The sequence below is a fragment of the Nostoc sp. genome, assembly GCF_036916575.1.
Classification (GTDB): domain Bacteria; phylum Cyanobacteriota; class Cyanobacteriia; order Cyanobacteriales; family Nostocaceae; genus Nostoc.
This window is the reverse complement of the sequence record NZ_JBALGC010000079.1, coordinates 1-55530: the sequence shown is the minus strand read 5'-3', so window position 1 is coordinate 55530 and position 55530 is coordinate 1. Positions and strand designations below refer to the sequence as shown.

The 55530-nt window shown below is 41.4% G+C and carries 49 protein-coding genes and 4 pseudogenes; 23 read left to right on the top strand and 30 right to left on the bottom strand.

Features of this window, described 5'->3' with window-relative positions:
• Both V7L29_RS16620 and glgB read left to right on the top strand, forming a co-directional pair.
• The coding region (locus V7L29_RS16620) for a hypothetical protein (protein ID WP_334736178.1) at positions 1 to 180 on the top strand (180 nt) is incomplete at its 5' end.
• A gap of 101 nt (positions 181 to 281) precedes the next feature.
• The gene (glgB, locus tag V7L29_RS16615) at positions 282 to 2573 is read left to right on the top strand and encodes a 1,4-alpha-glucan branching enzyme (RefSeq protein WP_334690721.1); all 2292 of its coding nucleotides are present in this window, start codon (positions 282 to 284) and stop codon (positions 2571 to 2573) included.
• A 376-nt stretch (positions 2574 to 2949) separates the two neighbouring features.
• Here the strand turns inward: glgB and V7L29_RS16610 are convergent, their stop codons facing one another.
• Complete coding sequence (locus tag V7L29_RS16610; RefSeq protein ID WP_334736179.1) at positions 2950 to 3426, bottom strand: hypothetical protein; 477 nt, start codon at positions 3424 to 3426, stop codon at positions 2950 to 2952.
• 366 nt (positions 3427 to 3792) lie between these two features.
• On the opposite strand from V7L29_RS16610, the gene V7L29_RS16605 reads away from it, so the two are divergent.
• The gene (locus tag V7L29_RS16605) at positions 3793 to 4101 is read left to right on the top strand and encodes a HigA family addiction module antitoxin (RefSeq protein WP_334736177.1); all 309 of its coding nucleotides are present in this window, start codon (positions 3793 to 3795) and stop codon (positions 4099 to 4101) included.
• 108 nt (positions 4102 to 4209) lie between these two features.
• On the opposite strand, the pseudogene V7L29_RS16600 reads toward V7L29_RS16605, so the two are convergent.
• The 3 genes and pseudogenes from V7L29_RS16600 to V7L29_RS16590 form a co-directional block, all read right to left on the bottom strand.
• Positions 4210 to 4421, bottom strand: a pseudogene (locus V7L29_RS16600) (type II toxin-antitoxin system HicB family antitoxin).
• Positions 4390 to 7302, bottom strand: coding sequence for a HEAT repeat domain-containing protein (locus V7L29_RS16595; protein ID WP_334736176.1), 2913 nt, complete (start codon positions 7300 to 7302; stop codon positions 4390 to 4392). The pseudogene V7L29_RS16600 and the gene V7L29_RS16595 overlap by 32 nt, the downstream one beginning before the upstream one ends.
• 33 nt (positions 7303 to 7335) lie before the next feature.
• Positions 7336 to 8085, bottom strand: a complete 750-nt coding sequence (locus V7L29_RS16590) for a hypothetical protein (RefSeq protein WP_334736175.1) — start codon at positions 8083 to 8085, stop codon at positions 7336 to 7338.
• Between the two features lie 251 nt (positions 8086 to 8336).
• Between V7L29_RS16590 and V7L29_RS16585 the strand changes: the two genes are divergently transcribed.
• Both V7L29_RS16585 and V7L29_RS16580 read left to right on the top strand, forming a co-directional pair.
• A complete protein-coding gene (locus tag V7L29_RS16585; RefSeq protein ID WP_334736174.1) occupies positions 8337 to 9119 on the top strand; it encodes a Uma2 family endonuclease in 783 nt (260 codons plus the stop codon).
• A gap of 78 nt (positions 9120 to 9197) precedes the next feature.
• A complete protein-coding gene (locus tag V7L29_RS16580; protein WP_334736173.1) occupies positions 9198 to 10052 on the top strand; it encodes an HIT family protein in 855 nt (284 codons plus the stop codon).
• Positions 10053 to 10159: 107 nt separating this feature from the next.
• On the opposite strand, the pseudogene V7L29_RS16575 reads toward V7L29_RS16580, so the two are convergent.
• Positions 10160 to 10900, bottom strand: a pseudogene (locus V7L29_RS16575) (Uma2 family endonuclease).
• Between the two features lie 707 nt (positions 10901 to 11607).
• Here V7L29_RS16575 and serA point away from each other — a divergent pair.
• The 5 genes from serA to V7L29_RS16550 all read left to right on the top strand — a co-directional run bounded on the left by serA (position 11608) and on the right by V7L29_RS16550 (position 17747).
• Positions 11608 to 13188: a phosphoglycerate dehydrogenase gene (gene serA / locus V7L29_RS16570; RefSeq protein WP_334690727.1), complete on the top strand. Its 1581-nt coding sequence runs from the start codon at positions 11608 to 11610 to the stop codon at positions 13186 to 13188.
• A gap of 232 nt (positions 13189 to 13420) precedes the next feature.
• Positions 13421 to 14341, top strand: coding sequence for a 50S ribosomal protein L11 methyltransferase (prmA, locus tag V7L29_RS16565; protein ID WP_334690728.1), 921 nt, complete (start codon positions 13421 to 13423; stop codon positions 14339 to 14341).
• Between the two features lie 996 nt (positions 14342 to 15337).
• On the top strand, positions 15338 to 15478 hold the full coding sequence (locus V7L29_RS16560; protein ID WP_334690729.1) for a hypothetical protein: 141 nt from the start codon (positions 15338 to 15340) through the stop codon (positions 15476 to 15478).
• Between the two features lie 20 nt (positions 15479 to 15498).
• A complete protein-coding gene (locus V7L29_RS16555; protein ID WP_334736172.1) occupies positions 15499 to 16299 on the top strand; it encodes an SDR family NAD(P)-dependent oxidoreductase in 801 nt (266 codons plus the stop codon).
• Between the two features lie 242 nt (positions 16300 to 16541).
• Positions 16542 to 17747 (top strand): zinc-dependent alcohol dehydrogenase, encoded by a 1206-nt coding sequence (locus V7L29_RS16550; protein WP_334736171.1) that lies wholly within the window; start codon positions 16542 to 16544, stop codon positions 17745 to 17747.
• Between the two features lie 848 nt (positions 17748 to 18595).
• Here the strand turns inward: V7L29_RS16550 and V7L29_RS16545 are convergent.
• From V7L29_RS16545 to psaC, 4 genes are all read right to left on the bottom strand, one after another.
• Positions 18596 to 18856: a hypothetical protein gene (locus V7L29_RS16545; RefSeq protein WP_334736170.1), complete on the bottom strand. Its 261-nt coding sequence runs from the start codon at positions 18854 to 18856 to the stop codon at positions 18596 to 18598.
• Between the two features lie 94 nt (positions 18857 to 18950).
• The gene (locus tag V7L29_RS16540; protein ID WP_334736169.1) at positions 18951 to 19526 is read right to left on the bottom strand and encodes a Uma2 family endonuclease; all 576 of its coding nucleotides are present in this window, start codon (positions 19524 to 19526) and stop codon (positions 18951 to 18953) included.
• Between the two features lie 108 nt (positions 19527 to 19634).
• Complete coding sequence (glmS, locus tag V7L29_RS16535) at positions 19635 to 21518, bottom strand: glutamine--fructose-6-phosphate transaminase (isomerizing) (RefSeq protein WP_334736168.1); 1884 nt, start codon at positions 21516 to 21518, stop codon at positions 19635 to 19637.
• Between the two features lie 457 nt (positions 21519 to 21975).
• Entirely contained in the window at positions 21976 to 22221 is a 246-nt protein-coding gene (gene psaC / locus V7L29_RS16530) for a photosystem I iron-sulfur center protein PsaC (protein ID WP_015175986.1), read from the bottom strand.
• A gap of 627 nt (positions 22222 to 22848) precedes the next feature.
• Here psaC and V7L29_RS16525 point away from each other — a divergent pair.
• Entirely contained in the window at positions 22849 to 23856 is a 1008-nt protein-coding gene (locus V7L29_RS16525; protein WP_334736167.1) for a class I SAM-dependent methyltransferase, read from the top strand.
• A gap of 54 nt (positions 23857 to 23910) precedes the next feature.
• Here the strand turns inward: V7L29_RS16525 and V7L29_RS16520 are convergent, their stop codons facing one another.
• From V7L29_RS16520 to V7L29_RS16505, 4 genes and pseudogenes are all read right to left on the bottom strand, one after another.
• Positions 23911 to 24093, bottom strand: coding sequence for a hypothetical protein (locus V7L29_RS16520; protein WP_334736166.1), 183 nt, complete (start codon positions 24091 to 24093; stop codon positions 23911 to 23913).
• Between the two features lie 167 nt (positions 24094 to 24260).
• Positions 24261 to 24431, bottom strand: coding sequence for a hypothetical protein (locus tag V7L29_RS16515; protein WP_334736165.1), 171 nt, complete (start codon positions 24429 to 24431; stop codon positions 24261 to 24263).
• A 1259-nt stretch (positions 24432 to 25690) separates the two neighbouring features.
• Positions 25691 to 25855: pseudogene (locus V7L29_RS16510) on the bottom strand (MerR family transcriptional regulator); the annotation flags it as partial.
• Between the two features lie 21 nt (positions 25856 to 25876).
• Positions 25877 to 26140 (bottom strand): hypothetical protein, encoded by a 264-nt coding sequence (locus V7L29_RS16505; protein WP_334736164.1) that lies wholly within the window; start codon positions 26138 to 26140, stop codon positions 25877 to 25879.
• A gap of 301 nt (positions 26141 to 26441) precedes the next feature.
• On the opposite strand from V7L29_RS16505, the gene modD reads away from it, so the two are divergent.
• Complete coding sequence (modD, locus tag V7L29_RS16500; RefSeq protein ID WP_334736163.1) at positions 26442 to 27293, top strand: ModD protein; 852 nt, start codon at positions 26442 to 26444, stop codon at positions 27291 to 27293.
• 104 nt (positions 27294 to 27397) lie between these two features.
• On the opposite strand, the gene V7L29_RS16495 is transcribed toward modD, so the two are convergent.
• Both V7L29_RS16495 and V7L29_RS16490 read right to left on the bottom strand, forming a co-directional pair.
• On the bottom strand, positions 27398 to 27802 hold the full coding sequence (locus V7L29_RS16495; RefSeq protein WP_334736162.1) for a hypothetical protein: 405 nt from the start codon (positions 27800 to 27802) through the stop codon (positions 27398 to 27400).
• A 3-nt stretch (positions 27803 to 27805) separates the two neighbouring features.
• Entirely contained in the window at positions 27806 to 27997 is a 192-nt protein-coding gene (locus V7L29_RS16490) for a hypothetical protein (RefSeq protein ID WP_334736161.1), read from the bottom strand.
• A 305-nt stretch (positions 27998 to 28302) separates the two neighbouring features.
• On the opposite strand from V7L29_RS16490, the gene V7L29_RS16485 reads away from it, so the two are divergent.
• Positions 28303 to 28512: a TOBE domain-containing protein gene (locus tag V7L29_RS16485; RefSeq protein ID WP_334736160.1), complete on the top strand. Its 210-nt coding sequence runs from the start codon at positions 28303 to 28305 to the stop codon at positions 28510 to 28512.
• Between the two features lie 612 nt (positions 28513 to 29124).
• Here the strand turns inward: V7L29_RS16485 and V7L29_RS16480 are convergent.
• The gene (locus V7L29_RS16480) at positions 29125 to 29898 is read right to left on the bottom strand and encodes a HesA/MoeB/ThiF family protein (protein WP_334736159.1); all 774 of its coding nucleotides are present in this window, start codon (positions 29896 to 29898) and stop codon (positions 29125 to 29127) included.
• Between the two features lie 129 nt (positions 29899 to 30027).
• A pseudogene (locus tag V7L29_RS16475) lies at positions 30028 to 30438 on the bottom strand (GTP-binding protein); the annotation flags it as partial.
• A gap of 318 nt (positions 30439 to 30756) precedes the next feature.
• Between V7L29_RS16475 and V7L29_RS16470 the strand changes: the two are divergent.
• A complete protein-coding gene (locus V7L29_RS16470; RefSeq protein ID WP_334736158.1) occupies positions 30757 to 31797 on the top strand; it encodes a class I fructose-bisphosphate aldolase in 1041 nt (346 codons plus the stop codon).
• Positions 31798 to 31906: 109 nt separating this feature from the next.
• On the opposite strand, the gene V7L29_RS16465 is transcribed toward V7L29_RS16470, so the two are convergent.
• From V7L29_RS16465 to V7L29_RS16430, 8 genes are all read right to left on the bottom strand, one after another.
• Complete coding sequence (locus V7L29_RS16465) at positions 31907 to 32320, bottom strand: hypothetical protein (protein ID WP_334688318.1); 414 nt, start codon at positions 32318 to 32320, stop codon at positions 31907 to 31909.
• A 451-nt stretch (positions 32321 to 32771) separates the two neighbouring features.
• A complete protein-coding gene (locus V7L29_RS16460) occupies positions 32772 to 33437 on the bottom strand; it encodes a helix-turn-helix transcriptional regulator (RefSeq protein ID WP_334736157.1) in 666 nt (221 codons plus the stop codon).
• 59 nt (positions 33438 to 33496) lie between these two features.
• Entirely contained in the window at positions 33497 to 33976 is a 480-nt protein-coding gene (locus V7L29_RS16455) for a hypothetical protein (RefSeq protein ID WP_334736156.1), read from the bottom strand.
• A 337-nt stretch (positions 33977 to 34313) separates the two neighbouring features.
• Positions 34314 to 34811: a hypothetical protein gene (locus V7L29_RS16450; protein WP_334688315.1), complete on the bottom strand. Its 498-nt coding sequence runs from the start codon at positions 34809 to 34811 to the stop codon at positions 34314 to 34316.
• Positions 34812 to 35201: 390 nt separating this feature from the next.
• Positions 35202 to 35819 carry a superoxide dismutase gene (locus V7L29_RS16445; protein ID WP_334688314.1) on the bottom strand — a complete coding sequence of 206 codons (618 nt, stop codon included), beginning with the start codon at positions 35817 to 35819 and terminating at the stop codon, positions 35202 to 35204.
• Between the two features lie 138 nt (positions 35820 to 35957).
• Positions 35958 to 36122 carry a hypothetical protein gene (locus V7L29_RS16440; protein WP_334688313.1) on the bottom strand — a complete coding sequence of 55 codons (165 nt, stop codon included), beginning with the start codon at positions 36120 to 36122 and terminating at the stop codon, positions 35958 to 35960.
• Positions 36123 to 36326: 204 nt separating this feature from the next.
• Positions 36327 to 36839, bottom strand: coding sequence for a hypothetical protein (locus V7L29_RS16435; RefSeq protein WP_334736155.1), 513 nt, complete (start codon positions 36837 to 36839; stop codon positions 36327 to 36329).
• Between the two features lie 303 nt (positions 36840 to 37142).
• Positions 37143 to 38696 carry a YcjF family protein gene (locus V7L29_RS16430; RefSeq protein ID WP_334736154.1) on the bottom strand — a complete coding sequence of 518 codons (1554 nt, stop codon included), beginning with the start codon at positions 38694 to 38696 and terminating at the stop codon, positions 37143 to 37145.
• A 497-nt stretch (positions 38697 to 39193) separates the two neighbouring features.
• On the opposite strand from V7L29_RS16430, the gene V7L29_RS16425 reads away from it, so the two are divergent.
• The 3 genes from V7L29_RS16425 to V7L29_RS16415 all read left to right on the top strand — a co-directional run bounded on the left by V7L29_RS16425 (position 39194) and on the right by V7L29_RS16415 (position 40922).
• On the top strand, positions 39194 to 39736 hold the full coding sequence (locus V7L29_RS16425; protein WP_334688310.1) for a DUF937 domain-containing protein: 543 nt from the start codon (positions 39194 to 39196) through the stop codon (positions 39734 to 39736).
• A gap of 337 nt (positions 39737 to 40073) precedes the next feature.
• Complete coding sequence (locus tag V7L29_RS16420; RefSeq protein WP_334688309.1) at positions 40074 to 40628, top strand: pyridoxamine 5'-phosphate oxidase family protein; 555 nt, start codon at positions 40074 to 40076, stop codon at positions 40626 to 40628.
• 171 nt (positions 40629 to 40799) lie between these two features.
• Positions 40800 to 40922, top strand: a complete 123-nt coding sequence (locus tag V7L29_RS16415; RefSeq protein ID WP_334688308.1) for a hypothetical protein — start codon at positions 40800 to 40802, stop codon at positions 40920 to 40922.
• On the opposite strand, the gene V7L29_RS16410 is transcribed toward V7L29_RS16415, so the two are convergent.
• The 3 genes from V7L29_RS16410 to V7L29_RS16400 form a co-directional block, all read right to left on the bottom strand.
• A complete protein-coding gene (locus tag V7L29_RS16410) occupies positions 40919 to 41095 on the bottom strand; it encodes a hypothetical protein (protein WP_334736153.1) in 177 nt (58 codons plus the stop codon). The genes V7L29_RS16415 and V7L29_RS16410 overlap by 4 nt on opposite strands.
• 140 nt (positions 41096 to 41235) lie before the next feature.
• A complete protein-coding gene (gene arfB, locus V7L29_RS16405; RefSeq protein WP_334736152.1) occupies positions 41236 to 41652 on the bottom strand; it encodes an alternative ribosome rescue aminoacyl-tRNA hydrolase ArfB in 417 nt (138 codons plus the stop codon).
• A gap of 47 nt (positions 41653 to 41699) precedes the next feature.
• Positions 41700 to 41954 carry an RNA-binding S4 domain-containing protein gene (locus tag V7L29_RS16400; protein ID WP_292828745.1) on the bottom strand — a complete coding sequence of 85 codons (255 nt, stop codon included), beginning with the start codon at positions 41952 to 41954 and terminating at the stop codon, positions 41700 to 41702.
• Positions 41955 to 43329: 1375 nt separating this feature from the next.
• On the opposite strand from V7L29_RS16400, the gene dpdE reads away from it, so the two are divergent.
• From dpdE to V7L29_RS16375, 5 genes are all read left to right on the top strand, one after another.
• A complete protein-coding gene (dpdE, locus tag V7L29_RS16395) occupies positions 43330 to 46638 on the top strand; it encodes a protein DpdE (RefSeq protein ID WP_334736151.1) in 3309 nt (1102 codons plus the stop codon).
• A gap of 453 nt (positions 46639 to 47091) precedes the next feature.
• Entirely contained in the window at positions 47092 to 47655 is a 564-nt protein-coding gene (locus V7L29_RS16390; protein WP_334736150.1) for a Panacea domain-containing protein, read from the top strand.
• Entirely contained in the window at positions 47648 to 48040 is a 393-nt protein-coding gene (locus V7L29_RS16385; RefSeq protein WP_334736149.1) for a hypothetical protein, read from the top strand. The genes V7L29_RS16390 and V7L29_RS16385 overlap by 8 nt, the downstream gene beginning before the upstream one ends.
• A 141-nt stretch (positions 48041 to 48181) precedes the next feature.
• Positions 48182 to 49279, top strand: a complete 1098-nt coding sequence (locus tag V7L29_RS16380; RefSeq protein ID WP_334736148.1) for a DUF4350 domain-containing protein — start codon at positions 48182 to 48184, stop codon at positions 49277 to 49279.
• Positions 49280 to 49510: 231 nt separating this feature from the next.
• Positions 49511 to 50461, top strand: a complete 951-nt coding sequence (locus V7L29_RS16375) for an AAA family ATPase (RefSeq protein WP_334736147.1) — start codon at positions 49511 to 49513, stop codon at positions 50459 to 50461.
• Between the two features lie 196 nt (positions 50462 to 50657).
• Here V7L29_RS16375 and V7L29_RS16370 read toward each other — a convergent pair whose 3' ends face one another.
• Positions 50658 to 51971: a hypothetical protein gene (locus V7L29_RS16370; protein ID WP_334736146.1), complete on the bottom strand. Its 1314-nt coding sequence runs from the start codon at positions 51969 to 51971 to the stop codon at positions 50658 to 50660.
• A gap of 13 nt (positions 51972 to 51984) precedes the next feature.
• Positions 51985 to 52455, bottom strand: a complete 471-nt coding sequence (locus V7L29_RS16365) for a hypothetical protein (RefSeq protein ID WP_334736145.1) — start codon at positions 52453 to 52455, stop codon at positions 51985 to 51987.
• A gap of 270 nt (positions 52456 to 52725) precedes the next feature.
• On the opposite strand from V7L29_RS16365, the gene V7L29_RS16360 reads away from it, so the two are divergent.
• A partial coding sequence (locus V7L29_RS16360) for an nSTAND1 domain-containing NTPase (protein WP_334736144.1) occupies positions 52726 to 55530 on the top strand: 2805 nt, incomplete at its 3' end.

Below are 55530 nucleotides of genomic sequence, written 5' to 3'. Positions count from 1 at the left end.
ATTTGCCCCCCTCTCCCAATTTTGGGAGAGGGGTTGGGGGTGAGGGTCAAACCTGGAAAGTTCGCCAAATCTAGCTTTCACGTTAAGTTGACACCAATGGCCGCCAAACCCCTCCAACGCAGTGGCTCCTCCATGCCCAATGCCCCAAAAAGATTGATGACTTATTCTGAGGTACGATAACGGTGGCAATAAAATTGCAAATAAATGTAAAGAATATATAAATATATATAGATGTTAAAAAAGTAGATTTAGTCAATCACGTTATTTCACTAGGTAGCTTCATGTCCATGACCACGATCGCCTCTGAACAGGTTAACCGCATTGTTTGGAATCAGCATAACGATCCGTTTGAAATACTAGGTTCTCATCCTATAGAACAAGATGGCAAAACTGTCTGGGCTGTGCGGGCCTACCTACCAAATGCAAGTGCAGTATGGGTAGTTCTTCCTGAACAACGCAAGGAATACCCCATGCAAACAGTGCATCATCCCCACTTTTTTGAATGCACGATTGAAATCGCAGAACTAGCAAACTACCAGTTACGGATTAAAGAAGGGGAACATGAGCGTGTCATTTATGACCCTTATGCTTTCCGTTCTCCCCGCTTGACAGACTTTGATTTGCATTTGTTTAGTGAAGGTAACCATCACCGGATTTACGAGAAACTGGGAGCGCACCCCACGGAAATAGGCGGCGTTAAGGGCGTTTATTTTGCTGTTTGGGCACCTAACGCCCGTAATGTTTCATTGCTGGGAGATTTCAACTTCTGGGATGGGCGTAAACACCAGATGCGTAAAGGCCCCACCGGAATTTGGGAATTATTTATTCCTGAAATCGGCGTGGGAGAGCATTACAAATACGAAATCAAAAACTTTGAAGGACACATTTACGAAAAATCCGATCCCTACGGTTTCCAGCAAGAAGTCCGCCCGAAGACAGCATCGATTGTCACTGATTTAGATGCTTACGCTTGGAGTGATGAAGATTGGATGGAAAAGCGGCGTCACACTGACCCCCTTAAAGAGCCTGTCTCAGTCTACGAAGTGCATTTAGGCTCTTGGTTACACGCTTCGAGTGCAGAACCAGCTAAACTGCCAAATGGTGAAACTGAACCTGTAGTTGTCGTTTCTGGACTAAAGCCGGGCGCACGCTTCCTTACCTACCGGGAATTTGCTGACCGACTCATTCCTTATGTCAAAGAATTAGGATATACCCATCTAGAATTGCTACCCATTGCGGAGCATCCCTTTGATGGTTCTTGGGGTTATCAAGTAACTGGGTACTATGCCCCTACCTCCCGTTTTGGTAGCGCGGAAGATTTCATGTATTTTATTGACAAATGTCACCAAAATGATATAGGGGTAATTGTGGATTGGGTTCCTGGTCACTTCCCCAAAGATGGACATGGTTTAGCTTTCTTTGATGGTAGCCACCTATACGAACACGCTGACCCCCGCAAAGGCGAACACAAAGGATGGGGTACTTTGGTGTTCAACTACGGTCGCCATGAAGTCAATAATTTCTTAGCAGCAAACGCTCTCTTCTGGTTCGACAAGTACCACATTGACGGGATTCGTGTCGATGCTGTTGCCTCGATGCTCTATAACGACTATTGCCGCGAACCAGGAGAATGGCTGCCCAATCAGTATGGCGGTAGAGAAAACCTAGAAGCAGCAGATTTTCTACGTCAGGTAAATCACACCATCTTCAGCTATTTCCCCGGCATTCTCTCAATTGCTGAAGAATCCACTTCCTGGCCAATGGTATCTTGGCCCACCTACACAGGCGGACTTGGCTTTAACTTGAAGTGGGATATGGGGTGGATGCACGATATGCTGGATTACTTCCACATGGACCCTTGGTTCCGTCAGTTCCACCAAAACAATGTCACCTTTAGTATGTGGTACAACCACAGCGAGAACTTCATGCTGGCGCTGTCTCACGATGAAGTGGTGCATGGCAAGAGCAATATCATCGGTAAAATGCCGGGGGATACATGGCAGAAGTTAGCTAATGTGCGTTGTTTATTTACCTATATGTTTGCTCACCCAGGCAAGAAAACCATGTTTATGAGCATGGAGTTTGGACAGTGGAGTGAGTGGAATGATTGGACAGATTTGGAGTGGCATTTATTGCAGCATGAGGCGCACCAACAGTTAAAAACGTTTTTCCATGATTTGAATTATCTTTACCGTTCTGAACCAGTTTTGTACACTCAGGATTTTGCTGAACCGGGGTTTGAGTGGATTGACTGTAGTGATAACCGCCATAGTGTAGTTGCCTTCATGCGTCGCGACAAGGATTCTGATGATTTTGTGATCGTGGTTTGCAATTTTACACCGCAACCCCATTCTCACTACCGCATCGGTGTACCGCAAAAGGGATTTTATACCGAGTTGTTCAATAGTGATGCGCGTAAGTATGGCGGCAGCAATATGGGCAACTTAGGTGGTAAGTGGACGGATGAGTGGTCTTTGCACAATCGTCCCTATTCGCTGGATTTGTGTTTGCCACCTTTGGGTGTGTTAATTCTCAAGTTGGATAAAAAGAAGACTGCTGAGGTGATGGGATAACAATTTGGGGTGGGCGTCTAGTCTAGCCCGCCCTTAACCAAAGGCAGACAAGATGTCCACCTCACAAGATTGGCTAATTTATTTGTTGGTAATCTTCAAAGACTCATTAATGAGTATCAAAGGTAGATGAATGCAGCTAAAAGACTCATTAATGAGTATTAAAGGTGGATGAACGGAGCTAAAAGACTCATTAATGAGTATTAAAGGTGGATGAATGGGGCTAAAAGACTCATTAATGAGTATCAAAGGTAGATGAATGGAGCTAAAAGACTCATTAATGAGTATCAAAGGTGGATGAATGGAGCTAAAAGACTCATTAATGAGTATCAAAGGTGGATGAATGGGGCTAAAAGACTCATTCACGAGTATTAATTTATCAAGAGCCGGAAGTTTTTGCAGCTCTGCCTGTACTAATAGCTTTAAAGCGATCGCTCAACAGTTCTGCTACAGTTTTTAAGCCTGGAGTCTTTTTCGCTGCTGTCTTAACGTAATCATAAACTGTCAAACTGCCGAGCATCGCTTCGCTACCGACTGCCAATAGGGTATCATCTACTTGTTCGGTGAGTTGCCGGATTGAGATTAAAAGTTCGCTGAGTGTGGTAGCTAGTTGATAATCTTGGATAAATTGCTCAATGTCAAAGCTGGGTGGGAGAATTTCACGGTTAGACTGAGCAGCGTTGACGCTATTGGTAACAAAAGTTAGGCTTTTATCGCCCATTTTGAATAACTTGCGGCGTTCTTGTGCGGTTAAAGCAATGAGAAAGGGTATCTTTTGTTGGATTATTTGTAGCGCTGCTTTAATTTCTTGGATATCTTCTGGCGAAAGAGTGCCTGTAATATTGCGATCGGCCATCGTATAATTACCTGGGGATACTAGAGAGTTAGTAGCAAGATTTGCTAAGTATATGATTCCCAAAGTAAATGCGATTTCTACGACGGGCATAGCTGCGGCACATCTTCTAAGAAGATTATCAAACAAATGATGCTGTTGGTTAAACCAACAAACTATAACTTAGGATTATTTGGGTAGATGTCAAAGGAGCGCTTTTTTGGAGTTTTGCTAATTTTTACGACTGTTCTAGTGTTTTCGGCTTGGGTAACAGTTCACCATGTGTATCTGCTCAAGATGATTCATTCAATATATCTAAAAGTTCTTGAGCAATTTTGAAAGCCTGCTGTCGTCGCGGTTTTGACCAAGGCAATTTGCCTGTAAATAATCATGAATAAGAACCGTCTGCCAAATATCCACCCTGGAGAAATCCTAAAACTAGAATTTTTAGAGCCACTAAATATTACCCCTTATCGATTAAGCAAAGATATAGGTGTAGCTCAGACAAGAATTAGTGAAATTTTATCTGGAAAACTTACTATCACAGCAGATACAGCTTTGCGTTTATCTCGCTATTTTGGTAACAGCGCTCAGTTTTGGTTGAATTTACAAACGCAATACGATAGACGTCAAGCTCTTGAAGAAAATGCAGAAGTTTATAATCAAATACCTACACTTTCGTTTAATGATTTAACCTAATATTTCTACAAACATCATGACTATGCCTAGCTGAGTTGCAGATAATTTCATCGCTGATCCAAAAAATTGAATTCATCTAATTACGAATTACGAATTACGAATTACGAATTATGTTAACGACTTTTCTAGCGTTTTTGGCTCTGGTAGAGGTTGAGCGTCTGCCAAAGATGATTTAATCAGCATTTCTAAAACTTCTTGAGCATTTTTGAAAGCTTTTTCGTAAGTATCTCCGTGAGTCTGAATAACTCTCCCCATTCAGGAAGACTTACAACAAAACACTCATCTTCATCAGACCACTGAATAACGATTGTATATTTCATTCTTCTGAAACATAATCAACTTCTGTTGAGCAAAGTTTCGCACTTGCTCATCTGGGTCATTCTCTGCTCTGTCGCGCAACAGTGGTAAAGTCTGGGGATGCTGAGGAAATTGCTTGATAATTATCTCAAGTGCAACCCGTCGAGGGTTGGGTTGCGACCAAGGATCATGGCTACCCTCAAAGGAGTCATTTACAGCACAGTTGTAGTAAATTTCAAATAACTCAGGTTGATATCTGAAGTGTTTAGCTAATGCATTGATGGCTACATGTCGTACATACTGATGATTATCAGCAGTGGCACGGTCTTTGAGAAACAAGCGGGTGTCCAGGTCTTCTTTGAAATATCTGGCTAATGCTTCGATGGCTGCACCTCGCCCATCCTCATGATTATCAGCAGTGGCACGGTCTTTGAGAAACGAGCGGGTGTCCGGGTCTTCTTTGAAATTGCTGGCTAATGCTTGGATGGCTGCAAGTCGCCCAAACTCATGATTATCAGCAGTGGCACGGTCTTTGAGAAACGAGCGGGTGTCCGGGTCTTCTTTGAAATTGCTGGCTAATGCTCGGATGGCTGCAAGTCGCCCATACTGATGATTATCAGCAGTAGCGCGGTTTTTGAGAAACGAGCGGGTGTCCGGGTGATCTTTGAAATTGCTGGCTAATGCTCGGATGGCTGCACCTCGCCCATCCTGATGATTATCAGCAGTGGCGCGGTCTTTGAGAAACGAGCGGGTGTCCGGGTGATCTTTGAAATTGCTGGCGAATGCTTCGATGGCTGCACCTCGCACATTCCCAGAATTATCAGCAGTGGCGCGGTCTTTGAGAAACGAGCGGGTGTCCGGGTCTTCTTTGAAATTGCTGGCTAATGCTTCGATGGCTGCACGTCGCACATACCATTCATTATCAGCAGTGGCGCGGTCTTTGAGAATCGAGCAGGTATCCGGGTCATCTTTGAAATTGCTAGCTAATGCTTCGATGGCTGCACCTCGCACCTCCCTTTCATTATCAGCAGTGGCGCGGTCTTTGAGAATCGAGCAGGTATCCGGGTCATTTGGGAAATTGCTAGCTAATGCTTCGATGGCTCCATGTCTCACATAGCTATCATTATCACCAGTGGCGCGGTCTTTGAGAATCGAGCGGGTGTCGGAGTCATCTTTGAAATTGCTAGCTAATGCTTTGATGGCTCCATGTCTCACATAGCTATCATTATCACCAGTGGCGCGGTCTTTGAGAAATAAGCGGGTATCCGGGTCATCTTTGAAATTACTGGCTAATGCTTCGATGGTTGCACCTTGCACTCTCCCTAGATTATCATTAGTGGCACAGTCTTTGAGCCAGTATAAGGTTTTGCTGTTATCTTTCCAAATTGCAGCGATTATTGCAAGAGCTTGAGTGCGAATTTCCTCGGATAACTTTTTTTCATGATACATATAGGGATTGTAATAGTACCAGAGGTCATATTTAGTTAAGTTTTTAAGCCTGTCAAGCAATTTATTAGCCACTGACGCAATTACCGAGCGATTTCTCACTTCTGCAAGACAGTTAGCCGCTAAAAACAGGTTGATAAATTTTTCCGCTTCCCCATCTTGCACCATTAAGTAATCAAGAATTTCACCAACAAACTTAACATCAATCATTCCCGCAATTAGCCGCAACACCTCATGCCAAGTTTCATCTTGCCAGTGTTTGCCAAAAACTTCAGTTTTGAGAAACTCAATTGTAATACTGCGTTCCTTCTCAAACTGCCAGACAAACTCCCAAGCACAGAAATATTCTAAAAAAGTCCGATGCACAAAAGCATAGTAATCTGCACCCAAGAAACATAAAATAAAGTTGCGAGTCCGCAGTTGATTAATCATCACCCGCGCAACTTCTCTAGCTTGAGTGATTTCTAGACTTTTGAAATAGTCAGTCAAAATCTTCTCTAAATTACCTACACTAATCAAATTACCAGCCAAACCTTTATCCCCGGTTTGCATACGATAGGCAACCTGACGCAACATCGCTTGCTTATCTTTATAATCAATAATTTTAGGATCTAACCTCTTGTCTTCTTGCAAAGCACGTTCCACATCCCATTGATGCAGCAGTACCCGCGATGCTTGTTCATAAAGTGTCGCTCTATCTCTTGGCAATTCCTGATTCCGATTCAGAATCGCCATCATCGTCAACAACAGAGGATTTCCTGCTAGTTCTGCAATAGATTGTGAAGTCTCAATCCCTATTTTTAGCCGTTCCCGTTTTCTAACTTTATCCGCAGTATCGATAAAAGTTAACTCATGCCAGCGGTAAATAAAATCCTGAATTTGTTCTGGTTCTAAATCTTGCAATATAAAGTGGTGAAACTCAGCATCTCGCAAACGTTGCGGTTTGTAGCCAATCACGCGAGAAGTGACAATAACCTGCACATCACGATATTCATTAGTGAAGCGATGAATATCAGTAATTACATCTTCTCGTTGAGCAGGATCAAATACCTCATCCAAACCATCGAACATCACCAAAGCCTTACCACTCTTTAGCTGTTGGTGCAGTTGATGTTGATTGAGGTGAGAAATCACACCACTACATTTATGAAAAAATTCGAGAAAATTATCACACTCTTTATCCTCCCGCCGCCGCATATAAGTGCGTAACTCAATCAGCACAGGAATCGGTAGAGATAAAGAATTATTCAGAGGACTCCTAGCCCAATTTAATGCCAAGTATTTTAATAAAGTAGATTTCCCAGAACCAGGGTCGCCCAGAATCACGATATATTTATTAGTCTGCTGCTCATTGACAATATCCATTACAGAACGTTTCGGTTGTTCTAAATAAACTCGTTTGTAGCGTTCTAATTCTTCTAACTCAACTTCTGCTTCCAGTTCGTTAGTTTCTCGCAATCTTCGCAGATGTTCTTTCGGCAGTTCGTGAATTCAGGGAATAACTTGGTGAATTTCCCGGACATTTTGTGCTATGAATATATCCCAGACTTTGAGTTTATCTCGATAATCATAGGTACTCGTATCTAAACTGTCTAAATTAAGATTGCTATAGGTTTCCTTAATAGCTTCTTGGTATCTTTCCAAATCAAAATCAGGAATAATGCCGACTATCTCTGTTGTGTTGTTCTGGATTTTGTCTAAATTTCGAGAATCCAGAATCTCCCGCAGTTCAGGGACTCCTATAATAATCTCTTTAACCTTTTGCAGATATTTCCTAGCAATCCGTTTCCAGTTAAAATCATCCGGTAACGGGTATGAGGCATTAAGTTGATACCAAATTGTTTCTAATGCTTTGGTGTCTATAGCTTGAGAGTCATCTTTAAAAGCAGTTCCCAAAATTCCTTTGACTTCTGGATGCTTCAAAAATTTATTTAGCGGCTGCTCATACTTTTTAATTTCATCTTCAGCAAGTTCACTATCATCTAAATCCTGCTGCATGAGTTCCAAAAATTCTGTTACAGCCATGACAACAGCTTTCTCCAGGGGTTCTCGCTTAAAAGGCGCGGTTACAGCATTATTAAGCTTAAAAGGCGCGGTTACAGCATTATTAAAGATATTTTTGAAAAAATCTTTAGCGTAGTCCTTGACTAAATCCTTGACAAATTCTTCGCTGATAATAGTTTTGACCAGAAATCCAACCGTTTTTTGACCTATCCAGAGAGTGAACCATTCAAATATCATACTCACGCCTGTTAAGTGCTTGACTACGAGTATTATATACACCTGTCTAAGGAATATTTCTAGATTTCTGGGTTTTTAGGGAGTGCGAGTCTACTTATCCAAAACTTAAGATTATCTGGATTTATATGCTGCGATCGCACAAAACTATAGTTAACACGAGCATTCTCTTTATCTCTAAGCTTAAGAGCAACGCTAGCTAAACATTTGTTTAAAATAACTAATAACTGTGCATTGATATTAGGAGTAATTCTATGGTTCTACAAGTTAACCCTATCCAAAAAGAACCAATTGTTACTTGGGAAGCACTCCCAGCCGACTTCATTTTACCTGACGATCCAGTGGAAAATATTCAACAACCTGCGATCGCTGCTGCGCTTACCGATGCTTTGGGAAGCACAGGACGCATCCAACCCCAGATGCTGATTGGCTCTAATTTTGGACTTGTAGCCACAGTTAACAAAAAAATAGTCGTTAAAGCACCAGACTGGTTTTACGTTCCTCAAGTGCAACCTGTAGCCGCAAATGTAGTTCGTCGCAGCTATACCCCAAATTTAGAAGGCGCTGCTGTGGCTGTAGTGATGGAATTTCTCTCAGATACAGAAGGTGGAGAACTATCAGTCCGTTCAACTCCACCCTACGGTAAACTCTATTATTACGAAAAGATTCTCCAAGTTCCAACTTACGTAACCTATGACCCTTACGAACCAAGCATAGAACTACGCTGCTTGCAAAATGGACAATATACTTTGCAGCAAGCAGACGCCAATGGACGTTACTGGATTCCTGAGTTAGAGTTATTTCTCGGAATTTGGCAAGGTGAAAGATTATGTCAAACTATGAATTGGCTGCGTTGGTGGGATACAGAAGGAAATTTGCTGTTGTGGAGCAGCGAACAAGCCCAACAAGAACGCCAACGTGCTCAACAAGAACGCCAACGTGCTCAACAGGAAAGCCAACGTGCAGAACAAGAACGCCAACGTGCTGATATATTAGCAGCTAAGTTACGTGAGCTAGGTATTGACCCTGATGCGTAGACCTAGCCCGTCGTAGACATTGCATAACCTAAACAAATGCTGGGAATAATAATTTTGGGACATCAGCACCAAAATTCCATGAAACAGCAAAAAAATCAGTTCAGCCATCTTACTGCGATCGAAAGAAGTTATCTATCATTTCCTGCACAGTTTTTATTAAATCAAAACCTTCTCCAAGGCAAAATACTAGACTTTGGTTGTGGCTTTGGTAATGATGTTAAAATATTGCGCCAAAAAGGTTGTGATATTACAGGCTATGACCCTTATTATTTTCCAGAATATCCTGATACTAAATTCGATACAATAATTTGCTTTTATGTTTTAAATGTTTTATTTCTTGAAGAACAAACTAATGTTCTTATGGAAGTATCACATTTATTAAAGCCAGGGGGTAAAGCTTATTATGCTGTAAGAAGGGATATCAAAAGAGAAGGGTTTCGAGAACATTATGTCCATAAGAAACCTACCTATCAGTGTCTTGTCAAACTTCCCTTTCCTTCAGTTTGTTTAGATGAACATCGGGAATTATATGAGTATGCTCATTATAATCATCAGCGAAATTCATCTAATTATTGTATATTCTGTAATCCCCATAAAACTCTAAAAATCTTAACTGAATCAGCAACTGCTTATGCTATTTTTGATGGCTATCCAATAAGTAAAGGACATGTTTTGGTTATTCCCAAACGTCATGTTAGCAGTTATTTTGAATTACCATTGAAAGAGCAATCTGCTTGCTGGTTTATGGTGAACAAAGTACAAGAAATTCTCAAAGCAGAATTTGAACCTGATGGTTTTAACGTAGGAATGAATATTAACAGAGCCGCCGATCAAAATATTATGCACGCTAGTATTCATATTATCCCTCGTTACAAAGGTGATACTGTTGGTTCTAAAAGTGGAATCAGGAACGTTATTCCTAAAAAGCAATAGTTTTTTTTACTGACAGCTTCCAGTAACAAACCCGGATTTATAGCAAATATATAAATTTGAAAACCTTGATTTTTCAGTCTTGTTGAAAATATTACAAAATATTTCAGTTAACCCAGATTATTTGGATCTATTCCCAGCGCTCTTAATTGTTCTGTTAATTGTTGCACCCGTAGTTCTGCAACTTCAGCGCGTTGTATTTCTTGTTGAGCGCGTTGTGTCTGTTGTTGAGCGCGTTGTACTTCTTGTTTTATTTGTTCTGCGGGCGTGAGATACCGTTGTCCTTGCTCATCATACCAATACATCCATTCCCGCGTTACACCGCTATAATTTCCCCTTTCGCAACCAATTCCTAAGCCAATCTCTGGTAGCCAAACGGGGTTTTCTGCTTGCAATTCATACTTACCATTAACCAACTTATGTACTTCTAGATGCGGTTTGCGGCGGCGACGAGAGGAATAAATCACGTAATAAAGTACACCCAAAGCTGCATATTCATCCAATTTAGTAGTGTATTCCTTGCGATAATTTTGGGAAACTACTTCTAGGACGAAAATCGGTATAACATTTTCATCCCACAGCACCTAACTGGGACGCAGTTCCTCATCATAAAACCGCTCTACCCCTAAGCTCAAAAATCCATCTGGCACAATGGGCGGTTTATCGGGGTGATAATAAATACCCATATCTATGGCAAAGAGCCAGTCCATGCGTTCTGACCAAAGTACCAGCAGAATCGCCTTCAGCAAGCCTGGTATCAATTCTTGCAGTTCATTATCCACAGGCGTTTCATCAGAGTCTGGTAGTTCCTCGGCTGAGGGCAAGTACCTTGGCAAGTTGTACTCTAATATGGCTGGTTTCCCTAAAACTCAACTGATACTTGGCTATATTTGGTTCACCAGAATTATAACGATTTACCCGTTAGTTTTGAGTTAGGAGCAGAAAAAATTCTTGTAGGAGAAAACGGCTAGGAACTAGAGTACTGACACTAACTTGCAACTTTTAACTAGTAGACAATCTTACAATTTACCGCAATCATCACCCAGAAAATTTATCTAGTGCCTAAATTTTAACTGTCACAATCCCGACCATCTTGAAGATGCAATGTTTGACTTTGACTAAGAAATACTACTTGTAGTCATGCGAAACAGTCGAGGTTTGGCGGATATAATAGTTACTTGCTCGTTTGTTAGTTATGCACAGTCAGGGTAAAGCTAAAGTTGCAGCCTAGTCAAGAATACAGGCGCTTACGCCCAAGCCAGTCAGCTGTTTAAACGTGACAAAATTTTGGTAACTCTTAACTATTAATAAATATATAGGTGCTTAGTGCTATTCATGCTTTATATTTAGCGACAGGGTGGTGCAAACAGCCACTCATGTTCAAATACTTAGGAGCCAGTACCTACCGAAAGTAACTCACGCTTCGATACCATCAGCATGTAGTGTAAGTAAAGGTTAAGTTGATATTAAAACGAATAATTTTTACTCAATTGCCACAGATAAAGACTAAACTAAAAAGTCTTGTGCAGCAAAACCTGTAGCTTTAAATGAAGTAATCATGTCTAAGGTTCTTGTCTCAGATTCTATTGACCAAGCTGGAATTGACATTCTTTCGCAAGTTGCTACCGTTGATGTCAAAATAGGTCTAAAACCAGCCCAACTGCTCGAAATTATTGGTGAGTATGACGCGCTGATGATTCGCTCTAGTACGCGCGTCACTCAAGATATCATTGAAGCCGGCACGCAGCTAAAAATCATCGGTCGTGCTGGTGTGGGTGTGGATAATGTGGATGTTCCCGCTGCCACACGCCGGGGAATTGTGGTAGTCAATTCTCCAGAGGGAAATACAATTGCCGCCGCCGAACATGCGCTAGCGATGATTTTGGCCTTGTCTCGCCACATCCCCGATGCTAACGCTTCGGTGAAACGCGGTGCGTGGGATCGCAATAGCTTTGTCGGCGCGGAAGTCTACAAAAAAACTCTCGGCGTTGTCGGCTTGGGCAAAATTGGCTCCCATGTTGCCACTGTAGCTAGGACAATGGGGATGAAACTCCTAGCTTATGACCCTTTTATTTCTACAGACCGAGCCGAACAACTTGGCTGTCAGCTAGTGGAGCTAGATTTACTCTTCCAGCAAGCAGACTATATCACCCTACACATCCCTAAAACCCCAGAAACCACCCACTTAATCAATGCCACAACCCTGGCAAAGATGAAACCCACAACCCGGATTATCAACTGCGCTCGTGGTGGGATCATTGATGAAGTAGCTTTAGCAGCAGCTCTAAAAGCGGGTAAAATAGGCGGTGCAGCCTTGGACGTGTTCGAGTCAGAACCACTGGGTGAATCTGAGTTGCGATCGCTAGGTAAAGAAATCATCCTCACCCCCCATTTGGGAGCCTCTACCGCAGAAGCTCAAGTGAATGTGGCTATTGATGTTGCCGAACAAATTCGGGATGTACTTTTAGGACTACCAGCACGTTCAGCCGTCAACATTCCTGGACTTGGCCCCGATGTGTTGGAAGAACTCAAACCATACATGCAATTAGCAGAAACTCTAGGTAATCTGGTGGGACAGCTAGCTGGCGGACGCGTGGAAGTACTCAATATTCGACTGCAAGGGGAACTCGCGAGCAACAAAAGTCAGCCTTTGGTGGTAGCTGCCCTGAAAGGATTACTTTACCAAGCTTTGCGGGAACGGGTAAATTACGTAAATGCCAGCATAGAAGCTAAAGAACGCGGAATTCGAGTGATTGAAACCCGTGATGCTTCAATTAGAGACTATGCCGGCACGCTTCATCTAGAAGCCACGGGTACTTTAGGTACTCATTCTGTCACAGGCGCTTTGTTGGGTGAGCGGGAAATCCACCTGACTGATGTTGACGGTTTCCCAATTAATGTCCCACCCAGCAAATATATGTTGTTTACCCTGCACCGCGATATGCCGGGGATTATCGGCAAACTTGGTTCCCTACTCGGCAGTTTTAATGTGAATATTGCCAGTATGCAAGTAGGTCGTAAAATCGTCCGTGGTGATGCGGTAATGGCTTTGAGTATAGATGACCCCTTACCTGAGGGCATTTTGGATGAAATTATTAAAGTCCCTGGTATTCGGGACGCGTATACAGTAACACTTTAATTTTGGATTTCGGACTTCGGCTCCTTTCGGCTTACCTCGGCTTACTTCGGCTTCTCTACGAGACGCTACGCGCAGCTTGCTTCCCCGTAGGGGTACGCTCAAGGCAAGTCGCTCAGTCGAACGATTTTAGATTTTGGATTGGTAATGGCTAATTGCTCATTGTTTTTCGCATTGGTCATTAACCGTTACCTAGTCCCCAATCTAAAATCTAAAATCTAAAATCTAAAATTATATGGCAAACACCTGGTGGGAACTACAGATTTTATGTGAGCCAGACCTAGAAGATTCTATATTTTGGCGACTGGAAAATTTTGGCTGCCGTGGTACAGCTAGTGAAAACAAAGGAAATTCATCTTTAGTAAGAGCTTACTTGCCGACAATTCAAACGCAGCTACTAGATTTGGCAGCGCTGTCGCTGTGGCTGCGTCAAGATGCCCTCTGTGTAGGACTTTCATCTCCCTCGCTGCAATGGCAGTTGATTGATGAGGAAGATTGGGCGACTAGCTGGAAACAATATTGGCATCCGCAAGAAATAGGCGATCGCTTCCTAATTAACCCTGCGTGGCTACCATTACCAGAAACAACCGAACGGTTAGTGATTCGTCTTGACCCTGGTGTAGCATTTGGTACAGGCAACCATCCCACCACTCAGCTATGTTTGGAATCCCTGGAAATGCGGCTGAGTGGAGTTCCTCAGTCGTTTGTGGGTAATAGTAACAAACATGAACATCTGGTAATTGCGGATATTGGCTGTGGTTCTGGTATCCTTTCCATTGGGGCGCTGCTATTGGGAGCCGAGAAAGTCTATGCAGTGGATACTGACCTTTTGGCAGTGCAATCAACCATCAGCAATGGTGTCCTGAACGACATTAGCCCAGAACGTTTACTACCAGCACTGGGAAGTGTAGATGTTTTGACAAAACTAGTTTCTCAACCAGTGGACGGCATTGTATGCAATATTTTGGCTAATGTGATTATTGAGTTGGTTCCCCAAATAAGTGCGATCGCTAAACTTGAGACTTGGGCTATCTTCAGTGGTATTTTACTGGAACAATCTAAAGCTGTTGCTGACGCTTTAGAACAAAATGGTTGGGTCGTTGCTACCCTGTGGAAACGCAAAGAATGGTGTTGCTTGAATGTCCGGCGTTCTTAAATCAGTGGATACTAGTACCGCAAGGCGGAAGTCAAAAGTCAAAAGTATTATAGAATAAGCTCTTTAGGGCTTTTCAATGGTCTGCTTATTTCCGCCGTGCTGTACTAGAAGGTTTTCCTTGTAAGAATTTGGAAATATTTGCTCCAAGATTCAGTGGCTATTACATCCCAAGTGCCAAATTCCTATCAACAACTTGAGTTTGCTAGGTGTGCGAGCGCCATAAATTGTGTTTGTTATTCTAGACAAATACACATGTAAATAAATAATCCGGTTAAACAATTTCTCAACTAAAATACCTAATATCGCCTAAATTGCAAAATAAAACGATTGAACTATTTAAACTAACTCTCTTTAGTAAACTTAATTTTCAGCAAAAAACTGTCATAAAACGGTTAAATAATTTTATAAACCCTTTAGAAGTAAACGTTTGAGCTAATTAAATTAGTGCAAGATTAAGTTGAGAAGTTCTACTGCGGCGAAAAATCACACGATCTCATTTATTAAAAATCAAATTCTGTATGGGAGTGATAATTATTATCATAAAGAGAATTGCTGGTAAGCTATTTTTGTGCAAGTCCTAAGCATACAACTAGACTCAATACTTAATCAGCCCTTCAACAGAGATCGGCAATCACTATAAACATCCTTACGCTAGAGATTATTAACAAACTGTCTTTCTAAGATGAAATAGCATCTTTAGGAGATTAATGTCATGAGCCAGCCTCAACTGCACCAAGTAAATCCACAGGTGCAGCAGTGTATTCAAATTTCGCTAGATTGTCGTAGCACCTGTTTGAACACCATAACCTCTTGCCTTGAGGGCAACCAACTACTCTAACGTCACACATGAATTCTTTGGCATGGGAGCCGTGGTTGACAAGGCAAAGCAGACAGTTAGCGTAAAGCCTGCGGCATAGCTACGCTTAGGGCACAGCCTAAGAAGAGAAGCGGCAGCCTGACTGCTCTCTGGATTTAATAAATAAGTGCAATAAGCAAATGAAGTGTGCAACCGCTGTGTACTGGCAAATACAGAATTTTGATCAGCTGCAAGAAGACATCATTCTAGATGTCTTTAAAGGATTGAAACAATTCTTTAGCACAGGCAATTCCATCAGTGGTTTGGAGTATAAGAAGTAAAAGCAAAGGAGTAAAACATCATGGACAGTTCATTGAGCCGCCCCCTAGCTGTCGTGACGGGTGCCTCCAGTGGCATCGGTTACGAACTTGCCAAACAATTTGCCCAAAATGGTTTTGATCTCTTAGTTACGTCTACGGGTTCAAGCATCAATGAGGCGGCTGTTGCCTTCAAGGAGTTGGGTGCTAAAGTCGAGACGGTGCAAGCCGATCTTGCGACCTATGACGGAGTTGAGATGCTTTACGACAAGATTAAGGCAATCGGGCAACCCGTGGATGCGATCGCAATCAACGCAGGTGTCGGTATTGGGGGCGAGTTTACCAAGACCGATTTGCAGGAAGAACTCAATCTGATTGAGCTAAACGTCACCTCAACGGTTCATCTTGCCAAACGAGTCGTGAAAGACATGGTTGATCGCAAGAAGGGCAGAATTCTCTTTACCTCATCGATTGTCTCCCAGATGCCCAGTCCGTTCCAGGCAGTTTATGCAGCATCCAAGGCATTCGTTCACTCCTTCTCAGAGGCAATCCGCAAAGAATTGAAGGACACTGGTGTTACCGTCACCGCGCTCATGCCCGGAGCTACTGAAACCAACTTCTTCCACCGTGCAGGGCTGGACAACACAAAAGTGGGTTCGGACAAAAAGGATGACCCAGCCCTTGTCGCCAAGCAGGGGTTTGAGGCTCTGATGGCAGGTAAAGATAGTGTACTTGCAGAATCGCTGAAGACGAAGATTCAAGGCACTGTAAGCCAATTATTGCCTGATACAGTCACTGCTGAACAGAACCGCAAGCTTAATGAACCCGGATCAGCTAATAAGTAAGCTGCATGAAGCTGCTGTGCTTGCTTTAAGCTCTTATGTCTTCTCAAGATCACAGCATGATCATCGATCGCTCACCTCACTATCAACCAGAATAGACAGCATCAAACAGTAAAACAACATCCCAAAATTATCTGGTTAAGCGTCGAATCGAAAGTGATGACAGCAGGACGCGAAAATTCAACACAGTCTCGGTAGATAGATTTCACATTTAACGAACAACTTAACTTTAGGAAACTCAAGCAATGAAAGCAGTTTGTTGGCAAGGTACGAACAAGGTGGAAGTTGAAACTGTACCCGATCCCAAAATCATTAATCCGCGTGATGCGATCGTGAAAATCACCTCAACAGCGATCTGCGGCTCCGATTTGCATCTGTATAACGGCTTCAACCCCACAATGAAACCGGGCGACATCTTAGGGCATGAATTCATGGGAGAAATCGTTGAACTAGGCAGTGCTTTTAAAAATGGAAATATTCATAACAAAGGCAAAGCCCTTGCCATAGGCGATCGCGTCGTTGTTCCCTTTACGATTTCCTGTGGATCGTGTTTCTTTTGCAATCGGGATTTATGGTCGCTGTGCGATAACTCCAACCCCAATGCTTGGATGGCGGAGCAAATGATGGGTCATTCCCCATCAGGTCTTTTCGGCTACTCTCATTTGACAGGAGGTTACGCAGGAGGTCAAGCGGAATATGCCCGCGTTCCCTTTGCCGATGTCGGGTTATTCAAGATTCCTGATGGACTGGCAGATGAACAAGTGCTGTTTTTCACTGATATTTTCCCTACTGGTTATATGGCAGCAGAAAATTGTGACATCCAACCAGGAGATACGGTTGCGATTTGGGGTTGCGGTCCAGTTGGGCAGTTTGCGATCAGAAGTGCCTTCATGCTGGGTGCTGGGCGCATCATTGCCATTGATCGCGTTCCCGAACGGCTCCAGATGGCTTCATCCGGTGGAGCAGAAGTTTTAAACTATGAAGAAATCGAGGTAGGTGAAGCCCTCAAAGAAATGACTGGGGGTTTGGGTCCCGATTCGGTCATGGATGCGGTGGGAATGGAAGCTCACGGTATGGGTTTGGAAGGCTTCTATGACAAGGCGAAGCAAGCAGTACGAATGGAAACTGATCGACCCAATGTATTGCGTCAAGCGATCGTTGCTTGTCGTAAGGGCGGCACGGTGTCGGTTCCCGGTGTTTACACGGGCTTTGTAGACAAGATGCCGATGGGTGCTTTCATGAACAAAGGCTTAACCATGAAAACAGGACAGACGCACGTGCATCGGTATTTGCAGACGCTACTCGATCACGTTCAAAATGGCGATATTGACCCCTCATTCGTCATCACCCACCGTCTGCCGCTAGAGCAAGCCCCGCACGGCTACGAAATCTTCAAGCATAAGCAGGACAACTGCATCAAGGTCGTGCTCAAGCCGGGTCAGGCTGCTTGAAACTTACGCTCTACATAAACACTGTGATCAACGGTAGTACTTATTTGCCGTTGATTTGAGCAGTGTATTTAGAGGAATATGCCATGAGTGTCAAAATCAAAGTTGTTTTCTGACAACCTTTGTTCATACTGTTTTCTATGTAAAAGTATAAAAAAGTTGTACAATTTTGCAGTTTGTAACCCCTATATTACCGTTGGCATTCACGCGACTTATAAAAATAAAGTTGTACAATTTTCCAAAAATTCGTCATATTGATAAATAAAAAAGTTGTATAATTCCTCAAAAGCTAGCCTTGTAAGGGTTTAGAACTATTTACTACAAGATTCAATGGCGATCGCAGTAATTGATTTCCTGATGCAAGGCTAATTGCTCTTTGTACCAACGCTATCGCAGAGGGTGCGATCGCTCACATTGGAAGCATTGCTGAATCACGGGATGATTCCGCTCAGTTTGGAACGAATTTTCAATGGTTTCAACCGCCAATTAATCCCGCATTTATGCAACGCCAAATTACCAATCATCGCCAGATGTTAAACAATCTTGATAAAATTCTCCCAAAAGTCACAATCTATTCACTAGAACTCTCTTTTCACAAAAAAAATTGAAACTAATTTATGGAATTATAAACTTCGGTTAACTTTGATTACAGAAAAAGCACGTCAAAATAATCAGTTGAATTTTTTAGAAAAATTTAGCGACCTAGCCGAAAAAAATATTTACAACAAATACCAAATATATTGAAAATGTGCAGCTTGTGTTGCAACTTTTAGAAAATACAATTAAGGCTACTCGCAGTTGCATAGAAGCTGAAAAATATGAAAGCGATTGCAATTTTCAAGAATTAGTAGCTATCGCCGATTCAGTAATAGCAACAACATCTCTACTACAATCAACTGCCAAATATTTTGTAGTAAAGAAAGTATGAAAGATATTTTTCCTGAAATTCCTTGTTTTTGCAACAACCCTTTCAGCTCCAGTCTGATAGTTGGAATAATTGTTGGTTTTGTGGTTTGGTTGGTGAGAAAACGATTGCGATAAGCGAAGCTTAAGCCTTCTCCTTTGGAGACGCTATCGCGAACGGCTATCGTGAGATTATGTAATATCCTCACTAATCGAATTTATTGACTGATCGACTAAAATAACTTTTTCGTAAACACTACCAGGTATTGCGTAGGCGTAGCCCAACCTAAGCATCACTATTTTCTAACCAACATTACCCGCAGCTAACACTTGTTCAACTGTAAGCGCAATTTCTGGGAAAGTTGCAGACATAATTTGCTGATTTTTGCTAAACTCTTTTTCCTCATACAATCCTTCTGACAACAATAAAATCGTAATTTTTGACTCTATTGGGTCTACAATCCAATATTCAGGAATCTCTAACGCTGCATACTCAGAACGTTTATACCGGTAATCGCGTTTCACTGAATCAAGACTAACAACTTCCACTATTAATAACGGCGCAGACTGACAAACAGCAGACTCATCAAGGAATTCCATCACCTGTTCAGCCGCGACAACATAAACATCAGGCAATCTTGACTTCCGCCATCCCGTTCTCACCCCTGCCTCTCTAAAGCATAACCAAGGTAAACTTAAACGATTGATTTCTGTGTCAAATGTCTGTTCAAGGAATTTAGCAAGCAGTAAATGTCTAAAAGTTGGTGGATTCATGCGTTCTAGTTTTCCATCCACCAGTTCATAACGGCTATCAGTACCATCGTCATAAGCGAGATATTCTTCAAAAGAGTATAGACGCTCTGTAGTTGTCTGTGTCATCGCGCTACTTTTAAATAAAGGTTTTTTTTGAGGTAGTTCTCAAAAAACCATGAGAAATTGCACATTGGTTTGTAGTAGCGCTTAAACGCTACTACCTCTATTAATAGACTATTCCACCGTTACAGACTTGGCCAAATTCCTTGGCTGATCGACATCTAAACCGCGACGGGCGGCAATATGATAAGCCAATAATTGCAAAGGAACTACTGTCAAAATCGGAGAAAGTAACTCTTCTACATGAGAAACGGGAAGAAGATCATTAAAGATTTCCGCAGCTTCGCCATCTTTAACTGGAGTCACGCCAATTAAGCAAGAATCTCTGGCTTTGGCTTCTTGGGCATTTGAAATAACTTTTTCATACACACTACCAGGGATTGCGATCGCAACTACTGGTACTTTCGCATCTAATAAGGCGATGGGGCCATGTTTCATCTCTCCAGCCGGATACCCTTCGGCGTGAATGTAGCTGATTTCTTTTAATTTCAACGCCCCTTCCAAAGCAATGGGGAAGTTAATTCCTCTTCCCACAAAAATGAAATCTTTGGTTTCGGCGAATTCATGGGCTAGCTGTTCAGTTAAACGTTCCTGACTTTCCAAAGTTGCCTCAATTTCTTTGGGAATCTGCCGCAACCCGTTAATAATTCTCTCTAATGTATCTTTTGAAAGTGTTTGACGACGAGCTGCTAAATCCAATGCCAAAGCATAAAATGCCATCAGTTGGGCGGTAAAAGTTTTCGTTGCCGCTACTCCAATTTCAATTCCCGCTAGAGTACTGATGACATGTGATACCAATTGACCGAGGCTACTTTCGGGGCGATTGGTAATGCCTAGTAGTCGCGCTTGATATTTGGGTTCTTTTCCTTGGCGACGTTCTTTTTCCATCGTCAAAGCTGCTAGAGTATCGGCTGTTTCACCTGATTGGGTAACACCAACAATTAACGTGTCAGCCGTCAAGGGTGATGGTGCATAGCGATACTCAGAAGCATAATGCACCTGAGTTGAAATTCCTGCTAGTTGTTCGATTAAATATTTTCCGATTAATGCTGCGTGCCAACTTGTACCACAGGCGACGATATGAATTTGTTCTAAATCCTTGTATAAATCCGCAGGTAAACCAAGATTGATTGGCGATTCGGTAGATTCTCCAAGATTAGTAAAGTATGCTTCTAAACTAGCTCTTACTACCCCTGGTTGCTCATGAATTTCTTTGAGCATGAAGTGTTTGAATCCCTGCTTTTCTACCATTGCAAGATTGTAGTTCAGCAGTCGGGGTTGTTTTTTCAACCTGTCGCCAGCAAAATTATAAATCTCAACGCCCAAAGGTGTGAGGCGGGCAATTTCGCCATTTTCCAGAGGTAGCACAGCACGGGTATAGGAAATGATCGCAGGCGTGTCAGACGCGCAAAATAACTCCCCTTGCCCAAAACCAATTACCAAAGGTGCTTGTTGGCGGACAACAATCAATTCATCGGGATAGTCAGCAGAAATAACTGCAAGTGCAAATGCCCCACGCAAGTGGTTAACGGCTTGGCGAATTGCCTCCAGGAAGCGAGATGAGGGAGATGAAGGGGGAAGATTCTTTAATAATTCGGCTATGAGATGGGGAATGACTTCGGTATCAGTTTCAGAACGAAATTCGTGTCCTTTTGCTTTGAGTTCCTCGCGTAACTCGCGGTAATTTTCGATAATGCCATTTTGCACCACCGCCACTCGCTTTGCCGTATCCATGTGGGGATGGGCGTTGTACTCTTCTGGTTTACCATGAGTTGCCCAGCGTGTGTGACCAATACCAATTTGGGCAGGGGTTTCTATTTGTTCGAGTTTAGAACGCAGGTTATACAGTTTGCCCTTTGCCCGCACACAATTAACCTCACCTTCCCAAACAGTGGCAATTCCAGCAGAATCGTAGCCCCTGTATTCTAGTTTTTCCAGCCCAGCTAGTAAAATTTCTGTTGCCGCTTGAGTGCCTATATATCCAACAATTCCGCACATTGTTCACACCGCTTTTTTTCAGGATGATTAAATCCAGTATAGTTAGTAGCACAAACTCGACATTTTGCAAAGAAAAAAGGGAGTAAATTACTCCCTTTACCACTAGATATTACTAAAGGTGCTTTTTATTAAGAAACTTTAAAATTCTTGAGCACTGAGTTCTGAGTTCCGTTAGCTTAACAGGGCGTAGCCCGTGCTGAGTGAAGAATCAAGAAATTGTTTTTTTGATTTACTTCTTTTGCCTCAGGATTTAGAACTCAGGACTCAGCGAGAACTCTGTAGCAAGATCCCGCAGGGTGCGGAGGCTTTCTTTGATGGTCTGTATCACTGCCGAGAGGCGCAAAGGCTTGCACCTCTCCCTTGTGTCCAAAGGAGACAAGACAACCGTTCTGCAAAGAACGGTTGGGCAGTAGACCCGCATCGCGATCAGAAGTTCGGTGACTCAGCACTGAGCTTTTTAGTAAGCCAGACCCATACTGCGAGTTGTTTCAGCGCCCAGGTAAACCCGGATGCTCAAAAAGTCGGTGGGACAAGCGGTTTCGCAGCGCTTACAGCCTACGCAGTCTTCTGTACGGGGCGAAGAGGCAATTTGAGCAGCTTTGCAGCCATCCCAAGGAACCATCTCCAGTACATCAGTAGGGCAAGCGCGGACGCATTGGGTGCAGCCAATGCAGGTATCGTAGATTTTTACGCTATGAGACATTGAAAATACCGCTCCTTTCGAGTGTTCTTCTCTGCGAAAGAATCATAATCAACGCATAGTTTACCGCAGTGGTTGATAGGACGTAATCAAAAGGCTACATAACTTCAAACAATGTAATAAGCACCCTTGATAATTTGTTTTTGCGAGATTATCCCGTTTCCCTATCAATCTGCAACATCACAGGAGCGTATTTACACTATTGCATTACCATAATGTGGTGAAAAAGTAAATATTTATGAAATAAAAGTCAATTTATAAAGCTCACATCGGAGTTATCTATGGTACTTATTACTTAATAACTATGTACAGTTAAATAAACTAATTTGTCACGAAATATTAATTATTATTTAATATTTCAAATTGACTGTGTGTAGAATAATCTGATTTTGCGATCTGCTTACCCGTCAAAACTAGGCGATCACAGTTATTGTTTACGTGATAATTGGCATAAAATAAAATAGATTAATATTTCTAGTACAGTTTATAAATATAGAACTGTTATTTGATTTTTAAAATACATATAGGATGGGCTTTGCCCACTATATCCAGGTTTTGATAGGTAAAGCCTATCCTATATTAATTAAAATTTTTCACAGATCATTTAGAATTGCTATATAGTTGCCTACTATGACTAAATCTCGAAATAAAATGATAGTTAAATGGGGTGTTTTGTTTTCTAAGATTTTTAGGTATGTTATATATTATCCTGAAGATATAATGCGTATAGTTTGGTTTTCTATTTTTCTAGGGTTGTTCTATTTATTTAATTGGCGCTCACCAAATAATACGGAATTTGTTCATTTAGTATATGCATACTTTTTATTTTTTCCGTTGTCAGAGGAAGAACTTTCATTCTACAGAGATAATCTTGATAAAGGAAATTTTTCAAGAATTCAGGTTATTATTTCTTATTTAATGTTACCAATTGGGATTGAACAAAAACTTTTTTCTAGAACAGGCATAGAGGCGCATCACCTTGCAAGGGTGAAACTGGTACAGGAAATATTGCCACCTGCTGAGTATATTCTCGATTTAGGAGGTTCTTGCCCTGGCTCGCCAGAAGGTGCTCTCATGGTTATGGGTTACCCCTACAATCCGCAACAGTTGGATATTGTTGATCTATCACAGGAGGAAAGAATTTATAATCGGCAATTTGAGGAATATCCTCAGCAATTTATAACTCTAGATAATCTCACAAAAATTTATTATATCTATCGCTCAATGGCAGATTTATCTAATTTTCCAGAACATGCCGTTGACCTTGTGTGGTCAGGACAAAGCATTGAGCATGTAACAGAAGAAGAAGCCGAGAAAGTAATTCAAGAAGTCTTTAGAGTCATCAAGCCAGGTGGATCATTTTGTCTAGATACCCCAAATCGCCAGTTGACAAAGCTTTTGGTACGTAGAGGATTTGTACATCCTGAACATAAGATTGAATATACACCTGATGAATTGGTTGCAAAGATTCAAAAAGCTGGTTTTATTATTAAAAAAAAGTTAGCTATTTCTCCAATGCCCTATAGTTTAAAAACCAAAAAGTTTAGCAAGCTGGAATTGATGAACAGTGTTGGGTTTTCGGAAAATGCAAACCAAGGTTTTTCTTTTTTCATCTACTGTAGTAAGCCAAATAACTGATCAGCTGTTCCACATTCTATTTGCCTAATTAGGGTGGGCGTGTTGCCATTGGTGTCAAGTTAAAGCAGATGCCCAGATGTCAAGAGACCTTGCGGCATTGCGTCGGTGTCGTTGGCGAATAGCTTTAACCAAGCCCATAGAACGCTGATGTTCTACTAACCAAGGAATGAGTTGTAATAATGGGTTAAGTAAAAGTGCGCGGTTGAAAAAATACAAACTACGGAACACCATTTCCATAGAAATGCGATAAGCGTGGTTGTTGTAAAGCGATGCCTACAGCGGTAAACTACGCCACATCAGCACACAAGTCATTGAGGACGTAAGTGTTGTACTTGACGATACACTATACTCAACACTATTACTGCCATCATTGGTAGGGTTAGTAAACGTAGGCGTAGCCCGCCCTAGGCATCGCGCAAGCTACGTTCTTTGTCTTTTATCCCTTTGAGATTGGCAAATGTACCTGGACTGATTAATTCAAACAGCCGCGATTCTATCTCTTGGCTTGATGGGGCGAGGACAGTGACTCGATGCCAAAAATCTGGATTCCCTTGTTTTTTACGGGGTTTACTCATGACTAGTATCAACACCTCTGTGTTGGTTTTACCATTGAATTTCTCCCACTTGACAAGACTCTAATTTTCTTAACTTGACACCAATGGCATCTTGCCCGTCCTTATATTTTCGGGCGGGCAGGATGCAATACGCTTGGGTTAAGCCTTTTATGTCTCCCCCTGCTCCCCCTGCTTACCCTAACAGAGAAATGTCCTTAACTGAACGGTATTGGGGCAGGATGCCCACCCCACAAGAATCATCCCTTGATTCAGCAACGCCAAAATCGAAGTTTTTATAACCTATCAATCCCAATTTTTATACTCATAGAAGTTTTCTAACTTGTAATGGGAAAACTAAGGTTATATCCATAAGGAGAAAATCAGATGAGTCAAGAATGCTTCAACAAAAATAACCTAATAGGGAAAACACCTGAACACGCTCTCAGTTTATTAGAAGGAACAAAGTACTGTTTCTTAGGATTAGTCACAGAAAGGACTAAGTATCTAGCGCCAAAAACAAATCTGGAAAACCCTACAGTCTATGCTGTAATAACAAATGGATTAATAAGTGAGATTGTATCGACTCTGAATCAAGAGAACTTCCAGTAGCCAAATTTCCCCGTTTCTACCCATGCCTTCCCACCACCCAAAGGGAGGGCTTTTTTATATGTTTATATTTACATATATTTTATACTTAAATACCCTATCCCCGTCCTGACTTTTCCCGTTATCTTTTTGGCATAAGCTAGCTTTGACCCAAACAGGCGTAGACATCGCAATTATGTAATTTCCCGTGGATGATGGGCAGATTGCATAAAACTTTCAACACTAATGACTATGTTTGTGTCATAATCTAAGTACTTATTAGCTTATTTAATATAAGTAAAAGTGCTTGTTCTAAGTAACTCAAACGGGTCGCTAAATTTTACGTACTTTCAATAATAGCTAGAAATAAACTTTAAGACTTCTAAAGCATCTGATTTTAATCAAAACACTTAACTCAATAGCTATTTCAATGAGCAACTACTCGTTTAATGACGAAATCAGCCTAGTAAAAGAAACAGAAGATTTGGCAACAAGAGCAATGAAGTTGGAATTAATTCCTTCATTTGTTGTTCATCACTTTCCTAATAGCTGGGCATTCTATATCCCTGATCAAAATACTTCACCCCTTCTTACACCGGAAGAGGCATATCTGAAATTGATAAAATTAATTAAATCTTCTTCATATTCACTATAAAATCAGTCATACTCCTAACCCCCATAGTGTACCAAGATTTCTACAGCGTGGCCACGGGAAACTGTAATTCTGTAAGATATAACTCATTATCTTGCTCCTGTCCAGACTTGATGTATAACTCTCGTTTTGAATCCACAATCTGATAGCTGTTGGCTTCAATCCACTGCAAAACTGCTGGGTAGGCTGAAGTAAGCGTTTTGTAACTACCGTGATGAACAGATGTACACTAAGAAACTTTCGATTGCTGCCATAGAATGAGTTTCAATTCAGAACAGTAGCAAGCCTTATTAATGATTTGGTGTTCGTGTTCAGCTATCCAATCATAAATTTGTACAGCTTTTGCTAATGCCACTTGTTCTGAACGATAAAGCCGAGGGGTGGGGCAGTAGGCTTGGCCATTGATATGTATAGCTGCAATCTGCCAATAATCGCTCTCTGGTACAACTTCTAAAAACCCGTTACTGTAAGGCTCGATTATTCCTATGTTCATCTACAACCATCAAACTTTCAACGAAGGACATAACAAAGCTGATGCCAGCCAATTCTTGCGAGTCAAAGCAGGAATCACCAGGAAATGCAGTAGCAACCCCCATTAATCATTTTGTGTTCGTGGTGAATGGAAATCTGAATTATTGGTCACTTTTTGGCTAGTTTAGGACTTACGCACAAGAGATCCCCCAACTATTTTGGAGAATAGTAGTGATTATTACAATTCTTGCAACTGAATGAGATTAGGTTTAGTGTAAATCTTGGTTGAGCTTATATATTTGTAAGCTGATCACAAAACTAAAATGAGTGTTTTCTTTTCAGATGAGGCGATCGCTAGGTTAATTCAGGAAGATGTTCCCTACCTAGATTTGACAACCTACGGACTTGGCATTGGCAAGCAACCCGGTAAAATCGAGTTTTCTACCCGTCATCCGATGACCATTTGCGCTACTGAAGAAGCAGCCAGAGTATTAAAATATTGTGGTGCTGAAGTTCATTATCAAGTGGAAAGTGGTACAGTCTGCCAGGAAAAGCAATTAATTCTTCAAGCTAGTGGCACTGCTCAAGCTTTGCACAGTGGCTGGAGAGTTGCTTTAAATTTGATGGAATATGCTTCCGGCATTGCTTCGCGTACCAGAGTATTAGTAGATACTGCCAAAACAGTGAATCAGTCTGTTTCTATTGTGACCACTCGTAAATGTTTTCCAGGTACTAGAGCGCTTTCCATTAAAGCAATTCTAGCTGGCGGGGGCTTTTTTCATCGCTTAGGATTATCTGAAACAGTTCTGATATTTAACCAACACCTGATATTCCTGGGAGGTATAACTGGGCTAATTGAGTGCATGAATGAACTACGACGACAGTTTCAGGAACAACGTATTTGCGTTGAAGTAGATACACCAACAGATGCGATGATGGTTGCTCAAGCAGGTGTAGATTTAATTCAGTTTGATAAAATTCCCCTACCAGACCTTAAGCCTCTGGTTTTGAAGTTGAAGCAGCAGTATCCGAACTTAAAACTAGCAGCGGCTGGTGGTATTACCTCTGAAAATATAAAGGATTATGCTAGCACTGGTGTAGATATTTTAGTCACAAGTTCACCGTACTTTGGTAAACCGTGCGATATTGCAGTCAAAATGACGATGGCACAATAATGCATTTTTAATTTAGTAATATCCTAATCATTAGCAATCAAGCTGTGGCACAACTAACAAAAGTCATTTCCTGTTAATTCCCGAAACTCTTGCTGCGGATAGCTTTAATATAGTTTATCACTCACTTCCTTGGACAAAACGCCAGGAAACACGCTATTGGCTCTACTACCACTTTCAAAGTAGTAAACATCAAATAAGTTCTTGATATTCAGCCCAACTCGCCAGTTGTTACGGCGATAATAAATGGCTGCATCAGTTCGCACATGGCTAGGTAGCTGAAAAGTATTATTTACAGACAAGTTGTAATTAAATTTATGTTCAAAATTGTATCCAAAGCGGGTTGTACGGCGATTTTGTACTTTATTGTCAGGCTCCCCGACAAAACGGCTCAGAGGAATTTTAACATTAGGGTTGGGTAATACAGTTCCTACTGCTGGAATTCTATAGTCAAAGGTTTGGTTTGCTTCTAAATATTCTCCTTCCAATGTTAGCTTCGTATTTCTACCCAACTGTCAATCAATTACACCCAATACAAAAGGACGCTTACGGTAATAATAATCTATGAAGCTATTAGAAGTTAAGTAGGAAGTGTTGAAGCGAAAAGTACACTTCATAATCAGCAAAAAATATCGGCTGATCAGAAATGGGTCGCCTTTTTCTTTAGCTATCAGTACTGCTATTTGCTTGATTAAGTAATTAGACATGAAAGATCGTCTATTTTATTTGCTTTTTTTGCTCTAGTTTACCACTTTAAGAAGCGATGGCCTTATGTCATTGTTACAGAGTATTACTTTGCAGTTGTGCATCAACCAAAACAGTTTTTAATGAATACTCTGCCAAGCTATGACTATTCCACTATCAACTTTTTCGCTATCTTCTAATCCAAATTTTATATCTAAGTTATTCTGTAAGACAGAAGATAGCATCCCACTAAATGAGGATAATCCAACAATCTAATATCTGTTAATATTATCAAGTAAATTATCTTCTAAATCAAGAGGATCAAAATATGGAAGTTAGCGCTCGTAATTCCTTAAAAGGAACTATTAAGAAAATTCACCCAGGAGCAGTTAATTCTGAGATAATATTAGAAATTGTGGCTGGGGTGGAAATAACTGCAATTATTACTAAGGAGTCGGTAGAGCATCTCCAACTTCAAGAAGGAAAACAAGCGATCGCTGTCATTAAAGCTTCGGATGTCATAATTGCTACAGAATAGCCCAAATGAGTCAATAAGTTGTGGCGATCCGCTTATAGAGCGATCGCTACGATTATCCAACTATTTTGCTAAAAATTGTAGAAGACTCCAAAAAATAAAGTGCACGACTAAATAGCCAACATTATTGGTAATATCATTGCAATACGATTTACATATCTATCCTCAAGGGTGATCGCTAACTTGAGGGAAAGTTTTGGTATGTAATAACTCCACAGTTAAACTCGAAAGGTATCTACTAGCATCAGCCGCTTTGCAGCTACGCACTTTCAGACCAATTATCCTTGCAATCAGAATTTTTATATTTTCAAAATCCCAACTAGCTTTAAGAAGTTCTAAAGAGAGCATCCCAAATGTGTAAAAACATAATTTGTCATTGCGAGCGGAACGCAGTGAAGCAAAGCAATCGCGACATCTGTACTTTGCGATTGCTTCATTCCGCTTCGCTTTATTCGCAATGACTTGTAACGATTTTGGTAAATTTGCAAAATTGGGATGCTCCCGTTCTAAACCATAGTTGTGGACAAATCGCTTAAATCTGTTATTACCACGGATTTGGGAAACTTCCTTTTATTTAATTTTAATTCCTGCTTGATAGCATACATAACTAAATATTTATAAAGATGTTGTTTGCGAATTTTTCCAGCAAGGATGGTCACCACACACTAGACATGAAGGATCATGATAAGAATGTCGTTTGGCAAATTCCATTCGCATCAAGTCGATTGTCAGCAGTTGTGACAATAGGGGTTGACTAAACTTAGTTATCAGCTTTATTACCTCTAATGCACTAAGACAAGCTAGTGTTCCAGAAACAGCACCGATAACCGCGAACCCATGCCGATTCCAATCCGGCTTTTCTGGGAACAAGCATGATAGACAAGGAGTGACACCAGGAATAATCGTCGTCAGGTAAGCTTCCATTCCGTCCATTGCAGCTTCCACCATTGGTTTTTGCCAGCGCACGCAAGCTTCATTAAGCAAGTTCCGCTCTGTGAAATTGTGGGCGCAATCAACAGCTATATCAGCAGATTGCACTAAAAAGTCTACATTATCCTTTGTAACGTAATCATTAACTGCTTCCACCCGAATATCAGGATTAATAGCTTGCAGAGTTTCTCTAGCTTTGAATACTCTTGCCTTACCTACCCAATCATTTGTCATCAGAACCTGACGATTTAAATCATCTAGCCGCAAGTTACCACCCCGAACTAAGATTAGCCGCCCAACACCTGCTACTGCCAAATAAAGCGCTGATGTACCGCCTAATCCCCCCACACCTGTAACCAAAACCGTTGCGGACTTCAAGCGCTTTTGTGCTGCCTCTCCAAAATTGGGAAGCATCATTTGGCGGTGATAGCGTTCTAACTCGTTGGGTGTTAAGTTCATCGCTTTTTACCTCTTTATCAGTCGTAGAATTTATCACCTAGTTGGTAGGAATTATTGTACTAGTCTATACACTTTGATGATTTATTACTTGTAAAGTTGGTATTTATTTCAGGTACTAATAAAGGTTTTGACTGATACTACACCAGCACCAATCCACTGAAACCGTTCCACGATTTTGTCAGCTTGACGGCGACGCTGGCCATCGATGAGTTTTCGCGCTTCGTCTCCCAATCGCAGAGATTGCAAAAGAATGTTATCTGCTACCAAATCTTCGCCCTCAGCCCGTAAAACAGCAGCTGTCCGCCGCAGCAAAGGAACAATATCCGGTTCTGGCTAGAAGGTTTCACCAGTTTCTAGTTGTGCAGATTGGGGATTAGCAGCGATTGCCACCACATCATTAGTAGCAATAAATCCCCGTACCCGTTGACGCAATCTCGCGAGGATGGCTTCTTTATCTTCATCTGTATATAAATCAGTTTTGTTTAGCACCAAAAGCGATCGCTTACCAATTTCTGCCAACCCCCACAGCGGCTCAAATTCTCAGCGGATGTTTGAAAAGTCGCAAAGTATACTAAAGACTCTGCTTTCATGCTAACTATTGAAAATATATGTCAATAATCAAAATACACATAAAATAATTGCTCCCATCAACAGCTATCCGATCCATTCAGCCTTTCGAGACTTTGGCATAATCAGAAAAAATGCGGGAGAATGAATCTCCCACAAGCAATGCTGACATAGGAGGTTATAGTATCTATACAAAAATAATTTAACAAATTATTTAAATTATTGCAAATTATTTGCAATAATAATTTCAGATATATAGCGATCGCCAAAACCAACCAAGGGATGATTAACATGAGTACATACGCGCAGGAATTGAGAAACACCGCCAAGGCAATGGTTGCTCCTGGTAAAGGTATCCTGGCAATGGATGAAAGCAACGGTACATGCAACAAGCGATTTGAAAAGTTAGGTATTCCCACGACAGAAGAACGACGACGTGCTTATCGGGAGTTAATTTTGACAACTCCTGGTTTATCGGAATACATCAGTGGAGCTATTCTCTATGATGAAACTATCAGGCAGTTTTCTCAGGCTGGGGTTGCTTTTACGAAGGTGATGCAAGATGCGGGTATGATCGTTGGTATCAAAGTTGATGCCGGAGCTAAAGACTTAGCAGGTTGTCCAGGTGAAAAAGTCACCGAAGGATTAGATGGTCTAAGGGAGCGCATTGCTGAATATTACAAAATGGGCGCACGTTTTGCCAAATGGCGGGCCGTGATTACCATTGGAAATGGTATTCCCAGCGATACTTGCATTGAAGCTAATGCTCATGCGCTAGCTCGTTATGCTGCTTTGTGTCAGGAAGGAGGACTTGTACCAATTGTAGAGCCGGAGGTCTTAATTGATGGCGACCATACAATAGAAGATTCTTACGAAGTAACAAATGAAACATTAGAAGTAGTATTTAATCAACTGCGTCTGCATAAAGTTAAGTTTGACCAGATGATACTTAAACCTAGTATGGTGATTTCTGGCTTGACTTGTCCCAATCCGGCGAGTGTAGAGCAGGTAGCAGAAATGACTATTCAATGCCTACTCAATAATGTACCTGTTACTGTTCCCGGAATTGCTTTCCTTTCCGGTGGACAGAGTAACGAACGCTCAACGGAACATCTGAATGTGATGAATGCTAAATTTGCTTCCCAGTGTCCTTGGTCTGTTACTTTTTCCTATGCCCGCGCTATTCAGCAACCAGCTTTAGAATACTGGCGGGGTAATGATGACAAGATATCTGAGGCACAAAAATTACTCTATCATCGAGCGAAGTTAAACGGAGCAGCCAGCCTTGGTCAGTACAATGCAGAGATGGAAAAAGCACCGACTTTGGTCTGATGGTTTAATTCATCAGTTTTTAGCGACTTTCCTCGACATCAAGACAGAATTGTAGCGGTATTTGGGAAATAGTGTTTATCTATCCAGTACCGCTATTTTATTTACACTATTAGTTGCTTGGTAGAGTTGCTTCGACTTGCTCAAGAAACTTAAGTGCTTGTTCTTTGGATTGCATGATGATTTCAGACAGCACATCTTCCCGACCAAGAGCTTCATAAAACTTGACTAAATCTTGAAATGCCGCATAGAACGCACAATATGCTTGCGTCCGAAATTCCATTGGTAACTTACTAGCCTCCATTATATCTGATGCACTGCTTTGGGCTTTGAGCAAGTAAGTTTCCGCTTCGATTAACTGTCCCACCGCCAAGTGACAATTAGCAAGATTCTGACATGAAAGCACATAGATATGAATTGCCTCGGAATTACTTAAGTGGGAAGTTGCTTCCTGCAATACTTCCTCTGCAACAGCCAATGCTTTTTCATAGCAGGCGATCGCATCGTAGTATAACTTCACTTGCATCTTACTGTTTCCTTCCTGGATGTGGTTTTTCCAAACCGGATGGACTGTGTTCAGGTTTATTGGAGTGCTGGACATGATAAGTAAGGATAAAAATGAGTTGGAGAAAGCCTAAAAATCTTGATTCTCTCAAGAACCGCGATCTTTAATATTTCTTTAGGGGCATCAATACTTACAATTTACAACAATTGCGAATTAATATCAATAATTTGAAAATGCAACATCCACAACTGCGCCGCCTTACTGACTCTTAAAAGCCTTTCACAGCCCTGTTTTTCGCTCTTGCAACATATAAAACAAACACCTTCTTCCCCCTTACACCCCTACACTCCTACACCTCACACGCTCACACCCTTGTGTTTCTTAAGATCAAGCGCACTGGCGGTGTACTACCCGCTACGAATGAAATAAACAGCTTCTTTCCCTACTCCCTACTCCCTACTCCCTGTGTTTCTTAGGAGTCAAGAGCTTGATCAAAGACAGAAACACGATAAGCGCAGCGGCGATCGCCACTTAAAATATGTTCGACTCGTTCAATGTTAACTGTAGAACCGAGTAATCTTGTGAAGACTTGTAATTCTGAACTGCACAGTTGAGGACACTTTTGGGCAGCAGTACAAATTGAACAGTGATTTTCTACTAGCAGAAATTCATCCGGTGACTCTTCAATCACCTCTGCCATATACCCTTCCTGAGTACGCAAGCAAGCAAGCACAGCCACTCGTTCCTGCCATAAAAGACTATCTGACATTTTGGCTGAATAATTTTTAATTTGAGTTTGGGTGCGCTGTGCAATTAACGTCTCTAACCCATCCATCCCAAATACTTGAGTTACTCCCTCAATTAGATTCACCACCAAGTCAGTGTGATGATTAGGGAAAAAATTCATGGCTTTATCTGTCAAATACCACAGCTTTAGCGGACGACCTACAGCTTGACGTTCTTCTGTATAAGTTACCAATTGCTCATCTTGCAGAGTTTGTAAATGTTGACGAATTGCCATTGGTGATACTTGCAACTGTTGAGCTAAATCAGCTGCCGACTGTTGTCCTTTCATTTTAAGTAAATAAAGGATTTGATTTTTGACTTTTACCCGCTCAACTGTAGCAAATTCATCCATGCTAACTGGATAGACTTTTATTGAATGTCTACCTAGATTAACGCAATTTTTAAGAAATTTTAAGTGTTTGGCAAGTGATTTTGTGCTGTCCACCCCAACAAAAGACCTAGCCATGCCAATGCGGTTGAGAAAATAATAAACTTTAACCTGCCCCAATGTCTCACTGTTAACACCATCATGACAGTAGAATTGATTACAGTTATTAACCCAATGGCAATTGGTTGGTAAACTGGCAAGTGGGATTTTACTTCATGAATGAGTATAGTTATGGCACTGCTTATTAACCCTGAAGTCAAGGCTATCAGCAGATTCTGTTGAAAATAATTCTCTGTAGTGTAGTGTATGTTCGAGTTATCAAAATTTGCTAAATGCCAATGGTAAAAGAGAATTCCTAAACCCCATAATCCAAAATTAATTCTCAAGTTACCCAAAGCAAATCCGAGAATTGCATAGATTAAAACTGTGATGCAACTAAGAGAAATAACTCGATTAATTTTGACAAATCGATAATTTTGATAAGTATAATGAAATTTACGCATATAGCGATCATATTTTATTTATGAGAATTTAAAGTTACAGATCCCCGAAGGGATCTTGTTTCTCATTGCATCCTTATAGCGTTTATTTGTAAACATGTAATATATTTGTCCCCCCAGTTACTGTACAGTCACAAATTAAATGGCATTGCGACAAATTAGTGTCATTAAGTTAAGCTTTATTTACTTTAGACTTGCAACAATTTGTTTTGATGTAGCCTGTAATTTTCCAATACTGATTTTAGGCTGAACGCAATCTTATTCCAAACTTCACACCCTCGATGACACAAAGCAAGGCATAGCGACAAATAAACAGTAACTGTGCAAAATTTCTGTAAAACTACAAAATACTCGGCCAGGAAAGAGTCAATAGGATGATTAAATTGCTTGACCAAAACAAAAGCAAGAGCCACAAAACACTATTAATCAACCTGGGGTTTGCTTGAGAGAAATGAGTGGCTTTGATAAATTGCTGCTCATGCCAAAGTTGCCAAACTCGAAATGCAGTGTAGAGTGTACCAATGAGCACTACTAAACTTGGAAACAAAACCCTACTGACTACTCTTTCGGTCACAATTTGGATTACAAGAACCAGCAAATACAAGCCAAAGATTTTACGAAGTTGAGGATATTTAAACCAAACAACAAATGCAATCGTAGGAAGAATAAGTCCAATTGCGATCGCCAACCAGATCCAGACTCGAATAAATCTCACCCCAGCATCGCTGTAGTTAATCACTTGACTAATTGGTAATACTTCAATTGAGGTAAGCCAACCCACAAGTACCACTACTAGAGTTGCTAGCAGCACAAATATAAATGCTATTCTCCAAATCATTATGTTCTCCGAGTCATTATCTGAATTACTACGAATCCAGAAGATGATTAATTCGTTATTTTAAGTTAAGTAGGTCGGCGTAAATATTTGTAGTTAAGGAAAACAGGAGGCAGGAGTGAAAAAGGTTTTAGCCTACTTTACATAGTTTGGTTTTATTGTGCCGACTTACTTAAAAGTTTGGTTTATCCCCCTTACCTAGTTAGTACCAGGTTGAACCCTCGTAAATTTGCCAGGGTATTATTATAGAGAATCAGTATTATATCATGTCCGGCAACCTGAGTAAAAAATGTTCGTAGTCAGGACTGAGTATTTTCAGAGTTTGCTACGCAAACATTACAAACCAAAGTTTTTATTATGGGTATTTTACCGGACATGATATTACTTGATTAATTAGAGACTAGTTGATATGGCTAAACGGTTGTTCACCTCGTTCCAGTTAACTGTATTCCACCACTGTTTGAGATACTCTGGACGACGATTTTGATAGGTAAGGTAATAAGCGTGTTCCCAAACATCGTTGCACAGAATAGGATAATGACCTTCAGACCAAGGACAATCTTGATTAGGTCTACTCGTCACCTCCAATTTACCTTCAGCAGTCCGAACTAACCAGACAAAACCACTGCCAAATTGCTTGGCACCAGCATCATTAAACTGGGTTTTGAAGTTTTCAAAGTTACCAAAAGTTTCGTTGATGACTTCTGCAATGGCTCCTGTGGGTTCACCACCGGCATTAGCAGCCATCAGAGTCCAAAATATGGAGTGATTAAAATGACCTCCACCATTATTGCGAACTGCATTACGAACTGCTTCTGGCAAAGTGTTCAATTCCCGAATCAATTCCTCTATGCTTTTATTTTGTAAATCTGGATAGGATTCCAGCGCAGCATTCAGGTTCTTAACATAGCCACCATGATGAAAATCATGATGAATCTCCATTGTTCGTGCATCAATGTAGGGTTCTAAGGCATCTGTAGGATATGGCAGAGGTTCCAAATTGTATGGCATAAACTCTTTTTCCTCTCAATGATATTTGATAGATTATTCTATCAAAATTATTGATAGAATAATCTATCAAAAGTTATAAAGCTTACTTTATAGGCTTTTGAGCGATTTTATAGATGCGTACTCCTACAAAGAAGCAAACTACGCTTTGCGTTGCAGCAGGCTAGTGCGTCGGGCGCGTAAATAGCGCAAAGTCGAGCCAGTTCGTTGGTGGGGTTCCCTCACTTGAAGGAACTGGCGTTGAGCGGCGGTTCCCGCCAGTTGGCGCAGCCCGCCGCAGGCATCTGAACTTTTCAAGACAGGCATTATAACTTTGCAAGACGAGCAACTATTTAAAAACACGAAAAAGCTTATTCCGTAATACTTTTGACTTTTGAATGAGTGACTTTTGACTTCACGGCGGTACTAGTGGGCCTAAAAAAACTGAAGCAGGAGTACTTCAAAAATACACCTGCTAAAATGGACATAATTTTACTGATAATCGACATTTGATTCCTAACAAATAATTAGTTATTGTCCGGGTTTTACACGCTGCCCCGTGAAAGTGATCGTCCCCGTTATTGAGGCATGATCATTGAGTGGATCTGCATTGAGAGCGAACTCCTTCAGTGTTGCTGTTGCTTGCACTATCCCATTTTTGGGATCAAATGTCGCACGAAGATCGCCTCTGGCAATTGCACCTGCTAACGTCGCTGTTGGGTAAATGAAGTTTAGTATGGTGGCAGTAATCTGTGTGGAAGAGGTACACTTCCAACTGCCCTGTGAATTACCATAAGGTTTGACAAGAGAATCACCACTTTGGTTTGAAGCACTGGCAAAAAAGTTACCATCTTGGGTGAACGTTACAAGACTACGATACGAACCGAAGTTACCAGAGGTAGTCGTGAGGTACGTGCCTGTCACAATTGGGCGACAATCCGTTATGGGGTAAGCTAAGACTCTAGGCAAATTCACGAAAAAAGTAGTTGTGAGTGCCAACAGTACACAAATCGTTAACTTAACAAAAGCATTACGAGTTTTCATTATGCTCCACCTGTTTATCAGTATATAAACTTATTAAACACGACGCAGCACATCAGCAGAGAATCCGGTGAGTAATTATGAATTTTATTCAATATTGAGGTTGAGCCGAGATAGCTACAAATTTTGAAATAGAAGCTGAAAAAGGTTATCCTACTTATGTTTTATAAATTGCTACTTTCTTATACGCAATGCTGTTTTAGGTAACAAAAAATCAAGGTTTTTAAGCACATTTTACGAAAATAAGAAGGATTTTTATAATAGTGGTATAGGTTCATGGATGTGGACGGTCTTCAATCGCATATTCTAGCCCTTAGCTTCCGTATCTTCATCAACCACCTCAGATTTTTCTGTTAACGGCTTCACCACTCGCGCGATCGCTTCTTGAATAAAAGCCTTGATAAATTCATCTCTACGATTAATTTGAAACTGTCGCTGGACAACTTCTGTCATCCCACCATCACCCCAATCTTGGTCATGACGAAAATATTCAATAAAACTTTTACCAGCAATTCGTGTTAAATAAGCTGCTGTCACGCCTTGAATAGCCCTACCAATAATAAAGGTGGCAACATTAAGCTGCAAAGCTGTAGATAATAATTGAATCGCTCCCTTGACAATGCCTAAACTGGCGATGGTTTTTGCTAAAGAAAGGGCTAACTCTCGTCCCCGTTCCATATTCAATTCACAGCCGTACACTCTGCCAATCTCTACAACCATTTGAGCATTAACAGCGGCTGTCGCTAATAAATCTACAACTGGAATCGGCGTGACTGATACTACACCAGCACCAATCCACTGAAACCGTTCCACGATTTTGTCAGCTTGACGGCGACGCTGGCCATCGATGAGTTTTCGCGCTTCGTCTCCCAATCGCAGAGATTGCAAAAGAATGTTATCTGCTACCAAATCTTCGCCCTCAGCCCGTAAAACAGCAGCCGTCCGCCGCAGCAAAGGCACAATATCCGGTTCTGGCTGGAAGGTTTCGCCAGTTTCTAATTGTGCAGATTGGGGATTAGCAGCGATCGCCACCACATCATTAGTAGCAATAAATCCCCGTACCCGTTGACGCAATCTCGCCAGGATGGCTTCTTTATCTTCATCTGTATATAAATCAGTTTTGTTTAGCACCAAAAGCGATCGCTTACCAATTTCTGCCAACCCCCGCAGCGGCTCATATTCTGAGCGCCGTAAATCATTATCCACCACAAACAACAGTAAATCTGCTTCTGTTGCCAGTTCTCGCGCCATTTGTTCCCGTTCCGTTCCCGCCACCCCTGCTTCTAAAATCCCTGGCGTATCTGTAATTAAAATTTTGCGTTCTAATCCCTTCAACCGCAGACAATAGGTTTCCCCAACTTGAGTTGTACCCATCGGTGCATCGACTTGACCGACCATGCGTCCCATAATTGCATTAACTAGGGAAGTTTTGCCAGCACTCCCCGTACCAAATACCACTACTTGAATTTCACCCCGTGCTAAGTTTGCTTCAATCTCTCGCGATTTACTTAATAAAGCCTGGCGTGCTACTTCATCTTGAATTTGCCCTACCTGTTGCCGCACAGCCTGTAGAGTTGTAGAAGCAGCGTCAGATTTAGCAGCAGGAATTTGCGCCGCAGTCACTCGCTTTACTTGGCGGCGCGATCGCTTTTCTCCAGACTGAATCACCAATACATAATAGACAAAAGCGGCAACCAACGCTCCGATCAGGACAATCAGCAGCAACAGCAGCAAATTGCCTAGCAACGGTGAATAGGACAATTGCCAGTAGAGGCGCGATAAGGAATCAATTAGCCATAGGGCTAGCCCCAAAATGACGATCAGACCAACAATCAGCGTTATTATGCGTGATAGAGGCATGGTTGGGAAAGATTAGTGGGTATTCAGTAGGCAGATGCTTCTAATCTTAATAGTTTCAGTATTTTTTACCAGAGTAGTAAGAAGGAGCTTTTGATAAACCAGCAACGCTCACTCCATTTTTTGCGTCTATGAAAGCCAAGTATACAAGTGAGAGTGAAACTTCAGCCTTTGAGCCGATCATAATTAGAAAACTGAGTAGGAGCGATCGCGCCCAGCAACAATCATAAAAGCGATCGCCTTGTAATACTATGCTTATCAGATTGTGGTAAAAAAACATCAGGGTAAAATTACTTGTCAATCTGAGTTAAATCGAGGTAGAGAGTTTGCGTTAGCTCTACCGATTTCTTATCCTTAAGCTAGTAGCTTTTGAAATTTTATTCGTTCATTATGAAGCTCGCGTGTTCTAATCTTTTAGTAGACTTACGAAAGTCTGTCTACATAAAAGACTTCAAACCAGTTTTGGCAAGCTTTTTGAGAACAAAGAGAGAAACAAACTTATGGGACTTTTCGATCAAATTCTCGGTGCCGTCGCTAATCCCAATCAACAGGGCAGTTTAGGTGAACTAGGAACTATTGTTAACACCGTACAGCAGTTGAGCGATACCTACGGTGGGCAGAGCCAACGCACAGGCACAGATCCGTCTACCATCCAATCAGTTTTGTCAATTGTGGGTGGTCAAGTGCGTTCTGCTTTACAACAAAAGCAAGCCACAGATGGTAATGAAGCCGCACAAACTCTAGTGAATCAATATGCTGGTACTTCTCCTAACCCCCAAGCCGTCGATTCGCTGTTTTCTCCTCAGATACAACAGCAGGTAACTGAAGTTGCTGCCCAGCGCACCGGGTTAGATGCTGGTATAGTTCAACAATTGCTGCCTCTAGCAGTACCTTTAGTGCTGAAGTTTTTGCAATCAGGTGCAAATGCTCAAAATCCCGAAACTGGCGGGAATCCTGTACTGAATTCCTTCTTGGATGCTGACGGTGATGGTGATGTCGATATCGCTGATGCCATCCAAATGGCTAGTCGGTATATGAGATAGTAATAGTTTTCCCCACTCCCAACTCCCAACTCTAGCCCTGCCAAGGTGACATATAGAAGGGAGATAGAAGGGAGAGGCTAGCGCCCGCCGTAGGATGCCCGAACGCGAACAGCGTCTCCTTTAGAGAAGGGCTGTAGGGAGAAGACCAAGCTGGCTTCCCTTAAAAAGGGGAGAAGAGAAACTCTAAAGCTCCCTAATTTATCGGGGGGTTGGGGGGATCTTCAAAGACTAGGGTACTTAAGGAGAGGTTTGAAAACACGCCCTAGTCCTTGCTAGATATTTAGCTAAGACATAGGCTGAGAATATGGGAAATTTGCAAATATAAATCAGACAGTCTATGTCTAAATTTTTTGACTGTATCACTGACGAACTGCAAGACTTTATTGCTGCCCAACATCTTTTCTTTGTTGGCTCTGCACCTTTGAGTCCTACGGGTCATATTAACCTGTCTCCTAAAGGTTTAGACTGCTTTTGCATCCTCTCTCCCAACCGAGTTGGCTACTTAGACCTCACAGGTAGCGCTAACGAAACATCAGCCCATTTGCAAGAAAATGGGCGGATAACCTTCATGTTTTGCGCTTTTGAAGAACCCGCGTGTATCCTACGTCTTTACGGTCAAGGAAACACGATTTTACCAAGTTCTCCAGACTGGAACTCGCTGTACTCTATGTTTGTGCCGATACCTGGAACTCGTCAAATTATCGTCGCTGACATTGAACAAGTACAGACTTCCTGTGGTTTTGGCGTACCACTCTATGAATATCGAGGTCAGCGCCAGACTCTAGTAAACTGGGCTAGTAAAAAAGGCGAAGAGGGAATTCGAGAATATCAACAGCAGAAAAATGTCGTCAGCATAGACGGTTTACCGACACCACTAAGTAAATTACCCTAAATTTGCCAAAAGCGGACTTTGGGGCATGAGTTATGGATTATTCTATTCGTCCACTCACACAGGAAGATGAGCCTTTTCTTTGGCAAATGCTTTACCAAGCAGCCCATATCTTAGAAGAAGGTAATTTGACAGTGCAGGATGCAATAGAATAATCCTGATTTGGCAAAATATGTGAAAAATTGGGAACGTAAAGATGATAGCGGCTTCGTCGCTATTCTGGAAAGTAGTAATCAGCCAGTAGGAGCCGCATGGCTGCGTCTATTGACAGGTGAAAATAATTGCGAATTGGTTTAAGATCCTCTCGGGTTGGTGTCACCACCAATTATTGCTTGGAACAAGTTTCCTACTAAAGAGAAAAAGGCCGAAACAAACACTACTAGCATTAAACTAGCAAGGGCAGCAAACGGAGAGATGATAAATAAGAGTAAGAGTGCAAGCATCAAAATCGTTAGTAATGTCTTATTCATCTTTTTTCACCTTTAATAGTTGCTATTCTCAAAGCTAACCAACTAAGTTATGAACTTGACCACAGTCCATAGAAGGAATTATTCTTAGTTCTCTGGTTAGATTTTGCAATCAAATTGAGTGCCCAAGTTTAATTGATAAATCAATAATCTGTCACCTGCCCTCTATTAGACTTAACCTGTCCGCGCTTACTTTTGTAGTCAAGGCGCTTTTTTTGAGAACTGCGAGTCGGTTTGGTGGGTTTGCGTTTTATCGTCACTACAACTGCACTTTGAATGAGTTCTTGAAGTCGTCTCAACGCTGACTCTCGGTTGTTCTCTTGGCTTCGGTGTTCCTGCGCTTTGATTACGACAACTCCTTCTTGGGTGATGCGTCGATCATTCAGCTTTAAAAGCTGTTGTTTATAATAATCCGGTAATGATGAAGCCGCAATATCAAAGCGCAAGTGAATCGCAGTGGAAACCTTATTCACATTTTGGCCTCCTGCTCCTTGCGAACGAATCGCACTAATTTCAATATCACTCTGTGGGATAATAACTTTGTTGGAAATTTGCAGCATTACTCACAAGGCAAAAGAATAACTTTTAAATTTCAAAGAAAAATCCTTTACTCGGTTTGTTCGGTAAAATCTATTACTACATCTTGGTCTTCATTGTTGTTCAAATTCACCTCTAAAGTCTGTCCTTCTATTGTCACTTTATCACCTGGTACTAGTCGCCGTCCTCGTCGGGTTTCCAGCATACCGTTTACTTGGACATCGCCACCTTGAATCATTAGCTTGGCTTGCCCTCCAGTTGGCACTATACCCATCAACTTTAAAAATTGATTTAACTTAATTGTGTTATCTCTGATTTTCTTCATAGTAAATAAAGGAACATGATCTTAATTGTATCGTGGCGTTATCAAGGCAAAGCGTAAATCTGTTGCACCACATAATCAGCTAAGTACAGCATTTGATTAATTCTCGGATTTACGCACTAAGAACGTAAAAACAAAGTTTAAGATTGCTTCTCTACCAGACGCTACGCGTAGCTTGCTTCCCCCTAGGGGTATGCTATCGTTGCGTATGCCTTTCAAGCCAATACGGTTCAGTTAAGGCTAAAACTCTTTCTTCAAGTCAATTTTTTTAACGAACCGCCAAGGACGCAAAGGACGCAAAGAGAAGGAAGAAATTCTTAACCCAAGCGTATTGCCTTTCAAGCACGCTACACGAACGCGATGACGTAATTTCGTCACGGTGCGTAAGTTCTAAATTCGTAGTGAATTAAAGAAAGGCAATACCCTGCAATGCCAATGCGTCCTCTGACAATGCTAATGTCTCGGCTTACAATGCCAATGCGTCCCTTTACAATGCCAATGTATCCTCTGACAATAAACATAGGAGTGAAAACGAATGTAGAGACGTTACATGTAAGTCTCTACTCTGCCGCAAGTCAGAGAGGCGGAGGCTCAATGAGGAGCATTCCCAGTCGAAGACTGGAAACGAGATGAACGAGATGACAGTTTTCATTTAATTGAACTACATATGTTGTTGGGGCACAGCGAGCGTTGCTCATTAGTGTCAACTTAAGGTGAAAGCCAGTCTCTAACCAGCTTTTAGAGATTTCCTCGAAAATAAGTCTCTGACTGTTAATGCCTAATGGGAGGGTTGCCGCCTCTGGACTTGCGGCAGCCCAATGAGGAGCATTTCTAACCTCTGGCTCTTAACGAGATTAGGACTTACGCAAGAACTCTCTGAAACTCTTATTTCTCCGTGTCCTCCGCGTCCTCTGCGGTTTGATTTTCCGTTACCTGTGCGTAAGTCCTGGAGATTTTAAAAGAGTTTTAGCTTAAGTTGACACCAATGAACAATGCTGTGCCCTTATTGTGTATTGCATCCATAAACGCGTAGCGGCTACTCTGCGAGAACGCTAAGAGCGAACCCGCAGGGTACGAGAACCGCTATATTTACGTGAAAATTGCTGATTTAACTAATTGGCTGTGGTGGAGCGTCACCGATAGCGAAGCTCTCTTTAAGTCTTCTCCCTTCGCGCAGCGTCTCCAAGAATTGGGGAGACGTCCGCCGTAGGATGCCCGTAGGGCTGTGGGCAGCGAGCGTCACAGCCCGTCGTAGACATCGCTATGACAAAAACTGTAATACCAGTTTATTATCTATAATGTTGATCGACAAAACTGCTAGACATAGGTTAAAAACTAGTCTGGAAGGTTCTTTTAGTGCGTTCAGGGGACTGGATCTATGATTAAGCTTGGTTTATTAGTACAGTCCCAGAATAACTCTTTGGGTATAGGAAAAGTTACGGAAATATCTGATGCCAATGCAAATGTTGAGTATTTCTGCTCAATAGGGCAACGTCTCCAAAAAACTTTACCTTTAAATTCGCTCTCTGAAGTCAGGCTTGAACCCCAAGCTCGATGCTATATCAAGTCCCAAACTCAGGAGAAATGGATAGTTGGCAGAATTTTCATCTGGGATGAAGACACAGAAATGTATCAAATTGATTTACCAGATAAGAAAACTGCAATTGCTTGTGAAGAAGAAATTTACGTTCGTTGCAATTTACCCAACACTGACCCCATCGAAACTCTAGCAATGAAGGGTCACGAAACGCCCTATTTCCACGACAAAAGATTGGCTTTCGTGAAATCCTTGATTCAGCAACGCGCTGTCAGTCGGGGGATGACGGGACTGATTTCGGCAAATATTAATCTTTATCCTCACCAAATTGAAGTTGTGCGGCGGGTACTGGAAGACCCAATTCAACGCTATTTGCTAGCAGACGAGGTGGGACTAGGAAAAACCATCGAAGCGGGTGCGATTCTGCGTCAATTCCTCCTCGATGAACCGAAAAAAGGTGCGGTGGTCATAGTTCCGCAATATTTGCTCAAACAATGGCAAACTGAGTTAGAAAACAAGTTTTACATTTCCCATTTTCCAAAACGGGTAGCGGTACTGGCGGTTGAAGATATTCATAAAATCAACCTGAAAGCGAAGATAGGCTGCTTAATTTTAGATGAAGCCCATCACATCGCAGCGATGGCAACCTCTAAGGATGCGGCAGTGCGCCAGCGTTTTGAAACTTGTAAAAATATTGCTCATAAAAGCGATCGCTTACTTTTATTATCTGCCACTCCTGTTCTCAATCATGAGCAGGATTTTCTGGCCATGTTGCACTTGCTCGACCCGACAACCTATAAACTTGGTGATTTAGCAGGTTTTCGTGCCAAAGTTGAAAGCCGTCAGCAAATTGGTAAAGTTCTACTTTCTTTTAATGAAAGTGCGGAACCTCTTGTTCTCAAAAGCAACTTGCAGCAACTGCGAAATCTCTTTGCTGAAGATAAGTATTTACTGAAGCTGGCGGATGATTTAGAAAATTTAAAAGCAAATTCTCCTGAGCAAGAGCAAATCGTCCAAGCGATTCGCATCCACGTCAGCGATACTTATCGACTACATCGGCGAATGCTTCGCAACCGTCGTGCTGCCGTGGAAGATGTGATATTTGACCGCAATTTTACGCCGAAACAAGAGTATGATTTAGACGAGCGATCGCCTGATATCCACGAACTGATCAATGAATGGCGTAATGTTGCTCCTGATGAAAAGCAATATCAGCGAATTTTTCTGCTGTTATTCCTAGCTTCTGGTACTTGGTTAGGCATTTTAGAACAGGTAATTAGCGCCCGGTTAACTGAGAAGCCCCATTCTAAACTCATCCAGGAGTTTAAAGAAGATGATGTTCGCCTATTAACTACAACCCCCAAATTCTCAGGGGAAGAAGAGATTCTGCAATCCTTACTAAAAATTGTTCGTCAACCTCAAGAAGACGGAGAACGGACGGAAAATTTGAAAACAGTGCTGCTGAATCAGCTAGGTACGTACTTCAAAATTCCCGCAAACGTTCGGAAGAATCAAAAGGAATTTATTACTAGGATACAGCAGAGAATTCAAAGACCAATTACTGGCGATATTCTGCCCAAATTTATTGTATTTACGAGTTTTGTGCAAACTTGTGCAGAAATTGTTCGGTATTTGTCTGATATCTTTGGTGCCCAGACAGTAGCCAGCCATCAATTTGGAGAATCACCAGACAGGGTTGAGGAAGGCTTAAATAGGTTCAAGAATAACCCAAACTGCTTTATTCTAGTATGCGATCGCTCTGGAGAAGAAGGACGTAACCTCCAGTTTGCCGATTGGTTAATTCATTTTGACCTTCCTTGGTCGCCTAATCAATTAGAACAGAGAATTGGCAGACTTGACCGCATTGGTAGCAAAATTGGCATCCAATCCTGTGCCTTGATTGGTCCATATTTAGAAGATAGCCCTCACAATGCTTGGTATCAAGTATTGAAAGATGGGTTTGGTATTTTCCAACAATCAATTGCCAGTCTACAGTTTTATGTGGATGAGAAACTTGCAGAATTAGAAACAGTTTTGTTTCAATCAAGTGCTGCTGGATTATTAGAAATGATTTTGCCGATTCAAGAGGAAATTGACGCTGAAATAGCAAAAATTAGCGAACAGAATGCTCTAAATGAAATTGACGCTAACGACGAAATTGCCACCCAATATTTTCAAGATTTAGATAATTACGATGCTTGTCATCTAGAAATTAAGCGAGCAATTGAAGGCTGGATTTATGACGCGCTGGGATTCAGGGTACTCAATAACCCAGATTCATCAGAGATTCGACGTTATCAACCGACAACGCGGACATTGGTTCCCATAAATGAGTTAAAAGACCGTTTTGCTGAGAGTTCTTTAGACCAATTTGGTACTTATAATCGTCGGGTAGCAAATCAGAATTCTAGTATTAAACTCTTTCGGATTGGGGAAGGATTCGTAGAAGCCCTCTTGAACTATATAAATTGGGATGACCGAGGTGAAGCCTTTGCGATGTGGCGCACTGATGCATCTTGGGATGCTAAAGAAGGGAAGGAATGGTTTGGTTTCCAATGCAATTATGTAGTCGAGACAAATTTAAAAAATGCCAAACAAGTTTTAACTGATTACAAACTAGATAATTCTCAATTCAAAATCTTGCAGCGACGTGTTGATGCTCTATTTCCGCCTATTATAGAAACTATCTATGTTGATGGTCGCAAGCAGCCAATACGTGTTGTTGAGGATAAAGCCCTCTTAAGTATTCTCCAACGTCCATATAAAGATAAAAACAATAATCAAGGACGAGATTACAATCTGGCAAAAGAGCGCTTAGGAATTATTGACGATTTTGTTGACCCTAGTAAATGGCAAAAATTTTGCTATCAAGTGCGTAACACTTCTTCAGAATTACTCTCCAATCGTCCGGATTTTATTGACTTATGTCAAAGTTGTGCTAATGTTGCCGAAAATAAATTAGCCAATAGAGTAGAACAATTACGCCTACGCCTGAACCAGCAAAGTTCGGATCAGGCATTAGCTGAAGAATTGAAGATAGAAACTGCTTTAAATGCAGCGATTCTAGAGGGAATTCGTCAGCCGCTTCTGAGGCTTGATTCTGTCGGTTTCATTATTGTATCGGGGCGATCGCTTGTGCAATTTGAGTGAGATTATGTGCAGTTAAATAGCGATAATATCGCCGTTAAACCTGCCTGCAAAAAGGGATTAGGCGGGTTTTTTATTATCGTTGTTGTTCCAGGGCAAACGCATCTAAATTACTCTTGATCACAACCAAGGCAAAGAACCAACGACAAAATCAGCATTTCTCATTTGGTTTAGTTTTCAAGACTCAAAGCGATGTCTACGACGGGCTACGCCTACGCTAAAGTTGTGTCAATAAGCAGGGATTAATGCGACTATTTTAGAGCTTATTGAAAATAAAATCCTCTTGTTGACATGATGCGTTTGCCCTGGTTGTTGTTCCCATGCTGAACATGGAAACGACAACGAGTTTCACTTTTTCTGTCACCGAGAATAATAATTTCCTCTGCCCTTGGCAATGTGTCAGCGATCGCCAGGGTTTACAATAGAATTATACTAGTGTGAAGCAATCGCTTCAGAATGCTTATGCTAATCCAGTTTCGGTTTCATCCTGAGAAAGCCGTTGAAGCCGCAGCGGTACTCTTAAAGTTGCACGGTAAGCCTATGAAGTATTTAGGCTTACTTAAGATGCTTTATATAGCTGACCGTGTTGCATTGAAACGCATGGAACAACCGATTACTGGTGATCATTACGTGTCGATAGATTACGGCCCTGTTCTGAGCGGTGTTTATGACCTAATTAAGGGAAGGCCCGTTGATGATGCCTTACCTCTCTGGTCTAAGTTCATTTCTCCTCGTAATGAAAATCATGTTTCCTTGTTGGATGATCCAGGAGACGAAGACCTTTGTGAAGAGGAAGAGGAAATCATTGAGCAGGTTTATCAAGCTTTTGGGCATCTTGACCCAATTGAAGTTGCTGAGTGGACTCATGACCTTCCAGAATGGAATAACCCTCATGGCTCTACCATCCCGATTTCGGTAGAGGATATTCTCAAAAATGTAGGCAAGAGTGACGAGGAAATCAGGGAAATTCAGCAAGAAGCCATTCGAGAAGCATATCTAGATGGGGTTTTGAATGGCTAGCATCACCATTAATTTGGGAGATGCATTTTTGCTGGATACGCCTCCTAATAGTGAACACCTCTACATCGCAATTGCACAAACATCTGAAAGCAACTATCTGTTCGTCAATGTCACTACCCGCAGACCTAATTCTGAAACTTCCTGTGTTCTCCTACCAGGTTCAGGTATACCAAGCTTTATAGTCCATGAGTCGATAATAGCTTATCAGTTTACTCGTGAGATGGATGCTACTCAACTAGCTCTTTTTATTACCATTGGTAGCCCTATTCCGAAAGGGACTTGTTCGATGGCTGTTATTACACAGATTCAGCAAGGTGGTTTAGTCTCCAAGCGGTTGAAGAAGAGGTATAAAACAGCTCTGAAAGCTTTTTTGGGAATACCGTAGGATGTCAAAGATAGCAGTCACATATAGAGAGCGTAGTGCTGGGAAACTAAGATAAAATTAATTATATTTTTGACTTTAACTGAAAAATCAGTAAGTATTAACACTAGTAATACTGAAACGAAGTGATTACAGTGATCGAAAATGAAACGTTCAAATCGCCTTGCTTGGATGGGAGCGATCGCACTAGCAGCGATCGTTTTACTTAGTTTGTTTGCGGCTCCCAATAATACTAAACTTAACACTGGCTCTACTTATAATCGCGCCTCTGATGGCTATGGTGCTTGGTATGCTTTTATGCAACAGCAGGGAATTTCTATCAAGCGCTGGCAAAAGCCTTTTAGTGATATTCAGCCAGACAACAGCCCAGTTATCTTCCTACAGGTAAGCGGTCATCCAAGGGAAACGATACTGGATAGTCAAGAGCGGGAATGGGTAGAAAAAGGGAATACTTTGATAATTTTGGGTGCAGGGGCGCGGGTTACAGAAGCGGAGTTTAGCACCATGCAGAAATCTCCCCAAGGTGATATCAAAATTGATACACGTAGACGATATAAGAAAGCTAATTCCAAGCAAGTTGATTTAGGCGATCGCTTTGGTGCTGTTGTCTGGGAAGAAAATTACAAAGAGGGAAAGGTGATTTTTTCTACCACTCCTTATTTAGCCGCCAACGCTTACCAAGATTATTTAAGTAATTTCAAATATCTAGCCAATTTGGTTACTGAAAAAGGTAACACAGTATTTGTCGATGAATACATCCACGGCTATAAAGATGCCGATGTCAGGAAGAAAGAAAGCGAAGGGAATTTATTTAGTTTTTTTGCTAAAACTCCTTTATTTCCAATATTAATGCAGGGATGTATCCTACTATTGATACTAATTTGGGCACAGAATCGCCGCTTTGGGAAGCCAGTAGCTTTAGATACACTAGTTATAGATAACAGTGAGGCATACATCCAAGCTTTAGCAGGAGTCTTGCAGAAAGCTGATACCACCGACTTTGTTGTAGAGATGGTGGGTAAAGAAGAACAACTACAACTCCAAAAAGCCTTGGGATTAGGGCAAGTACTTTTAGAACCTCAAGCCTTGATCAATTTCTGGATAGAAAAAACAGGCGCAAGTGCAGCAGAACTAGATGCAGTTTTAAAGCTACAATCTGGCAAAAAATCCATCAGTGAACGAGAACTGTTAAGCTGGTTGGGGAAATGGCGAAGCCTGCGGGAAATTCAAAATTCAAAATGACGCTCTCTACGAGACGCGCAAGGGACGCGGACTCGCTCTAAGCGTTGGCGCAGCCTCTCGAAGAGAAGCTATGCCGTTGGCGTTCGCGGAGCGTGTCGCAGACAAGCCTCTCGTTCGCTGTCTTCGTCTCTGAAAGAGAAGAGAAGGCTTTACGCTCCGCTAACAAAATTCAAAATTAATTTTTGGAATTATGCATAATATTTCTGCATGAGTTATTTATCAATAAAAAATATGAGCGAAACCCATCCTATCTTAATTCGCCTTGGTCAAGGTCTTAATCAAGTAATTGTCGGACAATCTAGCCTAATACAGCAACTTTTAGTAGCACTCCTAGCGGGTGGACACGTAATTTTGGAAGGAGTACCAGGAACTGGTAAAACTCTCCTAGTAAAAGTGTTAGCGCAGTTAATCCAAGGGGAGTTTCGCCGGATTCAACTAACACCAGATGTCTTACCTTCAGATATCACTGGTACAAATATTTTTGACTTGAATATCCGCAATTTCACTTTGAAAAAAGGGCCAATATTTACTGAAGTGCTGCTAGCAGACGAAATCAACCGTACTCCTCCTAAGACACAAGCGGCGCTGCTAGAAGCGATGGAAGAGATGCAGGTAACGCTGGATGGTGAAAGTCTGCCCTTACCAGATTTATTTTGGGTGATTGCAACCCAAAATCCCCTAGAATTTGAAGGGACTTATCCCTTACCAGAAGCGCAGTTGGACAGATTTTTATTTAAGCTGGTGGTAGATTACCCCGATCAAGCTGCCGAAAAGCAAATGTTACTCAATCGTCAGGCGGGTTTTGCAGCACGGCGCTTGGATATTAGCCGTTTGAAACCAATAGCAACAGTAGCCGACATTTTGCAAGCACGACAAGCAGTCAAAGAAGTTAAAGTATCAGAAGCGATCGTTGATTATTTGTTGGCGTTGGTGAGAACATCGCGTCAATATCCTGATTTAACTTTGGGTGCATCGCCTCGCGCCGCTGGTGCTTGGTTGCAGACATCTCAAGCCCTAGCGTGGTTGGCTGGAAGAGATTTTGTGACGCCAGATGATGTTAAAGCAGTTGCATCGCCGCTGCTACGTCATCGCCTAATTTTGAAACCAGAAGCGATGCTGGATGGTTTACAAATGGATGCGGTAATTGCGTCGGTAATTAATCAAGTACCAGTTCCAAGGTGAGAAAATTCTTTGTAACTACTAAAGTGCGATCGCTTTCAGGGGTTCTTTTTATTGACCTTATAGAGCAGTTTCCCACAACATTACCATCGTTGTAATTATTTCTATAGATAAATAGTATTTAAATACTGAGGATATTAGATCATTTCACGATAGCCGTTCGCGATAGCGTCTCCAAAGGAGAAAGCTTAAGCTTCGCTTATCGCAATCGTTTTCTCAGCCCCCAAACCACAAAACTAACAATGATTCCAACTATTAGACTGAAACTGGAAGGGGATTCGTAAAAGAGGTGAACTTGCTTAAAAATCTCTTTACACTCTTTTATGGGTTCTTTTACTAGAGATACGGTTGCTATACCAGCACCCGCAACAGCTACAAGCTCTTGGAAGTTATGCTCTCGTTCTGCTTTTTCGGCTTCTATGCGACTGCGAGTAGCATTAATTGTATCTTCTAAAAGTTGCAAGCCAAGCTGCATATTTTCGATATCTTTGGTAATTTGTGGTAAATATTTTTTGGTGGCTAGGTTGCTAAATTTTTCTAAAAAATCTAACTGATTGTTTTGACCTGCTTTTTCTTTAATCAAAGCCAAGCGGATTTGATAATTAGATAAATTAATTTCAATAATTTGTTTTTGAAAAGAGAGGTTGAGTAAGTCGATTGTATATTGCTGGAGAATATTATCAATATTATTTAAAATCTTGCGAGAAGTTGTAATATTCTGCTTTTCTTGCCTAGAATTACTTTGATTGGTAATTTTTCTATTTTCTTCAATCTGTTTATAATGATTGAGCAGAGATTCTTTGACTAAACGACTTTGCCAATAAGCCCACCAAATCTTATTTCGATAACAAAATAATCCCATCCAATCTTTATAAAATTCCGCAGCTTGTTCTGCACTCTCTCGATTAGTATAAATAGCAATAATTACATAATGTTCGTGACTATTTAGAGCATTGCTTGCTTCTTCTAGGCTGTAATTTGTATTTTCTGAACGCCATATTTCAAAAATTTTTCCATCTAAAAAAGTACCTTTTTCTGGTTGCCAATAAGTATCTTTAAATAAAGCATAATAGCAATCTTTGGCAATATCTTCAGGATTTTGAGACGAGTTTTCTGGTAGCCAACCAGAAAGCAACCAGGTTTGTCCTATTGTTGCCAGTTCTTTATTTAGTTTTTGTTCGATTTCAGTTTTTAAAATTGCAAAAGACTTAGCTGGTTGAGTTTCAGTTTGATTATTAATAGAACAATCAACTTGTAAGCCATAAGTGTCATTTAATCTAACAGCATAATAGTATCCTTCTAAAATTTTATTCTGGGAAATAAAGTTAATTTGAGTAGGATGGGTAATCTCTAAATACTCGGTTTCAATGTCAGGATCGTTAAATTGAGTATTAGAGGGTAATTGAGCTAAAAAAGCTGCTTTGTTTTTTTCTGTTTCTGCATCAGTTGTATTTAAAGAAGTTTTTAAAGCATATAAAAATAAATCGAGTGTAGGATAGATTAAATCGCTCATGACAAGGGAAAAACTAATTTGATGGATTGGATTGAGATAAAAATTGTTTCCATTTTTCTAAAAATGTGACTTGTTTAACTGTTTCTTCTGGTTTTTCAGAACTACCAACAATCACTACAACATTATTGAGTTGGCTTTCGTAACCTGTAGCTTCATATTTTGGTTTAAAGCCTCTAGTTATTGGAGCCTTTTCAAGAGTATTGAGTCTACTAATTTCTGCTTCAGTAGGAAGTAAATCAGCAGGAATTTCTTCTATATTATCTAATTTAGATTTATAAAATTGATAAGACTTATTTAAGTCAGGATTTGGGGTAATTATTTCTAATAAAAGTCCTTTAATATAGTCTTCCCAAGCTTTGGGTTGGGTATCTAATTGCTTGGCAACTTCCTTTAAATTCTGTTTCTCTTGTTCTCCAAGCGCGGTTTTTAAGTCTTGAAACGCCAAGAGAAAAGCAATGATAGTATTGTCAGCCTTTGTGTTCATAGGTTTTTATACCAAACTCACTACGATTAGTATAAACATAATTTAAGTGAGATAATTACAGCAGATATCTTGATGTTCAGTTTTTATTTTTTATGTCTAGAAAGAATAATTCATTAAATGTAAAGTTATTTATGATACTTTAAACCTGCGTGAATTAATGTAGTTTATTGCACGCTATTCTAGTGATTTTCTGTACAAACTAAAGAATGCTGTGGACAGATTTTGCCTACAGTTCAACAAAAAGTTCTAATGGTTAGTCAGGTAATAAAAATGGCATCGGAATGGGCGGCTATTGTTATTGGAATTAATTATTACCCAGAATACACCACCCTAAAGCCGCTAACAGCAGCAGCAGATGATGCTGAGAAAATTGCCGAACAATTAGAACAATACGGTTATAGACCTTTTCGGGCTCAGTGTTTACCTAGAACTTTAAACCAGAAGGGAGAAAGTAAAATCGATCGCCAAGGGGCGGTAAAGGTGCAAGAATTGAGAGAGGCGATCGCTAATCTCTTCAATCCTCCTCCTCCTAACCCCATCCCAGAAACAGCGTTATTCTTCTTTTCAGGACATGGGTGGTGCAAAACTGTGGTGGGCAAAGAAGAAGTATTTCTAGCTACCAGTGATGCCCTACCTGAAAAAGCAATCTATGGTATACCCTTAAGTTGGTTGGGAGAGCAGTTGCAAAGAAGTCAGGCTAAACGAGTTGTTGTTTGGCTAGATTGCTGCTATAGCGGTGAATTGTTGAAGTTTATTCCCAGAGATAAAGATTACTGTTTAATTACTGCAACCCGTTCTTATGAAACTGGAGTCGAAATTCCCCATACGCAGGGGTTGTTGACGGAGGCGTTACTTGCAGGATTGAACCCGGAAAATGACGCAGATGGGATCATCAATAGCCACAAATTGGCAGATTTCATTATCAGCCAAATGCCGAATACAGTCCAGCGTCCGTTAATTGCCAATTCCCCACGAGCAATTCTGCTGAGTACTAAGTTTTCTCAAAAAAGCTTTCAGGATAAGTGTCCTTATCGTTCCCTGTCGTATTTTAGCGAGACAAAGGAAGATGCTGAGGTTTTTTATGGGCGGAGTGCGCTAACTCAGGAGTTGATTAAACAGGTAAGAGAGAAGCATCGCCTAATTGCTGTATTAGGAGCTTCCGGTAGTGGAAAATCATCTCTGTTACGGGCTGGGTTATTCTACCAGCTGAAGCTAGGGCAAGAGATTCCAGGGAGCGATCGCTGGACTTATATTACTCCCTTTACGCCTAAAGAATCTCCTGTTAAAAGTTTACAGGAGTCTTTTTCACTCTCCTTGCCGAATCTTTTTTATCCAGGGACACCGGAAAATATTACCCATGTCATCGGCGAGAGGTTAAAAGTATTAAACACACCAGTCATTTTGATTATCGACCAGTTTGAAGAATGCTTTACTATGGGCGATGACAGCCAGCGTCAGGGATTCTTTGACTGTTTACGAGAATTAATTGACTGTACGGATAACCTCTATATTTTCATTGGGATGCGATCAGATTTTCGGGGGAGATGGCGAGAATATCCCGAATTTGTTGGCAGAATCCATAAACCTTACATCAACGTCGAACACCTCAACCGTCAGGAAATTGCAGAAGCGATTACTAAACCGGCTGATTGGGTAGGATTAGGCATAGAGGGAAGATTAAAACAGCAACTAATTAATGATGTTGAGGATTACCCCGGAAGTTTGCCTTTGCTGCAATATACTCTAACAGAATTGTGGCGTGAGTCGAGAAATCAAGGCGATGAGGTTCTCAGCCTGAAAACTTATGAGGATTTAGGCGGGGTTGAAGGAACGCTACAAAAACGCGCCGATGCTGTTTACGAAAGTCTTTCTCCAACAGAAAAAACTGTGGCGCGGCGGATTTTTCTGGAATTGACGCAAATGGGAGAAACCACAGATGTACGGCGGCGTGTGCGTTTGGGCGAGTTGGTTAATTCCCATCATGCTTTGGAACTGTTGCAACAGGTGAGTGAGAAGTTAGCCGATAAAGATGCACGATTAATTACTAAGACAGATGAGCCGGATTCCCATGATGTAATTTTAGATGTTGTCCACGAAGCCTTAATCCGCCACTGGCAAATGTTGCGGGAGTGGAAAGAGGAATATAAGGTGGGAATAGGCATTGAGCGGCAGATTGAAGCGGAAGCCCAAGAATGGGAGAGGAATGATAAAAAGCCAGGATTCCTTAGAAAAGATGACAGATTAGCAGTAGCAGAGGGATATTTAGCTAGATTTGGTGATTGGCAAATGCTGAATGGGGTAGCCGAGGTGTACATTCAGGAGAGTCAAGGACTGCGAAATCGGCTGGTTCGAGAAGAAAAAGAAAGCATAAAAATAGAAGCACAAAGGAAACAGCGAAATCAATTTGTAACTATATTTGCTACTCTATCCTTTGGGTTAGCTGGATTAGCTGTTTATCAATGGTGGAACGCTCAAAAAAATGCTAAGGTAGCGCAACAACAAGGTGTAATTGCTCTGGCGCAAACTTCTGAAGCTTCCCTACTGTCGGACAGGCAACTTGAGGCTGCGGTTGCAGCTACACAATCAGGTAGGCAAATTTCAGGTAGAATACTTCAGGATGCCAATTTAGAACAAACCGCTAACCAGCAAGCTGTATTTGCACTCAAGCGAGCAATTTACAATACCCAAGAGAGAAACCGCTTAGAAGGGCATAGCTCTGCGGTCAATAGCGTAGCATTTAGCCCCGATGGTAAGACCATCGCTTCTGCTAGTTCTGACAATACCGTGAAAGTCTGGGATGCGGCGACAGCTAAAGAAATCACCACCTTCAAAGAGCATAGCTCTGCGGTCAATAGCGTAGCATTTAGCCCCGATGGCAAGACCATCGCTTCTGCTAGTTCTGACAATACCGTGAAAGTCTGGGATGCGGCGACAGCTAAAGAAATCACCACCTTCAAAGGGCATAGCGATGCGGTCAGGGGCGTAGCATTTAGCCCCGATGGCAAGACCATCGCTTCTGCTAGTTCTGACAATACCGTGAAAGTCTGGGATGCGGCGACAGCTAAAGAAATCACC

Coding starts and splice junctions, on each gene's coding strand:
- glgB (WP_334690721.1), top strand. CDS start 282: ATGTCCATGACCACGATCGCCTCTGAACAGGTTAACCGCATTGTTTGG.
- V7L29_RS16610 (WP_334736179.1), bottom strand. CDS start 3,426: ATGGCCGATCGCAATATTACAGGCACTCTTTCGCCAGAAGATATCCAA.
- V7L29_RS16605 (WP_334736177.1), top strand. CDS start 3,793: ATGAATAAGAACCGTCTGCCAAATATCCACCCTGGAGAAATCCTAAAA.
- V7L29_RS16590 (WP_334736175.1), bottom strand. CDS start 8,085: ATGATATTTGAATGGTTCACTCTCTGGATAGGTCAAAAAACGGTTGGA.
- V7L29_RS16585 (WP_334736174.1), top strand. CDS start 8,337: ATGGTTCTACAAGTTAACCCTATCCAAAAAGAACCAATTGTTACTTGG.
- V7L29_RS16580 (WP_334736173.1), top strand. CDS start 9,198: ATGAAACAGCAAAAAAATCAGTTCAGCCATCTTACTGCGATCGAAAGA.
- serA (WP_334690727.1), top strand. CDS start 11,608: ATGTCTAAGGTTCTTGTCTCAGATTCTATTGACCAAGCTGGAATTGAC.
- prmA (WP_334690728.1), top strand. CDS start 13,421: ATGGCAAACACCTGGTGGGAACTACAGATTTTATGTGAGCCAGACCTA.
- V7L29_RS16560 (WP_334690729.1), top strand. CDS start 15,338: ATGAAGTGTGCAACCGCTGTGTACTGGCAAATACAGAATTTTGATCAG.
- V7L29_RS16555 (WP_334736172.1), top strand. CDS start 15,499: ATGGACAGTTCATTGAGCCGCCCCCTAGCTGTCGTGACGGGTGCCTCC.
- V7L29_RS16550 (WP_334736171.1), top strand. CDS start 16,542: ATGAAAGCAGTTTGTTGGCAAGGTACGAACAAGGTGGAAGTTGAAACT.
- V7L29_RS16540 (WP_334736169.1), bottom strand. CDS start 19,526: ATGACACAGACAACTACAGAGCGTCTATACTCTTTTGAAGAATATCTC.
- glmS (WP_334736168.1), bottom strand. CDS start 21,518: ATGTGCGGAATTGTTGGATATATAGGCACTCAAGCGGCAACAGAAATT.
- psaC (WP_015175986.1), bottom strand. CDS start 22,221: ATGTCTCATAGCGTAAAAATCTACGATACCTGCATTGGCTGCACCCAA.
- V7L29_RS16525 (WP_334736167.1), top strand. CDS start 22,849: ATGACTAAATCTCGAAATAAAATGATAGTTAAATGGGGTGTTTTGTTT.
- V7L29_RS16520 (WP_334736166.1), bottom strand. CDS start 24,093: ATGGAAATGGTGTTCCGTAGTTTGTATTTTTTCAACCGCGCACTTTTA.
- V7L29_RS16515 (WP_334736165.1), bottom strand. CDS start 24,431: ATGAGTAAACCCCGTAAAAAACAAGGGAATCCAGATTTTTGGCATCGA.
- V7L29_RS16505 (WP_334736164.1), bottom strand. CDS start 26,140: ATGAACATAGGAATAATCGAGCCTTACAGTAACGGGTTTTTAGAAGTT.
- modD (WP_334736163.1), top strand. CDS start 26,442: ATGAGTGTTTTCTTTTCAGATGAGGCGATCGCTAGGTTAATTCAGGAA.
- V7L29_RS16490 (WP_334736161.1), bottom strand. CDS start 27,997: ATGTCTAATTACTTAATCAAGCAAATAGCAGTACTGATAGCTAAAGAA.
- V7L29_RS16485 (WP_334736160.1), top strand. CDS start 28,303: ATGGAAGTTAGCGCTCGTAATTCCTTAAAAGGAACTATTAAGAAAATT.
- V7L29_RS16480 (WP_334736159.1), bottom strand. CDS start 29,898: ATGAACTTAACACCCAACGAGTTAGAACGCTATCACCGCCAAATGATG.
- V7L29_RS16470 (WP_334736158.1), top strand. CDS start 30,757: ATGAGTACATACGCGCAGGAATTGAGAAACACCGCCAAGGCAATGGTT.
- V7L29_RS16465 (WP_334688318.1), bottom strand. CDS start 32,320: ATGCAAGTGAAGTTATACTACGATGCGATCGCCTGCTATGAAAAAGCA.
- V7L29_RS16460 (WP_334736157.1), bottom strand. CDS start 33,437: ATGGATGAATTTGCTACAGTTGAGCGGGTAAAAGTCAAAAATCAAATC.
- V7L29_RS16455 (WP_334736156.1), bottom strand. CDS start 33,976: ATGCGTAAATTTCATTATACTTATCAAAATTATCGATTTGTCAAAATT.
- V7L29_RS16450 (WP_334688315.1), bottom strand. CDS start 34,811: ATGATTTGGAGAATAGCATTTATATTTGTGCTGCTAGCAACTCTAGTA.
- V7L29_RS16445 (WP_334688314.1), bottom strand. CDS start 35,819: ATGCCATACAATTTGGAACCTCTGCCATATCCTACAGATGCCTTAGAA.
- V7L29_RS16440 (WP_334688313.1), bottom strand. CDS start 36,122: ATGCCTGTCTTGAAAAGTTCAGATGCCTGCGGCGGGCTGCGCCAACTG.
- V7L29_RS16435 (WP_334736155.1), bottom strand. CDS start 36,839: ATGAAAACTCGTAATGCTTTTGTTAAGTTAACGATTTGTGTACTGTTG.
- V7L29_RS16430 (WP_334736154.1), bottom strand. CDS start 38,696: ATGCCTCTATCACGCATAATAACGCTGATTGTTGGTCTGATCGTCATT.
- V7L29_RS16425 (WP_334688310.1), top strand. CDS start 39,194: ATGGGACTTTTCGATCAAATTCTCGGTGCCGTCGCTAATCCCAATCAA.
- V7L29_RS16420 (WP_334688309.1), top strand. CDS start 40,074: ATGTCTAAATTTTTTGACTGTATCACTGACGAACTGCAAGACTTTATT.
- V7L29_RS16410 (WP_334736153.1), bottom strand. CDS start 41,095: ATGAATAAGACATTACTAACGATTTTGATGCTTGCACTCTTACTCTTA.
- arfB (WP_334736152.1), bottom strand. CDS start 41,652: ATGCTGCAAATTTCCAACAAAGTTATTATCCCACAGAGTGATATTGAA.
- V7L29_RS16400 (WP_292828745.1), bottom strand. CDS start 41,954: ATGAAGAAAATCAGAGATAACACAATTAAGTTAAATCAATTTTTAAAG.
- dpdE (WP_334736151.1), top strand. CDS start 43,330: ATGATTAAGCTTGGTTTATTAGTACAGTCCCAGAATAACTCTTTGGGT.
- V7L29_RS16390 (WP_334736150.1), top strand. CDS start 47,092: ATGCTTATGCTAATCCAGTTTCGGTTTCATCCTGAGAAAGCCGTTGAA.
- V7L29_RS16385 (WP_334736149.1), top strand. CDS start 47,648: ATGGCTAGCATCACCATTAATTTGGGAGATGCATTTTTGCTGGATACG.
- V7L29_RS16380 (WP_334736148.1), top strand. CDS start 48,182: ATGAAACGTTCAAATCGCCTTGCTTGGATGGGAGCGATCGCACTAGCA.
- V7L29_RS16375 (WP_334736147.1), top strand. CDS start 49,511: ATGAGCGAAACCCATCCTATCTTAATTCGCCTTGGTCAAGGTCTTAAT.
- V7L29_RS16370 (WP_334736146.1), bottom strand. CDS start 51,971: ATGAGCGATTTAATCTATCCTACACTCGATTTATTTTTATATGCTTTA.
- V7L29_RS16365 (WP_334736145.1), bottom strand. CDS start 52,455: ATGAACACAAAGGCTGACAATACTATCATTGCTTTTCTCTTGGCGTTT.